Annotated in this window: 59 protein-coding genes and 1 pseudogene (1 of these 60 running past the window's edge); 33 read left to right on the forward strand and 27 right to left on the reverse strand. The window is 63.3% G+C overall.

The genetic code is table 11. From position 1 onward, the window contains the following. The 4 genes from VMW12_00600 to VMW12_00615 form a co-directional block, all read right to left on the reverse strand. On the reverse strand, positions 1 to 695 hold a 695-nt coding region (locus tag VMW12_00600; protein HUZ48217.1), incomplete at its 3' end, for an ABC transporter substrate-binding protein. Continuing rightward, positions 692 to 1,855 carry an Lrp/AsnC family transcriptional regulator gene (locus VMW12_00605; protein ID HUZ48218.1) on the reverse strand — a complete coding sequence of 388 codons (1,164 nt, stop codon included), beginning with the start codon at positions 1,853 to 1,855 and terminating at the stop codon, positions 692 to 694. The genes VMW12_00605 and VMW12_00600, both read right to left, overlap by 4 nt. A gap of 61 nt (positions 1,856 to 1,916) precedes the next feature. Beyond that, positions 1,917 to 3,386, reverse strand: coding sequence for a TolC family protein (locus tag VMW12_00610; GenBank protein HUZ48219.1), 1,470 nt, complete (start codon positions 3,384 to 3,386; stop codon positions 1,917 to 1,919). Continuing rightward, positions 3,383 to 4,663, reverse strand: coding sequence for an efflux RND transporter periplasmic adaptor subunit (locus tag VMW12_00615; GenBank protein ID HUZ48220.1), 1,281 nt, complete (start codon positions 4,661 to 4,663; stop codon positions 3,383 to 3,385). The genes VMW12_00610 and VMW12_00615 overlap by 4 nt, the downstream gene beginning before the upstream one ends. Positions 4,664 to 4,818: 155 nt before the next feature. On the opposite strand from VMW12_00615, the gene VMW12_00620 reads away from it, so the two are divergent. Both VMW12_00620 and VMW12_00625 read left to right on the forward strand, forming a co-directional pair. Beyond that, entirely contained in the window at positions 4,819 to 5,214 is a 396-nt protein-coding gene (locus VMW12_00620; GenBank protein HUZ48221.1) for a thioesterase family protein, read from the forward strand. Positions 5,215 to 5,425: 211 nt separating this feature from the next. Next, positions 5,426 to 6,790 carry a copper amine oxidase N-terminal domain-containing protein gene (locus VMW12_00625; GenBank protein HUZ48222.1) on the forward strand — a complete coding sequence of 455 codons (1,365 nt, stop codon included), beginning with the start codon at positions 5,426 to 5,428 and terminating at the stop codon, positions 6,788 to 6,790. Between the two features lie 83 nt (positions 6,791 to 6,873). Here VMW12_00625 and VMW12_00630 read toward each other — a convergent pair whose 3' ends face one another. Next, positions 6,874 to 7,611, reverse strand: a complete 738-nt coding sequence (locus VMW12_00630; protein ID HUZ48223.1) for a hypothetical protein — start codon at positions 7,609 to 7,611, stop codon at positions 6,874 to 6,876. A 146-nt stretch (positions 7,612 to 7,757) separates the two neighbouring features. Between VMW12_00630 and VMW12_00635 the strand changes: the two genes are divergently transcribed. From VMW12_00635 to VMW12_00660, 6 genes are read left to right on the forward strand one after another with little or no spacing between them, the layout of a single operon-like run. Further along, positions 7,758 to 9,050, forward strand: a complete 1,293-nt coding sequence (locus tag VMW12_00635) for a carbon-nitrogen hydrolase family protein (GenBank protein HUZ48224.1) — start codon at positions 7,758 to 7,760, stop codon at positions 9,048 to 9,050. After that, the gene (locus VMW12_00640; protein ID HUZ48225.1) at positions 9,047 to 9,619 is read left to right on the forward strand and encodes a DUF4337 family protein; all 573 of its coding nucleotides are present in this window, start codon (positions 9,047 to 9,049) and stop codon (positions 9,617 to 9,619) included. Before VMW12_00635 ends, VMW12_00640 begins: the two co-directional genes overlap by 4 nt. Before the next feature lie 5 nt (positions 9,620 to 9,624). Continuing rightward, on the forward strand, positions 9,625 to 10,881 hold the full coding sequence (locus VMW12_00645) for a YncE family protein (GenBank protein ID HUZ48226.1): 1,257 nt from the start codon (positions 9,625 to 9,627) through the stop codon (positions 10,879 to 10,881). Positions 10,882 to 10,897: 16 nt separating this feature from the next. Next, on the forward strand, positions 10,898 to 13,021 hold the full coding sequence (locus tag VMW12_00650; GenBank protein ID HUZ48227.1) for a phosphodiester glycosidase family protein: 2,124 nt from the start codon (positions 10,898 to 10,900) through the stop codon (positions 13,019 to 13,021). Between the two features lie 54 nt (positions 13,022 to 13,075). Then, positions 13,076 to 14,527: a TldD/PmbA family protein gene (locus tag VMW12_00655; GenBank protein HUZ48228.1), complete on the forward strand. Its 1,452-nt coding sequence runs from the start codon at positions 13,076 to 13,078 to the stop codon at positions 14,525 to 14,527. Further along, a complete protein-coding gene (locus VMW12_00660; GenBank protein HUZ48229.1) occupies positions 14,520 to 15,851 on the forward strand; it encodes a TldD/PmbA family protein in 1,332 nt (443 codons plus the stop codon). The genes VMW12_00655 and VMW12_00660 overlap by 8 nt, the downstream gene beginning before the upstream one ends. Before the next feature lie 205 nt (positions 15,852 to 16,056). On the opposite strand, the gene proC is transcribed toward VMW12_00660, so the two are convergent. The 4 genes from proC to VMW12_00680 all read right to left on the reverse strand — a co-directional run bounded on the left by proC (position 16,057) and on the right by VMW12_00680 (position 18,790). Then, positions 16,057 to 16,836 carry a pyrroline-5-carboxylate reductase gene (gene proC, locus VMW12_00665; protein HUZ48230.1) on the reverse strand — a complete coding sequence of 260 codons (780 nt, stop codon included), beginning with the start codon at positions 16,834 to 16,836 and terminating at the stop codon, positions 16,057 to 16,059. Positions 16,837 to 17,034: 198 nt separating this feature from the next. Continuing rightward, positions 17,035 to 17,937: a hypothetical protein gene (locus tag VMW12_00670; GenBank protein ID HUZ48231.1), complete on the reverse strand. Its 903-nt coding sequence runs from the start codon at positions 17,935 to 17,937 to the stop codon at positions 17,035 to 17,037. Between the two features lie 35 nt (positions 17,938 to 17,972). After that, the gene (locus VMW12_00675; protein ID HUZ48232.1) at positions 17,973 to 18,506 is read right to left on the reverse strand and encodes a TlpA disulfide reductase family protein; all 534 of its coding nucleotides are present in this window, start codon (positions 18,504 to 18,506) and stop codon (positions 17,973 to 17,975) included. 23 nt (positions 18,507 to 18,529) lie between these two features. After that, positions 18,530 to 18,790 carry a hypothetical protein gene (locus VMW12_00680; GenBank protein ID HUZ48233.1) on the reverse strand — a complete coding sequence of 87 codons (261 nt, stop codon included), beginning with the start codon at positions 18,788 to 18,790 and terminating at the stop codon, positions 18,530 to 18,532. 64 nt (positions 18,791 to 18,854) lie between these two features. On the opposite strand from VMW12_00680, the gene VMW12_00685 reads away from it, so the two are divergent. After that, positions 18,855 to 19,718 (forward strand): bifunctional 5,10-methylenetetrahydrofolate dehydrogenase/5,10-methenyltetrahydrofolate cyclohydrolase, encoded by an 864-nt coding sequence (locus VMW12_00685; GenBank protein HUZ48234.1) that lies wholly within the window; start codon positions 18,855 to 18,857, stop codon positions 19,716 to 19,718. On the opposite strand, the gene VMW12_00690 is transcribed toward VMW12_00685, so the two are convergent. Then, positions 19,715 to 20,428, reverse strand: coding sequence for an LON peptidase substrate-binding domain-containing protein (locus tag VMW12_00690; GenBank protein ID HUZ48235.1), 714 nt, complete (start codon positions 20,426 to 20,428; stop codon positions 19,715 to 19,717). The genes VMW12_00685 and VMW12_00690 overlap by 4 nt on opposite strands. Before the next feature lie 57 nt (positions 20,429 to 20,485). Between VMW12_00690 and VMW12_00695 the strand changes: the two genes are divergently transcribed. From VMW12_00695 to VMW12_00705, 3 genes are read left to right on the forward strand one after another with little or no spacing between them, the layout of a single operon-like run. Continuing rightward, positions 20,486 to 21,115, forward strand: a complete 630-nt coding sequence (locus tag VMW12_00695; protein ID HUZ48236.1) for an O-methyltransferase — start codon at positions 20,486 to 20,488, stop codon at positions 21,113 to 21,115. Next, a complete protein-coding gene (locus tag VMW12_00700) occupies positions 21,112 to 21,591 on the forward strand; it encodes a flavin reductase family protein (GenBank protein ID HUZ48237.1) in 480 nt (159 codons plus the stop codon). The genes VMW12_00695 and VMW12_00700 overlap by 4 nt, the downstream gene beginning before the upstream one ends. Next, on the forward strand, positions 21,588 to 22,226 hold the full coding sequence (locus VMW12_00705) for an MBL fold metallo-hydrolase (protein HUZ48238.1): 639 nt from the start codon (positions 21,588 to 21,590) through the stop codon (positions 22,224 to 22,226). The genes VMW12_00700 and VMW12_00705 overlap by 4 nt, the downstream gene beginning before the upstream one ends. A gap of 17 nt (positions 22,227 to 22,243) precedes the next feature. Here the strand turns inward: VMW12_00705 and VMW12_00710 are convergent, their stop codons facing one another. Together VMW12_00710 and VMW12_00715 are read right to left on the reverse strand one after the other, a co-directional pair. Next, positions 22,244 to 22,729 (reverse strand): iron-sulfur cluster assembly scaffold protein, encoded by a 486-nt coding sequence (locus VMW12_00710; GenBank protein HUZ48239.1) that lies wholly within the window; start codon positions 22,727 to 22,729, stop codon positions 22,244 to 22,246. Positions 22,730 to 22,743: 14 nt separating this feature from the next. Beyond that, the gene (locus VMW12_00715; protein HUZ48240.1) at positions 22,744 to 23,391 is read right to left on the reverse strand and encodes a helix-turn-helix domain-containing protein; all 648 of its coding nucleotides are present in this window, start codon (positions 23,389 to 23,391) and stop codon (positions 22,744 to 22,746) included. Positions 23,392 to 23,522: 131 nt separating this feature from the next. Here VMW12_00715 and sufC point away from each other — a divergent pair, with 131 nt between their 5' ends. The 6 genes from sufC to VMW12_00745 all read left to right on the forward strand — a co-directional run bounded on the left by sufC (position 23,523) and on the right by VMW12_00745 (position 29,078). After that, positions 23,523 to 24,293, forward strand: coding sequence for a Fe-S cluster assembly ATPase SufC (sufC, locus tag VMW12_00720; GenBank protein HUZ48241.1), 771 nt, complete (start codon positions 23,523 to 23,525; stop codon positions 24,291 to 24,293). Continuing rightward, positions 24,286 to 25,407, forward strand: a complete 1,122-nt coding sequence (gene sufD, locus VMW12_00725) for a Fe-S cluster assembly protein SufD (protein ID HUZ48242.1) — start codon at positions 24,286 to 24,288, stop codon at positions 25,405 to 25,407. The genes sufC and sufD overlap by 8 nt, the downstream gene beginning before the upstream one ends. Positions 25,408 to 25,412: 5 nt before the next feature. Beyond that, a complete protein-coding gene (locus tag VMW12_00730; protein HUZ48243.1) occupies positions 25,413 to 26,663 on the forward strand; it encodes a cysteine desulfurase in 1,251 nt (416 codons plus the stop codon). Positions 26,664 to 26,665: 2 nt separating this feature from the next. Next, complete coding sequence (locus VMW12_00735) at positions 26,666 to 27,058, forward strand: SUF system NifU family Fe-S cluster assembly protein (GenBank protein HUZ48244.1); 393 nt, start codon at positions 26,666 to 26,668, stop codon at positions 27,056 to 27,058. Between the two features lie 68 nt (positions 27,059 to 27,126). Further along, the gene (locus tag VMW12_00740) at positions 27,127 to 27,456 is read left to right on the forward strand and encodes a DUF485 domain-containing protein (protein HUZ48245.1); all 330 of its coding nucleotides are present in this window, start codon (positions 27,127 to 27,129) and stop codon (positions 27,454 to 27,456) included. Then, complete coding sequence (locus VMW12_00745; GenBank protein ID HUZ48246.1) at positions 27,453 to 29,078, forward strand: cation acetate symporter; 1,626 nt, start codon at positions 27,453 to 27,455, stop codon at positions 29,076 to 29,078. The genes VMW12_00740 and VMW12_00745 overlap by 4 nt, the downstream gene beginning before the upstream one ends. 200 nt (positions 29,079 to 29,278) lie before the next feature. Here VMW12_00745 and VMW12_00750 read toward each other — a convergent pair whose 3' ends face one another. Both VMW12_00750 and VMW12_00755 read right to left on the reverse strand, forming a co-directional pair. Beyond that, positions 29,279 to 30,079 (reverse strand): hypothetical protein, encoded by an 801-nt coding sequence (locus VMW12_00750; protein ID HUZ48247.1) that lies wholly within the window; start codon positions 30,077 to 30,079, stop codon positions 29,279 to 29,281. Further along, positions 30,076 to 30,474, reverse strand: a complete 399-nt coding sequence (locus tag VMW12_00755) for a hypothetical protein (GenBank protein ID HUZ48248.1) — start codon at positions 30,472 to 30,474, stop codon at positions 30,076 to 30,078. Before VMW12_00755 ends, VMW12_00750 begins: the two co-directional genes overlap by 4 nt. Before the next feature lie 68 nt (positions 30,475 to 30,542). Between VMW12_00755 and VMW12_00760 the strand changes: the two genes are divergently transcribed. From VMW12_00760 to VMW12_00770, 3 genes are all read left to right on the forward strand, one after another. Beyond that, on the forward strand, positions 30,543 to 30,851 hold the full coding sequence (locus tag VMW12_00760; protein HUZ48249.1) for a hypothetical protein: 309 nt from the start codon (positions 30,543 to 30,545) through the stop codon (positions 30,849 to 30,851). 9 nt (positions 30,852 to 30,860) lie between these two features. Then, a complete protein-coding gene (locus tag VMW12_00765; protein ID HUZ48250.1) occupies positions 30,861 to 31,553 on the forward strand; it encodes a hypothetical protein in 693 nt (230 codons plus the stop codon). A gap of 108 nt (positions 31,554 to 31,661) precedes the next feature. After that, a complete protein-coding gene (locus tag VMW12_00770; GenBank protein HUZ48251.1) occupies positions 31,662 to 32,423 on the forward strand; it encodes a hypothetical protein in 762 nt (253 codons plus the stop codon). On the opposite strand, the gene VMW12_00775 is transcribed toward VMW12_00770, so the two are convergent. Next, a complete protein-coding gene (locus VMW12_00775; GenBank protein HUZ48252.1) occupies positions 32,376 to 32,768 on the reverse strand; it encodes a hypothetical protein in 393 nt (130 codons plus the stop codon). The genes VMW12_00770 and VMW12_00775 overlap by 48 nt on opposite strands. A gap of 174 nt (positions 32,769 to 32,942) precedes the next feature. On the opposite strand from VMW12_00775, the gene VMW12_00780 reads away from it, so the two are divergent. Genes VMW12_00780 through VMW12_00810 form a run of 7 tightly spaced genes read left to right on the forward strand, consistent with a single transcriptional unit; the run spans position 32,943 to position 41,046 of the window. After that, positions 32,943 to 33,572: a sigma-70 family RNA polymerase sigma factor gene (locus VMW12_00780; GenBank protein HUZ48253.1), complete on the forward strand. Its 630-nt coding sequence runs from the start codon at positions 32,943 to 32,945 to the stop codon at positions 33,570 to 33,572. Continuing rightward, entirely contained in the window at positions 33,559 to 34,296 is a 738-nt protein-coding gene (locus VMW12_00785) for an MGMT family protein (GenBank protein HUZ48254.1), read from the forward strand. The genes VMW12_00780 and VMW12_00785 overlap by 14 nt, the downstream gene beginning before the upstream one ends. 29 nt (positions 34,297 to 34,325) lie before the next feature. Next, on the forward strand, positions 34,326 to 35,033 hold the full coding sequence (locus tag VMW12_00790; GenBank protein ID HUZ48255.1) for a pyroglutamyl-peptidase I: 708 nt from the start codon (positions 34,326 to 34,328) through the stop codon (positions 35,031 to 35,033). Beyond that, entirely contained in the window at positions 34,997 to 36,757 is a 1,761-nt protein-coding gene (locus VMW12_00795; protein ID HUZ48256.1) for a hypothetical protein, read from the forward strand. Before VMW12_00790 ends, VMW12_00795 begins: the two co-directional genes overlap by 37 nt. Positions 36,758 to 36,783: 26 nt before the next feature. Continuing rightward, entirely contained in the window at positions 36,784 to 38,823 is a 2,040-nt protein-coding gene (locus VMW12_00800) for an elongation factor G (protein ID HUZ48257.1), read from the forward strand. A 46-nt stretch (positions 38,824 to 38,869) separates the two neighbouring features. After that, on the forward strand, positions 38,870 to 40,504 hold the full coding sequence (locus tag VMW12_00805) for a peptide ABC transporter substrate-binding protein (GenBank protein ID HUZ48258.1): 1,635 nt from the start codon (positions 38,870 to 38,872) through the stop codon (positions 40,502 to 40,504). Further along, the gene (locus VMW12_00810) at positions 40,492 to 41,046 is read left to right on the forward strand and encodes a phosphoribosyltransferase family protein (protein ID HUZ48259.1); all 555 of its coding nucleotides are present in this window, start codon (positions 40,492 to 40,494) and stop codon (positions 41,044 to 41,046) included. The genes VMW12_00805 and VMW12_00810 overlap by 13 nt, the downstream gene beginning before the upstream one ends. Before the next feature lie 214 nt (positions 41,047 to 41,260). On the opposite strand, the gene VMW12_00815 is transcribed toward VMW12_00810, so the two are convergent. From VMW12_00815 to VMW12_00825, 3 genes are read right to left on the reverse strand one after another with little or no spacing between them, the layout of a single operon-like run. Further along, positions 41,261 to 42,046: an MBL fold metallo-hydrolase gene (locus VMW12_00815; GenBank protein HUZ48260.1), complete on the reverse strand. Its 786-nt coding sequence runs from the start codon at positions 42,044 to 42,046 to the stop codon at positions 41,261 to 41,263. Continuing rightward, a complete protein-coding gene (locus VMW12_00820) occupies positions 42,046 to 42,501 on the reverse strand; it encodes a peroxiredoxin (GenBank protein HUZ48261.1) in 456 nt (151 codons plus the stop codon). The genes VMW12_00815 and VMW12_00820 overlap by 1 nt, the downstream gene beginning before the upstream one ends. A 10-nt stretch (positions 42,502 to 42,511) precedes the next feature. Then, complete coding sequence (locus VMW12_00825) at positions 42,512 to 44,437, reverse strand: NAD-binding protein (GenBank protein ID HUZ48262.1); 1,926 nt, start codon at positions 44,435 to 44,437, stop codon at positions 42,512 to 42,514. Positions 44,438 to 44,439: 2 nt separating this feature from the next. Here VMW12_00825 and VMW12_00830 point away from each other — a divergent pair, with 2 nt between their 5' ends. Further along, positions 44,440 to 45,033, forward strand: coding sequence for a hypothetical protein (locus VMW12_00830; protein ID HUZ48263.1), 594 nt, complete (start codon positions 44,440 to 44,442; stop codon positions 45,031 to 45,033). Here VMW12_00830 and VMW12_00835 read toward each other — a convergent pair. Genes VMW12_00835 through VMW12_00855 form a run of 5 tightly spaced genes read right to left on the reverse strand, consistent with a single transcriptional unit; the run spans position 44,993 to position 49,695 of the window. Further along, complete coding sequence (locus VMW12_00835; GenBank protein ID HUZ48264.1) at positions 44,993 to 45,802, reverse strand: thiazole synthase; 810 nt, start codon at positions 45,800 to 45,802, stop codon at positions 44,993 to 44,995. The two genes, VMW12_00830 and VMW12_00835, sit on opposite strands and share 41 nt — an antisense overlap. After that, positions 45,795 to 45,983, reverse strand: coding sequence for a sulfur carrier protein ThiS (gene thiS, locus VMW12_00840; GenBank protein ID HUZ48265.1), 189 nt, complete (start codon positions 45,981 to 45,983; stop codon positions 45,795 to 45,797). Before thiS ends, VMW12_00835 begins: the two co-directional genes overlap by 8 nt. A gap of 8 nt (positions 45,984 to 45,991) precedes the next feature. Beyond that, complete coding sequence (gene thiO / locus VMW12_00845; GenBank protein ID HUZ48266.1) at positions 45,992 to 47,149, reverse strand: glycine oxidase ThiO; 1,158 nt, start codon at positions 47,147 to 47,149, stop codon at positions 45,992 to 45,994. 50 nt (positions 47,150 to 47,199) lie between these two features. Next, positions 47,200 to 48,858, reverse strand: a complete 1,659-nt coding sequence (locus VMW12_00850) for an electron transfer flavoprotein-ubiquinone oxidoreductase (GenBank protein ID HUZ48267.1) — start codon at positions 48,856 to 48,858, stop codon at positions 47,200 to 47,202. Positions 48,859 to 48,918: 60 nt separating this feature from the next. Further along, positions 48,919 to 49,695 carry a succinylglutamate desuccinylase/aspartoacylase family protein gene (locus VMW12_00855; GenBank protein HUZ48268.1) on the reverse strand — a complete coding sequence of 259 codons (777 nt, stop codon included), beginning with the start codon at positions 49,693 to 49,695 and terminating at the stop codon, positions 48,919 to 48,921. A gap of 52 nt (positions 49,696 to 49,747) precedes the next feature. Between VMW12_00855 and VMW12_00860 the strand changes: the two genes are divergently transcribed. Together VMW12_00860 and VMW12_00865 are read left to right on the forward strand one after the other, a co-directional pair. Further along, positions 49,748 to 50,779: a low specificity L-threonine aldolase gene (locus tag VMW12_00860; GenBank protein HUZ48269.1), complete on the forward strand. Its 1,032-nt coding sequence runs from the start codon at positions 49,748 to 49,750 to the stop codon at positions 50,777 to 50,779. 55 nt (positions 50,780 to 50,834) lie between these two features. Then, positions 50,835 to 51,206 carry a hypothetical protein gene (locus tag VMW12_00865; protein ID HUZ48270.1) on the forward strand — a complete coding sequence of 124 codons (372 nt, stop codon included), beginning with the start codon at positions 50,835 to 50,837 and terminating at the stop codon, positions 51,204 to 51,206. On the opposite strand, the gene senB is transcribed toward VMW12_00865, so the two are convergent. Beyond that, positions 51,203 to 52,174, reverse strand: a complete 972-nt coding sequence (senB, locus tag VMW12_00870) for a selenoneine biosynthesis selenosugar synthase SenB (GenBank protein HUZ48271.1) — start codon at positions 52,172 to 52,174, stop codon at positions 51,203 to 51,205. The two genes, VMW12_00865 and senB, sit on opposite strands and share 4 nt — an antisense overlap. 48 nt (positions 52,175 to 52,222) lie before the next feature. Here senB and senA point away from each other — a divergent pair, with 48 nt between their 5' ends. Both senA and selD read left to right on the forward strand, forming a co-directional pair. Then, entirely contained in the window at positions 52,223 to 53,488 is a 1,266-nt protein-coding gene (gene senA / locus VMW12_00875) for a selenoneine synthase SenA (protein ID HUZ48272.1), read from the forward strand. 115 nt (positions 53,489 to 53,603) lie between these two features. After that, positions 53,604 to 54,587, forward strand: coding sequence for a selenide, water dikinase SelD (selD, locus tag VMW12_00880; protein ID HUZ48273.1), 984 nt, complete (start codon positions 53,604 to 53,606; stop codon positions 54,585 to 54,587). Here the strand turns inward: selD and VMW12_00885 are convergent. From VMW12_00885 to VMW12_00895, 3 genes and pseudogenes are all read right to left on the reverse strand, one after another. Continuing rightward, a pseudogene (locus tag VMW12_00885) lies at positions 54,578 to 55,249 on the reverse strand (permease). The gene selD and the pseudogene VMW12_00885 overlap by 10 nt on opposite strands. 15 nt (positions 55,250 to 55,264) lie before the next feature. Continuing rightward, entirely contained in the window at positions 55,265 to 55,657 is a 393-nt protein-coding gene (locus VMW12_00890; GenBank protein ID HUZ48274.1) for a hypothetical protein, read from the reverse strand. 512 nt (positions 55,658 to 56,169) lie between these two features. After that, positions 56,170 to 57,140, reverse strand: the 3' portion of a protein-coding gene (locus VMW12_00895) for a beta-1,3-glucanase family protein (GenBank protein ID HUZ48275.1). The gene runs 250 nt beyond the window's last position; 971 of the gene's 1,221 nt are visible here — the last part of the coding sequence; its start codon lies off the right edge, out of view; the stop codon is at positions 56,170 to 56,172.

Genomic DNA, 57,140 nt, shown 5'->3' on the forward strand with positions numbered 1-57,140 from the left:
TTCGCTTCGAGCCGAATCTTGGAGCCGCGCTCCCACTCCACCACCTTGAACGGTCCGCTGCCGATCGGCATCGAGTTGAACGACGACGTATTGAACGAGCCTTTGGCGTCGTTGACCTTGGCGAGAATATGCTCGGGAAGAATCGGCGCGTTGCCGTTGACGCCCCAAAGCTGCTCCAAGAACGGCGCATAGAGCTTCTTCATATGGATAACCGCTTCGTACGGATTGACGCAGTCGATGCTCTTGATATCCTTGAAGCCGTCGGTCGTGTTGACGTTGTTGTGGGGATTCATGATGACTTGCCACGTGAACACCAGATCCTTGCACGTGAGCGGCACGCCGTCTTGCCACTTGATATTGTGGCGCAATTTATACTTGAGCGTTAGGCCGTCTTTACTAACGTCGCCGTTAGCGACCGTCGGGACTTCGCTCAACGCGTCCGGGACGGGCTGCCCCTTATCGTTGTAGCGCACCGCGTACGAGAAGATGAACATGGAGAGATCGCCGGTGACCGAGGAAGAGCCGAGTTCGGAGACCAGCGTCTTGGGATCCTGATTCTCGGCAAACCGCAGCACGCCCGGCTGCGTCCACGTATTTGCGCTGGAGGCCCCGCCGCCGGTGGAAACCTTCGCGCACGCGCACAGCGCGGCTACCGCGATCGCACTCGCGAACGCGCTTCGATAGAACGCTCTCATACCGCGCCTCCTTCTTCGCCTGGTTCGGCGAGCATCGTGTTTGGATCGATCCCATGCCGTTCGCAGAACGCCCGGTAGGCACTCGGCGCGATTTCGGACGGCTTGATCTCGCTGCGGCCGCCCCAGAAAACGTTGGTGTACGTGAAGTCGATTCCGGCTTCGCGAAGGTGTTCGTCGATGGCGGCCTTGTTGGCCAACACGCGTTCCTTCTCCATCCCGTGAGCCACGGCCATCACGTTGACGTGGCGAAACTCCGGTCCGCCCTCGCGCCAGTAGGCGTGCGTGATCACGTAATGCCGGCCGACCTCGCGGCCCGCCTCCATCTCGCGACCGGCCGGCACGGCCCAGTGGAACAGCGCGTTGTATCGCGTCACGCGCTCGTTGTTCGCATCGGGCTTGACGTGTTCGAGGAACGTCGAAAAGCGCCCGACGACGCGACGCGCGTTCAAATCACGGCCGACCCGCATAAATTCGTCGAACGCCACGTTCGCTTCGGCGGCGCGCCCGCGCCACACGTCGCGCACGATTTCGTCCGGCGCGAACTCGCGTTTGAGCGCGGTAAGCACCCGCCATTCCAATTCCGAGAGCTCTACGATCGCGGTGTTCATCGGCTCGGCCATCGTCTCGGCCCGGGCGCCCGGCTCGAGCCCGCGACGGCGCACGTGCCCGACACCCAGCGCAAAAACAAACTTGGCCGGCATCAACCTAAAGGCTTCGGCCCCGACTTCGCGCGCGAGAAACTCCGCATGTTTGCGAATGGAGTACCCTTGCGGTACTTTCAGCGTCGTCCAGAGACGATAATTACTCCCCGGCGTCGCGCTATCGGTCGATCGAATGACGACGTGTCCCGAAAACGGGTCGTCGTTGAACATGTACTCGAAGGCCGCGTCGAGCCGATCGGCCGGCACCTGCCACGCGACCAGCGCGCCGCGGGCCAGGTTCGTCGACATGAGCGTTTGGCGTACGCGGCGGATCGTGCCGGCTTGCAGCATCGCGACGACGCGTTCGAGCACCGTTTCAACCGGCACCCCGCTCTGCGAGGCAATCTCCCCGAAGGGATCCTCTTGAAAACCGGCGAGCCGGTCTTCAGAGACGGCCAAAATAGCGGCATTGATCGGGTCCGAGACCGAGGTTGGGACGGTTGGGTGGTCGAGAGGCATATCGCGCTTCATTTCACGCGCAGCGTCCCAACCCCCGGTTCCGGAGGAAGAGGGATGGTCTTTATGGGAGCGTCAGGTCGCCCGTACCCATCGCGTACGTATAGCGCTGCTCCGCCAAACGCTCGTTATAGATGCCGGTAATGTCGTCGCGCTGGGCCGTCGCAAGATTTGCTTCGGCGGTGACGATGTCGGTAATCGTCGCGGCGCCGACTTTGTACTTGGCTTGCGTCGCCTGTTGGTTGACCTGGGCGCTCTGCAATTCGGCTTGCGCCTGGAGCAACGATGCGCGAGCCGAAATGAGGTTCGCCAGCGCGCCGCGCACGTCGGATTCAACGGTCAGGCGCGACCCCAGCAATCCCGCCGTCGCCTGGTCGAGTTGCGATTGCGCTATGGCGACGTTGTAATTGGTCAGCCCTTGATCGAAGATCGGAATCGTGAGCGTGGCGCCCAGGCTCTGCCCCGCGATCAGCTTCGGCGTTGCCGTGGGCAGCAATTCGGAGTAGCCGGTGCTCGCGTTGGCGGTAATCGACGGAAACCGTCCGAGCTTCGCGTAGCGTACGTTCTGCTGCGCCGATTCGACCGTATGTTCGGCCGAGAGGAAGTCCGGTCGCAGCGCCAGCGCCTCATTGAGCGCTTGCGCGTACGTGAGCACCTTCGGGCCGCCGCCGGCGCCGGCGAGCGGTTGCGGGTCGACCAGGGCGTCCGCGTTCAGCCCGAGATCGGTAGCGAACGTGGCTTGCGCGCCGATGGCCGCGCCCTGCGCCGTAATGAGCGCACCGCGGGCCTGTGCCGTTTGAAATTGCGCGGCCGCCAAATCCGACCGGGCGGCGGCGCCGAGCCGGATTTGCTGACGCACGGCGCCCTCTTGCGTTTCGAACTGTCGTACGAGCGATGCGTCCGCGTCGACGGTAGCATTGGCTTGCAGCACGCCGAAGTATGCCTGCGCGACCGTATAGTCGAGCGTCTGTAATTGGCGCACCAGCGTATCGCGCCCGGCGATGTCGCTCTCTTTTGCGGTGCGAATTGCCGCAATCACGCGACCGCCGTCGAAGATCAGTTGTTGAAGCTGCAACTGCCCGTTGATGGTCGTGACGTTACCTCCGATCGAGGTCGTACTGCCGCTGCCGCTCTGGGTTGTCCGCGAACCGCCGTATGAGCGCGTGACGCTAGCGCTACCGCTGATATTCGGGAGTATCGCTTGCTTCTCCGAACTGTATTTTGCGGCGATCGCGCGATACTGCGCGCGCTCGGAAGCGAACGTCGGAGAGCCCATCACCGCTATGGCCACCGCCTGCGCGAGCGAAACGCTCGCGGGAACGTTCGCCGTGGGTTGCTGGCGTGAGATGTCCGGCGCCGGGGTTCCGTACGCGGGGTAGGGCAACGGCGTGGTCGCCACAACGGGCGTCGGCACCGGCGTGGGAGCCTCGACCGGTGCGAGCGATTGCGCGCCTGCGCGCCACGGTGCGAGAACCCAAGCCAACACGAGCGCCAGCGCAGCGATGGAAGAGAACCAGGAACGCAAGTGCTTCATGAGTGCTTCATACCACCTGCGGCTGCCGGCGAACCGGAAGCGTTCGGCGCCGGGGTCGCTCCGTTGACCGCCACCAGACTGCCGTCTTTGAGCGCGTCGGGCCGGGTGGTGATCACCTTGGTTCCCGGTTGCACTTCGGGCGCGATCACTTCAGAGAGCGTGTCGGTCTGAACGCCGATCTTTACCGGCACCTCTTTTGCCTTATTGTCGGGGCCGACGACGTATACGGCGCTGCCGTTCTGGGTCTGCGCGATCGCCTCGCGCGGAACGACGATGGCATTGTTGGCGCGTTGTTTCGGTAAGGTCGCGGTTATCAGCATGCCGCCGCGCAGCCGATTGCCGGCGTTCGGCATTTGTATCCGCGCGAGATACGACAGCGTGCCCTGCGTCGGGACCGCATTAACGGTGCTGATACGTCCATTGAACGAAGCACCGGGTAAGGAACTCGACCGGAACGTCACGGTCGTACCGGGATGCACGTAATTGAGATCCTCATCCGGCACGTTGATATTGATCCACACCGTATCGATGCGCGAGATCGCGAGAACCGGTTGCGAAGGGCTCGCCATCGCACCGGGATCCATCGAGCGGGCCGTAATCACTCCGCTAAACGGTGCGTACAGCGAGGTTTGGGCGATTTCGGTGCGCAGGATTCCGGCCTGCGCCCGCGCCGCTTCGGCCCCGGCAAGCGAGGCTTTCACGCTCTGCGCGCTCACCTGGTCGTTCCGCATGCCGATCTGGGCGTTCTGATAGGCGCTCTGCGCTTGCACGTAATTGGAGCGCGCCGCTTCGAGCGCGGCCTGCGAAACGTAGCCCTGTTTGAAGAGCTGCAAGTTTTGGTTGTACACCAGTTGCGCGTTGGAGAGGGCGGCCTTGGCGGTCGAGAGCGTCGACGTATTCTGCTGCTGCGCCACCGGCAGGCCGATCTGGGCGCCTTGAGCGCTGGCGGCTTGCTGATTTGCGGCGGCTTCCGCTTGCGCTAATTGCGCGCGCAACGTCGAAGCGTCGATGGTTGCCAACAGCTGGCCCGCCGAAACCCGGTCGCCGACGTTGACGTACACGCGCGAGACGGGGCCGCTCTGCTGAAAGGAGAGGGTGGATTGTTCGAGGGGGGCCACTTGTCCGTCGAGGGTGATGTACGTGGCGATGTCGCGCCGCTGAGCCGAAGCTACATCGACATTGAGCGGGGCCGGGCCGTGGTTGGCACTTCCGTGGCCACACCCGGCGAGAGCGACGGCTACGGCCAGAGCGGCAACCGTCAAACGTTGGTACTGCATGATTCTCCTATTATTCGATGCGACGCGATCGATCACATATACGGGCGAGGCGCTCAATTGATTCAACACCTACCGTCGAAACCTGAGAACGGGCTGATCGGCTGCAGGCGTGGATAGCGGGAGCAACTGCGATGAGGGCGTATTGTCCATCAACAATGAGCGCGAAACTCGACATCGGCCGCTCGTATAGCCTTCAAAGCCGGGTAGAAGAGTGGATGACCGCCGCCAAGGCGGGAAACGTGGGCGTCGAAGCGCTCTCCACTTCGATGCTCGTGCAATTGGTGGAGAATGCGGCCATCCACTGCATCGAGCCTGCGCTCGAGCCGGGCGAAGTCACGCTCGGGACGCACGTCGATCTGGAACACCACAAGCCGGTGCCGGTCGGCTTCATCGTCCGCATCGAGGTAGAAATCGTCATGATCGACGGTCCGCGCGTCAGTTTTGCCGTCCAAGTCTTCGACGAGCAGGAGCCGGTGGCAGAGGGGACGCACGAACGTTACGTCATCGAGCGCTCGAAATTTCTGAGCCGTCTCGAAGAAAAGCTCTCATAACCCCCATCCATCGGCCCGTTTCAAGAATTTATTAAGAATTCGCGGCTGATACTGCAGGGGGGGCAATCGTACGTTCCCGAAGAAGGTTCGGAAGGATTGTTATTGGGGTACCCCTGCGCCGCGCCGGTGGGCCGGTCCGCCGCGGGAACTCGGATGCGAAAGCGCCCGACCTAAAGCAAACTTGAGGTCTCATTCTTACTAGGAGGAAACATTGAAGCGACTGAGCACCGGAGTCCTCGCCTTGCTGATGACAGCTGGCCTGGGACTCAATGCGGTCGCCGCCCCGACCTCCGCATCGCATGGCAACATTGGAACCAACGCGATCGCGCAGGCTTCGGGCATGGCCGCCGAGGCTCCGCCGGCGAATTTCGGTTCTCCGCCGTCGGGCCAAATCCCGATTCTTTATAACGACCATCACGTGTACAGCAAGCCCGATACCCTCAAGCAGGGTCGCGTTCTCGCTGCGCTCGTGAAGGGCGGCACCGTGCTGATCCCACTTCGCTCGATGTTCGAGCAAATGGGCGCATCGGTATCGTATGATGCCGGCAGCAAGACCGTTACGGTCAGCAAGCCGGGAGCCGAGGTCAAAGTGACCGTCGGTAAACCAGAAGTCATGATCAACGGCGAATCGCGTCCTCTGGACGTCCCGCCGATGCTCTACAAGGGCAGCGTCCTCGTGCCGATCCGCGTTATTTCGGAAGGCATGGGAGCGTACGTCCAGTGGGTCCCCGACAAGCAACTCGTCGTGGTCCGCTACGTTCCGCCGACCCCGCCGCCAGCTCCGGCCACGCCGGAACCGACGGCCGCGCCGACGGCTCCTCCGACGCCGACCCCGGCGCCGGTAGCGACCCCGTATCAAGAGAAGTTCATCTCCGGCGATTACATTATCTCGCCGAAGGTGTACAACGAGTTCTCTGCCGGGCAGAACAACAACAACAAGGACGGCTTCTCGTATCAACTCGATGGCGCCGCCGAGTTCACGGCTCTTAGCCTGCCGTGGATGCTCGAAGGCAATTATCGTCAGATCAACTACCAGCACGGACAGACGGCCCCAACGACCGCTGCTAATGCCGGCCAGATCTGCGATGGTCTCAATGGTCATGCAACTGGGGGCGACCCGGGTTGCGTCACCGCCATCGGCGGACAGTTCCAGACGTTCGTTCCGGCCTTCACGGTGCGGAACTACGACTTCGACGTGCGCTTGGGCCTCAAGGTCCTCAACCCGCGCGTCTACGTCGGCGTCGGCTACATGTTCCGTGCAAACAACGCCGGCTACCCGCGCCTCACGGCGTTCGGTTTCGGCGCCGAGAAACTGCCTGATCTCGATCAGCCGTTCTCGATCTTCGGCAACCTGTGGTACTACCCGAACCTGAAGGGGAACTTCTCGAACCCCACTCAGAACTACACGTTGTCGTACAACTACATGAAGTATGAGCTTGGTGTAGCCTTCTCGCTCAAGAACAGCCCGCTGTTCTTCGACGCTGGCTTCCTCGGCGATAGCGCCAAGAACAAGCTGAATGCTCCGGCGAACGAATCGGCCAACGGTGCCTTCGTCGGTCTCGGTCTGAAGTTCTAACCGACTTCTCGACCGCAGGTCAAAAAGAAGAAGGCCCCCGGCAAACGCCGGGGGCCTTCTTCTTTTTTTGCGCGACGTCGTTACTACGGCCGTGCGGTTGGTGCCGCGCTTGGGGCTGCGAGGGGTGCCGCGCTCGGCTCCTCGGACGGCAAAGGCGACGGTGTCGTCGGCGGGATGCACGACGGGGTGATGATTTGCACCTTTGGCTCACCGGGTTGGGGGAGCGGCGTCGGCGTCGCAACCGGCGATGCGGCCGGCATCGGTGCGCCCGAAGGCAATGGGGTCGGGCAGACTTGGGCCATCGCAAACCAATGTTCGGTGAAGCCACGCGCTAGATCGGCTTTTTCAAGTTTGCCGAAATACGACGTCGGGTAACGCTTCACCAAAATCTGCATGTACTTCCAGGCTTTCTCCTGCGCCGGTTGCGTGTAGATTTTTTCGTACACCTGGACCGCCATGAAGTAACTGCGCGGCAGCTGCGGATCGTTGGGAAAACGCGAAGCCCATTGGTTCAACGCGTCGTCCGCAAACTTGATCTTGTTCACGATGCCGGAGTCGGTGGTATACGCCCCGGCCTCAATCGCGGCGTCGTGGAACGTATTGTTGATACCGAGATAGCTCAGTTTCATTCGGCCGAAGTATTGGTCGCCTGGCGCGGAGTGCGTGTACTCCTCGCACTGCATGTGCTGCCACTTACTCGGCGACTTGCTACAGGAGTCTTTTACTACGGGCTTTGACGGTGCGCTCGCGGCACCGGCGTGCGCCGTCACTGCCCCGCCGGCGAGTACTGCAGCGCAGAGCGTTAATATCGTGCGTTTCACGTACGGTAAGTCTCCCTCATTTTCCAAGCTTGGGGGGGCTCGCGCGCCCGCCCGGGTTCGCGAGTTCATTCGCCATACAAACGTTTGTCCCGCGTGCGGCGTTGCCCCGGCAAGGCGAGCGCAAGGTAAACGCGAAACGCGAGGCGATGACGCGTTCCATCCGGACGGCCGCTCTCCAGCTGTCGGCCACACCCCGCGAAGCCTTCGCACGAGCGTGGCCGCTCCATCTCGCGGCGATCGAGCACGCCGCGGCGGGCTCCGACCTGCTCGTGCTTCCCGAGGCGACCCTCCCCGGTTACGTGTTGGGAAACGACCGCATCGACGATGCGGCAATCGAGCGAGCGATCGCACAATTGCGCGACGCCGCCAAGCGCCACGGCACGGTGATTGTGGCCGGGGTCGCGCAGCGAGTGAACGAGCAACTGCGCAACCGTGCGCTCGCGATCGAAGCCGATGGGACGATTGCCGGGCATGCCGATAAACTCTTTTTATGGCACTTCGACCGTAAATGGTTCGAAGCTGGCGACACCCTCGAACCGGTGGCCACCTCGCTCGGCCGGCTCGGCATATTAGTGTGCGCGGACGGACGCATGCCGGAAATTGCAAGCACGCTGGTCGATCGCGGAGCGGAGATCCTGGTCATGCCGACGGCGTGGGTCACGAGCGGGCGCGACCCCGAGCATTTGGAGAACGGTCAAGCCGACCTGCTGGTGCGCGTGCGCGCGTATGAAAACGGCGTGCCGTTCGTCGCGGCCAACAAGTGCGGCGTGGAACTCGGCATGGTTGCGTATTGCGGAAAGAGCCAAATCGTCAGCGCGCGGGGCGAGGTCCTCGCGATCGCGGACGAACGTAACCAAACATCTATCACGCACGCGCTGGATATCGGCGGATCGCTGCCCCATCGCGGCGCGGGCCGCCCGCGCGAGCGTGAGGTGAGCACACCCGACCCCGCGCGGAACATTCGGATCGCCATCTCTATGGATGCTCCGGACGAGCGAACGGCGCTACGCCTAGCCACCCTCGACGCGCGCTGCGTCCTAACGCCGCAGGGTTACGAACCCACCCTAGGCTCGGCCGAGATGCCGACGGTGCGCTGCTCCGATCTCGAACCGCTCGACCCCGGCTACCTCGCCGGGTATCGACGGCTCGGGTACCGCGTCGCGGCCTGGGATGTGGTTCGCGCAACGGCATGGATGCAGAGCGTCGCGCGAGCGCGAGCGCTGGAATTACGCATCTACGTGATCGTCTTCGACCGGCAGGCCGACCGCGCGTATGCCGTCGATCCGGATGGCGCGATCGTGGCCGGAACCTTCGGCGATTATCGCATGGCAAGCTTTTCGCTCGATCTGCGGCGAACGATGGAAACCAGCGTCGCACCCGGCACCGATATAGGTGAAGGGCTCGAGCGCGTCCACGCCGCCATTTCCGGAGTTACATGAGTTTCGACGCGCACAAGGCCATAACCGAGGCCGCAGAGCGCCACGAGCACGTTTCAAAGGGCGAACGCTTGGTGCCCCTCGCGGCGGCGATCATTGCCGTGTTGGCCGCACTCGGTACGCTCTTTGCCCACCATCGTTCGATCTCGGCGCTCTCGGTGAAGAACGATTCCATAATCGCACAAGCGCGCTCGCTCGATCTCTACAATTACTATCAAGCGCGCCGGACGCGTTTTACGGTCTATTCGGCGCTTCTGGCGGCCGGCGTGCCGGGCGATCCGGCGGCGCGCAAACGCCTTGAGGTTGCCGCTTCCGTCGAGAGCCGAGCCTCCGCGCAAACGCTTGAGTCCGCCAAGCAGTTCGAGGCAACCTCGGAGCACGAGCAGGACCGTTCCGAAAACATTCTGCAGTCGTTCGAGACGCTTGAAGTAGCGACGACGCTGTTCGAAATCGCGATCGTCTTCGTATCGATCTCGGCGCTTTCGCAAACGCGGCTACTCCTCTACCTCGCCGGCGGCATGACCGCTTTCGGCATCGCATTTTTCGTTACCGGATTGATCCAAGCGCATTGAATCGCATGGAATGGATTCCGATACGGCGCGTTGCCGCGATCGCAACGCTCATCGTATGCGTCGCGAGCGCGCCGGTGGCAACCCATCACGCCCTCGCTACGGCAACGCTCCTGACGAGTTCGACGCCCTACTTACCCGGCAGTCGCATCGGCATCCATACCGACGGCATCAACGCGCCCTACCAAATTCGCATCCTCGGCGACGCCTCGGTCGTGAACGGCGACATCGCGTTCCCCACCGACGCGCCCCCCGGAACCACCACCATCTTTGCGACCAATCCGTACGGATTGGCTTCGCGCCGCCTGCGGGTCACGGCTCCGCCGCCGGTGCGGGCACCGTTCATCGCCGTCGCGTCGTACGATGAGGGCGTCGTCTTGCACCGGCCTACGGCGCCGTTCGCACCTTTTGCCGTGCTCGGAATCGGCGGCGCACCAAGCGACGTCGCCATCGATGCGGACGGGCGTCTTGCAGCCGCGGATACGGATACGGATACGTTGACCGTGGCGACGCTGCAACCATGGGGCGTAACACGCTTTCACGACGTTCCCGTCGGGGACGAGGTGGCATTCGACCCGCATTCGCACGCGTTGTTCGTCACCAACCGCGACGTCGAAGGTAAGGGCGCGCTCACGCGCATCGATGCCTCATCTTCGCCCACCCGCGTGATCACCGGCGATACGGCCGAAGGGCTCGCCATCGATAACGCGCGCCAGCTCGTCTACGTCGCGAACGTCAATTCGGGAACCATCAGCGTCGTGGACGCCGCGACCATGCGCGTCCGCACCACGTTCCACGGCGTCGCCCGCAATTTCTCGCTCGCGCTCTCCGACGATGGAAACCGTCTCTATGCGGTCTCCAATCAGAGTCGCACGTCGATTCTCGGGGCTTCGGGCGGCGTTGTGGCCTACGCGTTAAACGACGGATCCCCGCACCTCGTGGCGCGCAGCGCGGCGCTTGCCTTTCCGGTCGGCGTTGCATACGACCATCGCGACCGGCGCGTTTTCGTCACCGACGAACGCGACGACGTCGTGGACGTCTTGGACGCGCGCACCCTCCGCCCCGTTCACGCGCCGCTGGAGACGTGCAGCACGCCCTGGCTGCCCACGTACGATGCCGCGACCGCTCGGCTCTACGTTCCCTGCTCGCGCAGCGGCGCCGTCGACGTCTTCGACGGGCGCACGCTCGCTCGCGTAGCGGGCGCGCCGTTCGCGACGGGCGGTTACCCGCTCGCCGTGGCGCTATGGCACCCCGACGCTCCCTGATGCGTTGAACCATCCGATGGGCGTTCGCATTCTTTTCGCATTGGCGTTTTTTACCGCTTGTCTGCGGTGGCTCCCCGCGTTTGCCGTCGAGTTGCCGCGGCAACTCGATCCGCCGGCACCCTTTCCCGCAATCCTCAATCAAGTTCCATCGGAGCAGACGATCGCGCCGGGCGTCACCTATGGAACGTACACGCTGCAAACCGCCGTCGGGCCCGAAGCGATACACATCGTTGCAGTCGCTCCCGGGCATAGCGATGTGCGCGTTGGGACGATGCTCGCAAACGATGCGCTGGAGTCATCCGGCGAAAGCGTAGTTTCCATGGCGCAACGCAGCGGCGCCGTTGCTGGCATCAATGGCGACTACTTCGATATCGGCAACTCAAATCGCCCCACCAATATCGTCGTGCAGAACGGGCAACTGTTGCAAACGCCGCGAAAGCGATATGCGTTCTTCATCGCGGGCAACGGTACGCCGACGATCTCGGAAGTCTCGTTCATCGGGCAAATCCAACTCTCCGACAAGACGGTCGGCTTGGACGCGGTCGATACGATGTCGCCGAACGGGGGCGTCACCTTACTCACGCCGCAGTACGGCAACGTCGCGCCATCCGATAGCCTCACGCTCGTCGGGCTCGTGCCGACCAGCGGCACGCCGCCGTTCGCAACGTATCGCGTCACGGGCGTTCTCGACAACCTGCAACAACAGCCGCCCGGATACTATCTGGCGATCGGCATCAACGCCTATGCAACCGTCGGCGTACCAAACGCCGGCGATACGATCGCCGCCAGCGGCGATCTTTCACCGCTGCCGCTCTCGAACATCGCCGCAGCCGTCGGCGGCGGCCCGATGATTCTTCAGAACGGCGCCTGGTTTGCAGACCCGGATGGCCCCAACGGCCCCGGCTACTCTGCCCGTATTCCCTGTAGCGGCGCGGCGATCGCCCCGGATGGGACACTCTTTCTGCTCGAAGTCGACGGACGGCAGCCGCTGGAAAGCGTCGGCATCACGCGGCCCGAGTTTGCGGCCCTCATGCGTTCGCTCGGCGCAACGCAAGGGCTGGCATTCGACGGCGGCGGCTCGTCCGGCATGGCCGTTCGCCTGTTGGGCCAAACCGCTGCAACGGCTCAGGGCTCGCCGTCCGACGGATCCGAACGCCGCGTGGCCGATGGGCTGTTCGTTTATAATACCGACCCGATCGGGCCGCCGGCGCGGATCGTCGCCATCCCGAACGACGTCCGCATGCTCCCCGGCGCAACGCTCGCGCTCCGGCTCGCGGCGATCGACACCCACGATCACACGGTCCCGCCGCCGGCACCGATCGCGGTGGGGATCGAGCCTGCGAACCTTGCGACGTACCGCGACGGGCGCCTTGAAGCGTTGCGGCCGGGCACGGGAACTCTGCAACTGCACAGCGGCGAGCTCGCGACGATCCTGCCCCTCACGATCGACGCGGCGCCGGCGCGCGTCGTCATTTCGCCTCCACAGGCGAATGTTGCGCGCGGAGAACAGCTCCGGCTCGGCGTGGCGGCCTACGACGCGCGCGGGTTTCCGTTAACGATGCCGGCGCAACTCGCGTGGCGCGCGAGTTCGGGCAGCGTCGACGCCGACGGCCTCTTCAAAGCCGGAGCGCACAACGCCGTGGTCGGTTTCGATTTCGCGGGGCGTCGTTACCAAACGACCGTGACGGTCGGCGCGCACGACGTGCCGCTCGATTTCGCAACGCACGCGCGTTTCTTCTCGGTGCCGAGCGGCGGCAGCGGCAGCGTTGTGCGCGATCCCTCGTGCCCGGGATGCGTACAATTAACGTTTGCGCTCGGGGAGAGCGAACGGGCAGCGTACGCGCTCGTCGATCTTCCCCTCCCCCGGCATGTCGTGGGGCTCTCCTTCGACGTGCGCGACGACGGTAGCGGCGCGCTCGTCAAAGTCGCTCTGCGCAATGCGATCGGCGAGCAGATTCTCGTTCCCGCTACGCGGCTCAACCATCCGGGATGGCGAACGGTGCGCGTGCGTTTCCCGGCAAGCGTCGCCGGCACAGCCCGCCTGGTCGCGCTCTATGCCATCGGCGCACCGCCCGGACACCCGTTGGGCGGAAGCATCGTGTTTCGAAACGTCCGCGCCATCGTCGCGGGCTCGCGCTAGGCTGAAGGACCCGCGGGGTAGGAGGCGGGCGAGCGAGCCGACAACACCGGCTCTATGGATTTCGATCGTTTTGCCGCGCGCGCGCTCGATACCGCGAGTAAACGGGGCGCTGCATATGCGGATATTCGGCTCGAATCCGCCCGTACCGAGCGCATCGAAATTCGTAACGGCGTCGTCGTGTCGCTCGCCGACTCCACCAGCACCGGATATGGCATTCGCGCTCTCGTCGACGGCGCGTGGGGCTTCGCCGCCAGCGACGAGTTTGCGGACGCCGGCATCGATGCGACGGCCGCGCGAGCGGTGGCAATCGCACGTGCGAGCGCATCGATCGCGCGCGCGCGCGTCGGAATCGTGCCGCCCGACGCATATCGCGACCGGTTCGCCACACCCTTGCTCCGCGACCCGGCCGGCATTCCGCTCGGCGAACGCGTCGCTCTGCTGCTCGCCGCCGAGAAGGCTCTGCACGTCGGTCCGCAGATAGCGGTCGGCCGAGCGTGGATCGATCTCTGGAGTAGCCGGAAATGTTTCTACAGCACGATCGGCTCGCGCATCGAACAACACATCGTCCAGACCGGCAGCGGCATTCAAGCGATGGCCGTGAGCGACGGCGACGTGCAGACGCGCACGTACCCCGGCGACGTGGGGCTGTATAAATCCGGCGGTTGGGAGATCGTTGAAGAGGCCGCGTTAACCGATCACGCCGAGCGCATCGCCGGCGAAGCCATCGCGCTGCTGAGCGCACCGCAGTGCCCCAGCGGCACCGTCGATATTCTTTTGGGTGGGTCCCAGGTCTCGCTGCAGATGCACGAATCGTGCGGACATCCGGCAGAACTCGATCGCGTCATGGGCTGGGAAGCGAATTTCTCCGGAACCAGCTTTCTGGACATCGATCAACTCGGCCATTTGCGCTACGGATCACCCGAGGTCACGATCGTCGTCGACAATACCCTCCCTCAAGGCATGGCCACCTGCGGCTACGATGACGAAGGTACGCGCTCGGGAAGCTCGGATATCGTGCGCGACGGTTTGCTCGCCGGTTACGAAATGAGCAACGACACGGCTCATGCAATCGGCCGCAGCAGCAATGCCTGCGTGCGTGCCCAAGGGTGGGAGTTCGTCCCGATGATCCGCATGTGCAACCTCAACCTGCTGCCCGGCAACGTTCCTTTCGAACATCTTTTCGACGATATTCGCGACGGCATCTACATGGAGAGCAATCGCTCCTGGTCGATCGACGATCGACGTTTGAATTTTCAGTTCGGCTGCGAAATCGGCTGGGAGATCAAAAACGGAAAGCAAGGACGCATGCTCAAAAATCCCACGTATGCGGGCATGACGCCGCAATTTTGGAATGCGTGCGATGCCGTCGGCGACGAGCGATCCTGGTTCGCATGGGGGACGCCGAACTGCGGCAAAGGCGAGCCCATGCAAACCGGACGCACCACGCAAGCCGCGTCGCCCGCCCGTTTCCGCGGCGTGAGCGTCGGGGTTGGATACCGTGGATAAGCGCGAGCGCGAAGCGATCGCGCGAGCCGTGCTCGCCCGTTCGCGAGCCGACCAAACCGAAGTGATGGTCACGGCGCGCGATAGCGCGCTCACGCGCTTTGCGCGTGGTATCTCCAACCAAAACGTCGCAGCGATCGAGAGAGCGGTTTCCGTGCGGGCCATCGTCGGCGGGCGTACGGGCGTCGCCGCCACCAACGATACGGACGAACCGGCGCTCGATGCCGTCGTCGCGCGCGCGATCGCCCTTGCCACCTTCTCGCCCGCCGATCCCCATACTCCAACGCTTCCGAGCGGCAGGCCCGTCCAAGCGCCCGACGGAAGCTTCGTCGACGCCACCGCACGCGCCGGCGCCGACGAACGCGCGCAAGGTTGCGCCGCCGTCTTCGAGGCGTCGGAGCGCGCGGGCTTCTGGGCCGCAGGCTATGTCTCGAACGGCGTGAGCGGCATTACGATCGCCAACTCATCCGGAGCGCTGGCATCGTACGACGGCACCAATGCGGCCGCCAACGTCAAGATGACCGGCCCGGACTCCACCGGATTTGCGGAATCCTACCACGCCGACGTGCGCCGGATCGACGCGGCGGCGCTAGGCCGTCGCGCCGTAGAGAAGGCGCGCGCGAGCGCCGCCCCGCGCAGCGTCGAGCCCGGGCCGTGGACGGTCATCTTGGAGCCCGCCGCGATCGGCGAATTGCTGGCCTACGTTACATCCCATTTCTCGGCCCAATCCTACGACGAAGGTTCGTCATTTTTCGCCGGCCGTCTCGGCGAGCAACTCCTCGGGCCCAACGTCACCATCAGCGACGATTACGCGCATCCGCTCGCGCCTTCGATGCCGTTCGATTACGAAGCCCAGCCGAAGCAGCGAGTAACGCTGGTGGAACGCGGTATCGTGCGTTCGCTCGTCACCGACAGCTACTACAGCAAGAAGCTCGGGCTGCCGAACACCGGCCACGCGCTCCCGGCTCCTAACGCTTGGGGCCCGCAAGCACTCAATATCGTTGTCGCCAACGGCGATGCGACGGCGGACGAGCTGATCGCCACGACCAAACGCGGCCTGCTCGTCACCCGCTTCTGGTATATCCGCACCGTCGATCACAAGCAGGCTATCGTCACGGGAATGACGCGCGACGGAACGTTCCTGATCGAAGACGGCGCGATCGCCGGCGGCGTCCGCAACATGCGTTTCAACCAAAGCATCGTCGAGGCGTTACGTTCGATCGTCTTCGCAAACGACGCGACGCGAACCGGCGGCTATTCGTATTCGCTCGTCACACCGACGGTGAAAATCGAGAACTTCACCTTCACCAGCGGCACCGACTTCTAAGCTGCCGACGTTTGCCCACGATCGTGTGCTGTGGGTTGCCCTAGTGTGGTTGGGGGAACGTGCGATTTTTGTGCAAAAGACAGGATGTCGAACTTCCTTTGAAGTTGCACAAAAACGCACGAGTAGGAGACGCGCAGGATGCGCGTCGACGAACGGTTCCCCCAACCACACTAGGGCAACCCGCAGCACACGATCGTGGAGCATTCTAGCTTGCGAGTTCGGCGCTTCGCGTCGCTGCAGCAACCGCGGCGCGTAGGAGCGTGCTGCGCAGTTTACCGTCTTCGAGTTCCATCAATCCGTCGACGGTGCAACCGGCCGGTGTCGTCACGGCCATCTTAAGCGCGGCCGGATGTTCGTCGCTTTCGAGCACCATGCGGGCCGAACCGAGCACCGTCTGCGCGACCAACTCGCGCGCGACGGCGTGCGAGAAGCCGAGCTTGACGCCCGCATCGGTTAAGGCTTCGATCACGAGATAGATGTAGGCGGGGCCGCATCCGCTAAGGCCGGTCGCGGCGTCCATCAACGATTCGTCGATGACGAGGGCGCGGCCGAGCGTTGCGAACAGCGAACGCGCGAGTTCCAGCGTCTCCGGCGGAAGGTCTCGAGCGCAGAGCACCGTCATGCCTTCGCCGATGCGACACGGCATGTTCGGCATCGCGCGCACGATGAGGTGGTGGCCGTTCGTCCACTCATGCAGTTGGTCGAGCCGCACCGATGCGGCCGTCGACACGAGCACCGTCTCCGGTTTGAGGAAGGGCGCCACATCGCGCAATACGCCCTCCAATTGGAACGGTTTGACGCACGCGAAGAGAACGTCGCATTGCGTTGCCAGTTCCGCGTTGCTCGCGGACATCGTTACGGCCGGGTCGTCGAGCGTCAATCCGCGCCGTGTCGTCGCGGAAATCGACCCGACCGCGTCGTGCGCGCGCAGTCCGGCCGCAATGGCGCGGCCGATCGTTCCGTATCCAAGAATTCCTACGTGCATGTTTCCTCGTGAAATAAAAAATCGCCCCGATATCGGAGCGATCGTCGTGTGGTGTAAGCCTACGTTGACGCGTGCGCTACCGAACCGGCATCCTGCGATGCGGTGACGGCGGGCACGGGACTGGGCCGAAGGCGCGGGTCATCGTGAACGCCATGCTATCATGCGGGCGCCACGCTCCGCAAGGCACCCGCGGCGCGATCACGCCGATGCAGGCTCCTCGCGCATCGCTCGAACGAGCAGGCCGCACCCCAGCAGCGCGAGCAGGCCGGCGATGACGATGGCGGCAAACGAGGGCGCTGCGACGATCTCCACCGATGGGAACTGCAGCACGGTTCCGCGCAGACTCAGGCCGCCGACAAGCACCGGCTGGCCGCTTGCCGCGAGACGGAAGCCTCCCGGAAGATCCTTGCCCGTCTCATCCTCTAAAGCGAAGAGGACGGCCGGGCCGGACATGGATGCGAACGCGGCGCGTCCGAGCGCGCGCTCGCTCGCGACGTCGGCCGCGGAAAAATACACGACGCGGACGATCCGATGGACCGCGGGGAGCGCGAACGTATCGAAAGGCAGGTCGGCGCCCGGCAGCGTCTGGGTCTTTTTCATCAGCAGTACCGGGGAGAGGAACGCGGTATTTCCGGCCGGCTGCGTGATGGTGAGGCTGCCGCCGCTCGCCGGCCCGGCATCGATCATGACGACGCTGCGCGGGTGGAGGCTAAGGATCGAAGCGCCGGCGTACCGCCAAGCGCCGATTTGCGTAGCTTGCGAGCCACGCAGTAACGAGACGTCGCCCTGAATCGTGCCGTCTCGCCGAAGCGATGGGAAGGCCAGCGTTCCGCCGAAATCCGCGGCCGGCACGTGGCTATCGGGAGCGCCGATCACGACGTGGTTTTCGGGCCCGAGCAAGCCGCTCGCGACCGCCGCGAAGCCGGCGATGGCCACGCCCGAGGCGATGCATGCCACGCCCCAGCGACCGAATTTCGAGCGCCCCGCGATGGTCGAGCGCACGAGCATTCCCAGAATGACCACAAACGCGACGATCAGCGTGTTGTACCAGCCGCTATGATAGATCGCTTTTCCGGGGACGATGATTTCGAGCGCCACCATCGCTGCGGTGACGAACGCGAAAGTCCCGAACGCTCTCATGCGCCCCCCAAGAACGGCGTAACCGCCGCGCGCATTTGATCGATCGTAAGCGCGCCGTCGAAGCCGCGGCGGACGATGCCGTCGCGGCCGATGACCACCGTCGTCGGCAGCCCCAGCGCCGCAAAGACTCGCCCGTACTGCTGCTGATCGTCAATCCAAATGGGGAAACCGATCTGCAACGCCTTCGCGAAATCGGCCGCGCGTTGCGGCGACTCGCCCTGGTTGACGCCGATCACGACGAGCCCGCGGGATGCGAACGCCGTTTGCAGACGCTGCAAATCGGGCATTTCGGCACGACACGGCGGGCACCACGACGCCCAGAGGTTGAGCACGACCACTTTGCCGCGGTAGGCCGAGAGCGAAACGGCGTTCCCTCGATCGTCGTGGAGGGCGAAGACGGGGGCGGCTTGGCCGACCAGCCCGCCCGGGCCCGCTTCTCGCACGGCCCCCGGCCTAAAGAGCGGCAATAATACCAGTAACGCGACCGCAAGCACGACGGCCGCGACGATCCATTGGGTCCGACGATTCACAACGCTCCCATCATACGAGGCATTTACCAATCTCCCATCCGATCTTCATCGACTTCCCCCTCGAAGGCGACGACTCCGGCGGGCAGTACCGCGGCGTACAACGGCACGCCGCGAAAGCGCAACTGCTCGTTATGCGCCGATTCGCCGCCGCTGAAGACGCGGCAGAAGCGCACGAGGACGTCGGGGCTGCAACGCGCGAGTTGCGGCGCGACGTTGTAGGTTTGGACGAATCGGTCGAAGGCGCCCTCAAAGGCCTGCGCGGCAAACTCCGCGCCCAAACGCACTTCGCGGCGTACGTGTTCCAGGTAAGCCTCCCCGGCTGGACGAACTCGCCGACGCGTGCCCGCCATGATTCTGGACGGCAAAGCCCTTGCCGCCGAGCTCCGAACGGAACTCCTTGCGCGAACGAATGCGCTACGCGAGTCGGGGATTCATCCTAAGCTCGCGATCATCTTCGTCGGTGAGAATGAATCGAGCGTTGCCTACGTTCGCAATTTGATAAAAACCGGGGAGCGGGTCGGCGTGGCGGTCGAGATCGATCGGCTCGACGAGCGAGCGAGCGCGGCACAGATTCGCCGGCGGCTCGAACGGCTCCGCGACGACGACAGCGTCCACGGCGTGATGCTCCAGCAGCCGCTCCCGCCCCATCTCTCCATCCGCGAGATCGCCGATGCGATTCCGGCCCATAAAGACGTGGACGGAACGCATCCGACCAATCAGGGCAATCTCGCGTTCGGCAGCGGGACCGAATTCGTGCCGGCTACGCCGGCCGCGGTCATGCTGCTGCTCGAACGCAGCCCGCATTGGCCGTTGCGCGGTCGCAACGCGGTTATGATCGGCCGCTCGATCGTGGTCGGCGCTCCGGTCGCGATGTTGATGCTCGCGCAAGATGCGACCGTCACCGTGCTCCATAAGGAGTCGCAAAGCTTGCAGCCCTACACGCGCATGGCCGACGTTGTCGTGGTGGCGACCGGGGTTCCCGATTTGATTCGCGGTGAGGACATCAAGCCGGGTGCGACCGTCATCGACGTCGGCACGACGGTCGTCAACGGCGTACTGCGCGGCGACGTGGAGTTTGCGAGCGCCGCGGCAGTTGCCGGAGCGATCACGCCCGTGCCGGGCGGGGTCGGGCCGGTCACCAACGTCGCTCTGCTGCGCAACGTCGTTTCGTCGGCCGAAGCGCTCCGAGCGGGCGGTCGCGGCGAGGCTTAGTTCAGCGAGAAGAACTTCCCGAAGAATCGCTCCTGATCGAGACGGTAACTGAGGTCTTCTCCATCGTCTTGGCGCGCCTGCAATTCGGTGCGGCGCCGCTCGAGCAGACGCGTCAACTGCGGCAAGAGGCGTTCGAGAAAGCCGAGTTCCGCGCGCAAGCGCGCCTTGGTATCGTCCAGCTCTAAGAGACGTTGTTTGACCGTTTCCGCCACTTGGAGCGCATCGCCGATGAGGAACGACGTGCCGGCCGCGTCGCCGGGAAGCTCGACGTTCGTCTCCTGGCCGGAAAATTCCACGAGCATCTCGACGTACTCCAAGAATAGCGAGCGCACGCGTCCGCGCAGATCGTCGCTCTCGTCGTCTTCCGCAAGATCTTCATCCAGCAACTCGGCTTCAACGGTCAGAAACGGCTCGCGACTGACGATCGAGCGAATCCGAAAACGTTCGCGACCGATCGTGGAGATGAAAAATCGCCCGAAAGGAAGCGGTTGAACGTCGACGATTTCTGCGATCGACCCGATGTCGTGCGGCTCCACGGCGGGATCGCCGGCCTCCGCTCCGCCCGCGATCAGGGCGACGCCGAATCCCTCGCCCGATTCCAAGCACTCGTTGATCATCTGCTTGTAGCGCGGCTCGAAGACGTGGAGGTTGAGCACCGCGCCGGGAAAGAGCACGGAATTGAGGGGAAACAGACGCAATCTGCGAGCCATTGGATGCAACTGCTTCGGGGAGGTCGGGGCTGGTTCCCGGCCAACTCCGCAGGGACCATGGAAGAGACGCTACACTATTTGGAGGCGGCGCACCCCAATCCGCACCCGCTTCTGCTGGAGCTGGAGCAGCACGGGCGCAAGGACGGCATACCGATCGTCGCGCGCGATACCGGTCGCCTGCTTTCCACGCTGGTCCACGCCATGCAAGCCAATCGCATCCTCGAGATCGGCACCGCCTATGGGTATTCGACGCTGTGGATGGCCCTCGCGCAGCCGCCGGCGGGTAAAATCTGGACGGTCGACCCGGATTACGATCGAACCGAGGTTGCGATGACGTACTTCAAACGTGCCGGCGAAGACGACTACATCGAGATCATCAATACGCCGGCCCTCCAGTTGCTGGAGAATTTTCCGCAGCGCAACCTCGACATCGTCTTCATCGATGCCAACAAGACCGAATACGCGAGCTATCTCGACCTCGCGATTCCGATGCTTAAATTATCGGGCGTGGTCGTCATCGATAACTGCCTCCTCGACGGGCGCGTTGCCGACCCGCCGAGTAAAGACGACAGCGACGACGTGCGCGCGATGCGCGCCTTCAATGAATATTTTTTACGCCATCCGCATTTAGATGCGACGATTCTTCCGCTGGGTGACGGCACGGGCATCGGCGCGCGCATCAAGTGAACGCTCTCGATTTTCGCTCCGCGATGCGGCATTATCCCACCGGCGTCACCGTTGCGACAAGCCTGAAGGACGGCGAGCCGCGCGGCATCACGCTTAACGCATTCGCCAGCGTCTCCGCCGATCCGCCGATGCTCTTGATCTGCGTAAATCGCGAAGCTCGCACCTATCTTTATATCTCGACCTCGCGCATTTTCTGCGTCAACGTCCTGGCGAGTTCCCAACGCGAACTCGCGGAGCGTTTCTCCGGTAAAATCCGCGAACATCAATTCGACGACATCGCCTTCGACACCGATACAACAGGAGCGCCGGTGCTACGCGATGCGATCGCGCACTTCGATTGCGAGGTCGCGCAGGAGCATCACGTGGAGTCGCACTCCATTTTCATCGGCCGCGTCCTCTCGTGCGCCTCTCGCCCGGGTTCGCCGCTGGGCTATTTCAACGGCGGCTTTCACGATTTCGGGATCGCACTCACGTGACGATCGAAACCTTCGCGGTCGGCCGGCTCGGATGCAATTGCACCATCATCTGCGACGACGATAGCAAGACCGCCATCGTCGTCGACGGCGGGGATGGTGTAGACGACGTTATGGAGCGGCTGGACGCTCGCGGATTACGCGCGACGCTGCTGATCCATACGCACGCGCACTTCGATCATATCGGCGACGTGGGGCGCCTGCGGGATCGTACGGACGCCAAAGCCCTCCTCCATCCGGGAGATCTGCCGCTCTATCGCGCGCTGCCGCTTCAAGCCAAGTGGGCCGGTATGGACCGCGTGCCGCGCGTCGTCGATCTCGACGGCGATCTGCGAGACGGCGATAGCCTCAATGTGGGCGCCGCCCGGATCGACGTACATCACACGCCCGGGCATACGCCGGGAAGCGTCTGTTTCGCCGTTCGCGATCGCGAAGGTGCGACGGTACTCTTAACCGGCGACACGCTATTCGCGGGATCGATCGGGCGCTGGGATTTGGGTGGAACGTCGATGGAAGACATCGTCGCGTCGATTCACGCCAAACTGATGGACTATCCCGACGCGACGGCGGTCATTCCGGGCCATGGCAACTTTACGACTATCGGGATAGAGCGGAGCTCAAATCCCTATTTGCAGTAGCGAGAAATAACGCGCTATCAGCGCAGGCGGATCAACACCTTGCCGTCGGAGGGCTCGGGCGCCGCATCCTTCGCGGCCGGAGCGGCCGGTCGGACGGGCGCTTCCATCGCCGCGTAGTCCGGAACGGTTCCGGCGGCGACCTTCGATCGATAATCCGCGATCGCGGTATGCAGCGCTTCCAGCGCGCGCTGCGGATAATCTTTCTTCTTCTCCGGATACCCTTTGAGCTCGCTATCGATATCGCTCTCGGAAATAGCGCTCGCTTCGTCGATCGTCTTGCCACGCGCGAGGTGCACGACGAGGCTGCAGGTCGCCGTACCGAAGCCGCAACCGGTCGTGAAATAGGAGATATCCTCGATCACCGCGCCGGGGCCGACTTTTAAGAAAAAGTTGTACATATCCCCGCACGAGTCGCTGAAATACTCACCGCTTGCGGTCGGATGGTCCATCGTCTGGAATCCGGGCCGGTCTTCGACCAATTGCTGAAATTTCTGAAAATCCACGGGTCCTGGTCTCCTTAGCGAGTTGTCTCTAGCGCCTGCGGCTGTAGCTCAAACCGGCATGCCTTGCCGCCGGTTGCGATCGATTCGGTCTGCGTATGCTCGCCGCCCAACGTTTCATCCATGACGTGGTGGATCACCTGACACATCTCCGGATGCTCTTTTGCAACATCCGAATACGGGCAGTTGTGTTCGACCAATTCGAATCCACCATCGATCAAGCTGTACTCCGCGACGACGCCGTTGGAACGCAGCACGTCGGTGAGTTGCGCGACCTTTCCCTGTACGCTGCCGGCGGTGACCCGGCGCTTGGCTTTATCGACGGCTCGACGAGCGATCCCATCGAAAATCTGCTCGAGAGCCGAGTGCCCGTACTGGTCTTTGACCTCACGGAGCACCGCGGAAAGCATCTTGTCGTACTGTTGGGGAAAGAGACGATCGGCATTGGAGGTGAGCGAGAATTCCAGGGTCGGCTTGGTCGGCCCCCGGCGGACGGACTTCTCCACCACGAGTTCGTCGCGCTCGAGCACGACGAGCTGCTGGCGAACGGCGTTCGGCGAGAGCCCGAATACTGCAGCAAGCTCGGCTGCCGAGGCCGTGCCCCGGCGGCGAAGCTCCGCGACGATCTTGCCGCGCGTGGACTTGAAAAAGCGATCGACCTGCATTTTTGGTACTTGTATGCTAGCACGGGCGCCGGAGATAGTAAAGTTTATCCTTGACTTTCTGCGGGCCCGTCGGATACGATACCCAAGCGGGATACCCCGCCGTTTTTCATCATCATCAAGGGAGCCACAGCGTGTCCGACCAGGGCCTTCGCATCACCGACCTGCATTGCAGCGTAGATGGCAACGAGATCCTCAAAGGGATCGACCTCGTCGTCGAGCCGGGGAGCGTCCACGCTCTGATGGGGCCGAACGGTAGCGGCAAATCAACGCTTGCCTTCTCGCTCACCGGGCATCCGCACTACACGATCACCGGCGGCACCGCGACGCTCGACGGCACGGACCTGCTGGCCCTGCCCCCCGACAAACGCGCGAAAGCCGGGCTCTTCCTCTCCTTTCAGTACCCCGCCGCGATCCCGGGCGTGAAGGTGGCGAACTTTCTGTTCGCCGCGCGCCAGACGGTGAAGCCCGGCGAATTGACGCCCGGCAAGTTCCGCGCGCTGCTGCTTGAAAAGATGGACGTGCTGGGCATGGACCCGTCGTTCTTGGGTCGCTATCTCAATGACGGATTCTCGGGCGGCGAAAAGAAGCGCCTCGAAATGTTGCAGATGGCCGTTTTAGGCCCCAAATACGCCGTGCTGGATGAGACCGATTCCGGGCTCGACGTCGACGCACTCAAGTATGTCGGCGACTCGGTGAAATCGCTCCGAGAGAGCGGCGAAGGGAAAAAGACCGGCTTCCTCATCATCACCCACTATCCGCGCATTCTGCAGCACATTACGGCAGACGTCGTCCACGTGATGATGGATGGCCGCATCGTCAAGACCGGCGGCCCGGATTTAGCCCAGCGGATCGAGCGCGAAGGTTACGATACGATTCGTGAGGAGACCGCCGCTCGTGCCTAGCGCGACCCTTACCGATCGCGAGCGACATCTGGAGCGCTTTCACGCAACCCGGTCGGGCCGCGAGAAACCCGGACGCTATTGGAAGATCGATCTCGAAGCCGTCAAGATCCCGAGCGACGCGAAGCCGGGCGGCAGCGTATCGATCGACGCGCCTTCGAGCGTTATCGCGGTCGACATGCAGGTCGCACTCCGCGACCATGCGGCGGCGTTGGCGCGGGTCGCCGGCGTCGCGACGGAGCCGCAGCATAAGTTCGCGCACCTCACCGCAGCCTTTGCGGGCTTGGGCGCATTGATTCACCTTCCCGCAGATCGCGCCATCGACGAGCCGATCGTCGTGACCTATCGCGCGCAGGGCGCTGGCACCCTGTTCCCCCACACCGTCGTGCTCGCCGAACGCGGCGCCCGCGCGACCGTCATCGAGCGTATCGAAACCGGCGATGGAGCGTTCGTCTGCGGCGTTAGCGAGATCGTCACCGAGGAGCACGCGGATATCACGTATGCCGCCGTGCAAACGCTGCCGCTGGACGCGCGTTCGTTTTTTACCCGCGCCGCCAAACCCGGCATCAACGCGCGCATCGCCTGGGCCACCGCCGATATCGGTGCCGGGCTCGCGGTCTGCGACATCGCGACGGCGATCGAGCACCCCGGAATCGAAGCCAACGTGGCGTCGCTCTTCTTTCCCACCGGCACCCAACACGTCGATATCGTGAGCACGGTCGACCATCGTGCCGGCCACTCTACCTCGCAGACGTTGGTGAAATCGGCCGCGAACGGACGCGGCCAGGCGCGCTACCTCGGTAACATCCGCATCGCCGCGCACGCGCAGGGCAGCGAAGCCGGCCTACGCGACGACGCGCTCTTACTCTCGAAACAGGCGCACATCGATTCGATCCCGGCGCTGGAAATTGCGGCTAACGACGTCAAGGCCTTTCACGGCGCGACGGTCGGCGCGATCGATGACGAGCAACTCTTCTATATGACCAGTCGCGGCATCGACCGCCAGCAGGCCGAACGGATGATCGCTCTCGGATTCTTCGAGCCGGTGATCGACCGTTTCCCCACCCAGACGCTGCGCGACGAATTGCACGACGCCCTCCCAAACAAGGTGCTGTAACGGGCATGCTGCAGGCTACGCCGTCGGAAGCCTCGTTCGCGCGCATCGCGCAGGATTTCCCGATCCTCGCGCATCCGACGTCACGCGGTAAGCGTCTGGTCTATCTGGACTCCGCCGCGACCTCGCAGAAGCCGCAGGCGATGATCGATGCGTTAGTCGAGTATTACTCGGAGTACAACGCCAACATCCATCGCGGCGTCTACGAAATAGCCGCGCGCGCAACCGATGCCTTCGAGGCGGCCCGGGCCAAGGTCGCGCGCTTCATCAACGCCACGCCCGAAGAAATCATCTGGACCCGCAACGCGACCGAGGCGATCAATCTCGTAGCGTACGCCTGGGGCAACGCGAACGTCAAACCCGGCGATGCGATCTTGGTATCGCAACTCGAGCATCATTCGAATCTCGTGCCGTGGCAACTCCTGGCGCAGCGGACCGGCGCAACGCTCCGCTTTATCCCTATCGACGAACGCGGCGTCCACGTTCTCGACGATCTCGAAACGCTGCTGAAGGGCGTGAAACTCGTAGCGCTCTCGCACGTGAGCAACACGCTCGGCACGATCGCTCCGCTCGAACGCATCATCCCGCGCGCCCGCGCCGCCGGTGCGGTGGTGCTGATCGACGGCGCGCAAGCGGCCCCGCACCTGCCCGTCGACGTTCGCGCGCTCGATGCCGATTTCTACGCCATAAGCGCGCACAAGATGCTCGGGCCGACGGGTATCGGCGTGCTGTACGGTAAGCGCGCGTTGCTCGAGGCGATGCCACCGTTCTTAACCGGTGGCGACATGATCCACACCGTTTCGTACGAGCGTTCGACCTTCAACGATCTCCCGTGGAAATTCGAAGCCGGAACGAGCAATATCGCGGACGCCATCGCGTTCGGCGCGGCCATCGACTACCTCGCCGCGATCGGCATGGATCGCGTTCGCGAGCACGAGAAGCATTTGGTAGCCTACGCGCTCGAACGCCTGGGTACGCTCAAACCTCGCGGACTCGCGATCTACGGCCCGCAAGATCCCGCGCTCATCTCGGGCGTGCTCTCGTTCAATTTTGCCGACATTCACGCGCACGATCTGGCGTCGATCCTGGACACCGAAGGAATCTGCATTCGCGCGGGGCACCACTGCACGATGCCTCTGATGGCGAAAATGGGCTGGCCGGCAACTGCTCGCGCGTCCTTCTATATCTATAATAGCGAAACCGACATCGATGCCTTGCTGGTGGGGCTCGAAAAAGCAGCGCAGGTTTTTAAAATTTAACGATGGACGATTTTTACCGAGACTACATTCTGGATCACTATCGTAATCCGCGCAATTTCGGGCACCTCGAACGCGTAACGGCGCAAGCTGAGGATATCAATCCTCTCTGCGGCGACAAGATTAAGGTGGAACTCGATGTCGGCGCCGACGGTACGGTCAACGACGTGCGCTTTTCGGGCCAAGGCTGCGCCATCAGCCAAGCCTCGGCGTCGATGCTGACCGAGAGCGTCAAGGGTATGAAGCTGGAAGATGTCGCAAAGCTCTCAAAGGATGTCGTTCTAGAGAACGTCGGCATCGGGATCAGCCCCACGCGCATGAAGTGCGCGATGCTCGGGTTGCGAGTCCTCAAGAGCGCGGCGATCGGCGAGATTGCCGGATGGCCGGATGAGTCGTAGCGTTCCCGCATAACAGGGAGCGGGCGCCCGGTAGAGTACCTCCTGGCCACGCTCGTCGCGGAGGATACGTGCAACTTCATCACCTCACACCCCCGGAATGGGATCGCCTCGCGGGCGACCCGGATTTCCGCGCGCTGGTAGCGGCAAAACGCCGGTTTATTATTCCCGCCACGATCTTTTTTTTGCTGTATTTCTTCGCGTTGCCGGTGTTGCTTGGGATCGCTCCCGCCTTGATGCGACGCACCGTCGCGGGCCCCCTCACGTTCGCTTTCGCGTTCGCCCTCTCCGAGTTCGCGATGGCCTGGATCTTGTTGGCCCTCTATTTGCTGCGAGCCCGGAGATTCGATGAGATGGCCGAGGCGCTTGTAACGCGCGCGCGCGAACGGCTCTCGGCATGACCACGCAAACGCTCGTCATGTTCGGAGTCTTCGTCGCCATCACGCTAGTGGTGACGTACTGGGCCGCCGGGCAGAGCTCCACCAGCCGTGGATTCTACGCGGCTCACCGTTCGATCAGCGGCATCCAAAACGGCTGGGCGATCGCGGGCGATTACATGTCGGCCGCTTCGTTTTTAGGCATCACCGGGCTCATAGCGTTCGGCGGGTTCGACGGGTTTATGTACGCGGTCGGCTGGCTGGTCGCGTATCTCGCCGTGCTGTTTCTCATCGCCGAACCCCTGCGCAACGCCGGAAAGTACACGATCGTCGACGTGATTGCGTTTCGTCTACGCGGGCGCGGCGTTCGCGCCATTGCGGCGATTTCAACGCTTGCCATCACGCTTTTCTACATGATCGCCCAGATGGTCGGGGCCGGATCGGTCGTCGACCTGCTCTTGCCCCACGTGGGCTACACGCTGGCGATCGTCATCGTCGGCCTCTTGATGATGGTCTACGTGCTCTTCGGCGGAATGCTGGCAACGACGTGGGTACAGATCATCAAGGCGGCGCTGCTGCTCTTCACCGCCCTCATGCTCTCCGTCTTGGTCCTCGCGCACTACGGATTTTCGATAGCGGCGTTCTTACAAGCCGCTGCGAACCTGCGAGTCGATCGCGTCGCCACGAACCTTTTACAGCCCGGCGCCATCTTCAACGGCGCACACGGAGCCCTCGACCTCATCTCACTGAGCCTAGCCTTGATACTGGGAACGGCCGGCCTTCCGCACATCCTCATGCGATTCTTCACGGTGCCGACCGCGAAAGCCGCGCGTTCGTCGGTAGCGTGGGCGATGGTATTGATCGGCATCTTCTACCTGAGCACCTCGGTGCTGGGCCTGGGAGCCGCAACGATCGTCGGGCAAGAGCACATCGGTAAGCGCGTAACCAATACGCAAGCGATCCGCTACATCATTCGCCACCCGGCCGAACAGCACGATCTCAACAACGATTTGAGAAAAAACGGCTACTTAGTCCCCGTTCGCAACAGCAATCTCGCCGCGCCCCTGCTCGCCAACGCCCTCGGCGGCGGTTTGCTGACCGCGTTCGTTTCGGCGGTCGCATTCGCAACGATCCTCGCCGTCGTTGCGGGCCTAACGATCGCCGCCTCGTCCGCATTCGCGCACGATATCTGGTGGAATCTCGTGCGTAACGGCGCGGGCGAAGAACAAGAATACGTCTTCGTTGCTCGCCTAACCGCTGTCGTCGTCGGCCTGCTCTCGATCGTCCTTTCGATCGGCTTGCGAGAACAAAACGTCGCATTTCTCGTGGGATTGGCCTTCGCCGTCGCCGCCAGCGCCAACGTCCCGGCGCTCGTCTTTGCGCTACTATGGAAACGCTTCTCGCGCGCGGGTGCGATCGTCGGCATGCTCTGCGGCCTGATCTCGTCGCTAGCCCTGATCGTCGTCGGCCCCGCCGTCATGGGCGCGCACGCGCTTTTTCCGCTCGACAATCCCGGCATCGTTTCGATACCGTTAGGATTTATCGGCGCGATCGCCGGCACGCTCCTCGTTCGCGATCCCGAATCCGAAGCGATGTACGCCCAACTCCACGTGCGCGCAGAAACCGGCATCGGCGCCGAAGTATAAAGCAGCGCACGAGTTGAGCCCGGCGCCAATGCTTGTGGTGATTGGGGAACGTGTGATTTTTGTGCAATCGACAGGAGGTCGAACTTCCTTTGAATGTTGCACAAAAACATACGAGTAGGAAGCCCGCAGGATGCGGGCTGACGAACGGTTCCCCAATCACCACAAGCATTGGCGCCGGGCTCAACTCGTGCGCGTTTACACTAGTGCGGTTTGATGGAGTAGTGGCTGGTGATGCGCATGCCGTATGCGCCCGGAGCTACCGCGAACGTGATGAAGTATTCTTGGTTGTCGGGATCCACCACGTCGGCCGTTACGCGATAGGTTCCGTCGGCGTTCGGCGTCGCACTCACATCGTTGACGATCGTGCCGGATTGCAGAAACGTTTCGGTGGGCACTCCGCTCTCGAGGTACGAAGTTGCGAGTGCGCGATTGCCGTGCATCAACGCGCTCAGGTAGGCGCGGACGACGGCGCTCGCGCCGCTGCTTCCGGTCGCGTTCTGCGGGTTGAGAGGCGTGGGCGACGCGGTCGGACGAGGAGCGCGCGTGGGACGCGGAGCGGTCGTCTTTGCGACGGCCGGCGCTAGCGTTACTGCGGGCTTGGGCATCGCCGGTTTCGGCGTCGCGGCGGGCCGAACCGAGACGGCCGGCGCGGGCGTGATGATGATCACCGCGCTCGCCGGTGCGCTCGAGGGCGTGGCGGTCGGGAGCGCGCTCGGGGTGGATGTCGGACGCGGCGTGCGCTTGGGCGTCGGATGCGGCGTTGGGCTTGGCGTCGCCATCGGCGTTTCGGTTGCAATCGGCGTAGGCAGCGGCGTGATCGAGGGCATCGGGGTCGGCACCTGTACCGCAGGTCCTCCACCGAAGAAGTGCGCCAACACGCCGCCGAGCAAAAGGCCGAGCAAGATGACGGCGATCACCAATGGAAAAATCGGCAGACCGCCGCCGCCGCGATCGCCGCCGTCGTCGTACTCGCTGCGCCTGCGGCGCGGTCCTTGATTCACGTTGAGGCGAGCCGCGCGAAGATGCCGTCGGTAACGCTCGCCGGCAACGCATCGACCAGGGAAGGATGCGTTTGGACGAACAACGTCGTGGCTTCTTTCAGAACGCCGATGTTACGGCCCGCGTATCGAACGAGGCTCGCAACCGCGGCGGGATCCGCGGATTCGATGCGGTCCAGCGCAACGCCGGAAGCCTCGGCTGCGTCTTCCGAGGATTCGCCGCGATCCCGAAACGCCTCGAACACCGAACCGACCAACGCCGCCCGAGCGTCCGAGGGCATACCGCCCACGCGCTCTTCGAGCGCAGCGGCTAATTCGTTTTCGCTCATCGTTGCAACGAGCTTCTCCGCCGCGCTAACCAGCGTCCCGGAGGGCACGTTCCCAAATTGGGGCATCACGGCACTACCGTACTCCCCAACGGCAGGCGGCTCCTCGAAGCAGCGCAAAAAGAACCGGCGTGATCCGCGTGAGGGTACCACTCGATCTCCACGCCGTTGCCGCCGGCGGCTCGGTGGCGTTTGCATTGGCGACGCCGTTGCGCGTGCGCGCGCTCATCGAGATGGCCATTCGCGAAGCGATCGGCGCCCGGGCGCCGCACGACAAATTTCTGCGCACGATTCGCTGCACGCTGGCGGGGCTGGCGGCAGGCGACTTTACGGTCGATATCGACGGGCGCGTTTTCGCCGACCCGGATGCGGTTGTGGTCTGCGAGGGTATCGCCGACGTGCGGTTCTTCGCGGGTACGCACCGCCGCCGCGCCGGTCTAGAACGCTAGCGCCGCCGGGTGCTTCTTGCCGCATATCACGCCCTGCGCCTAACGCTCGCGCGCAGCGGCTTCTACGCCGGATACATCGCCGCAGCGATAGTGGCTCAAGCCGCGATCGTCCTGTTGTGGCGGGCTCCCGAAGCGATCGTCATCGCGCAAGCCACGATCTTGCCGGTCCTCTCCGCGATCGTGTACGCCTTTGCATACGCGGATACGCAAGCCCAGGAGACTCCCGACTCGCAGGTATGGCTACGCGTCCTGGAACGGAGTTGGGCGGTCATTGCGATCGACTACGGGCTCAACGCCATCATCGGCGCGGCACTCGGAAGCCCGCAGAGTAGCGCGAACCTCTTCGGCGCGCTGGCCGGCGGATTGTTACTGTTCCTAACCGCGCTGTTACTCTTCGCAGACGTCAGCGCCACGGTGGACGATGGCGATGGAACGCTGCTGTTGATCCCGCGTTCGATCCTCCGCAGTGTGGCCGCCGCCCTGTATCCGGGAAATATCCTCGGCGCGATCGCGATCGTCTCGATGGAGCTGGTCTTGGCCATGCTCGAAGGTCTCCTTTCGCAAGCGTTGGTTGCGGCGCACGTCGCCCATGCCTTGCTCTGGGCGAGCGTTCCGTTGACGACGGTCGCTACTGTGCCGATCGGTGTCTACACAACGTTGCTCTACCTGCGCTACCAAAACAAGAAGCCATCCGCCACGTAGCCCTTGTCGCGGATGATACTGTTATAGAGTATAGAGAAGCCGCCATCTGGAAGCTCTCGGTCGAAACGGAGTCGCACCATCTCACATCCGCGGGTAGCGTCGATCGCATTGATCGTCGCGGCGATATTGGCAACGGCTCGCCCGGTTGCAGCAGACCAACAATATAACGTCACAGGTAACGACAGCTACCACATCGGCGGCGCAGATGGACAGCACACGCACATCGTGTACGCCGGCGTGCAACGCCTGCGCGTCGTACGCAACGGCCGCAACACCGAGTACGTGGCGAACGTTCGGTACACCAGGGCCCAAAGCGGCGGAAGCACGGTCGTCCATGCCAGCTTCGTCCAGGTCTTGCGGCCGGACGGTTCGTTCACCGACAGCGACGATGCCGACCCGGATTTTCTTACGATCCTCAACCAGCCGTTCGCGGTGACCCTCGATCCGGTGACGCTGCGAGCGATCGAACACCTGCACGGCAAGGTTCCTTTTGAAGCCAACTCGCCACTCGGGCATGCAACCTTGACGGGGTTTCTCCGGCCGGGAGCCCGCGGGCTGGTAAGCGGTCATCCCGTCGTCGGCGTCGCCTTCGAAGCGGATGGGCCGATGACCGGGGGCCTACCGGAGAGCGTTGCCGCGACCTCGATCGCGGGCACGATCCGCATGGACGGCACCGCATACTACGCCACGCAAAGCGCGCTGCTGATGGCGCTCGACGCTCGCCTCACGATCGTGGGAACGTTAAAAAATGCGGCCAACGCGATGCCGGTGCGTATCGTATACCGTCGTTCGATCCGGGCCACCGATGCGCCGCCGCCTTTGTCAAAAAGCGGCGACGAGCTCCACCTCAAGGGGATGCCGGAACGGTAGCTCGTCCAGATGCGTGAGCGGCGTGAAGGCGAGATGATTTTGATGGCAATCGATCAGCATCTCGATTCCGCGCTTCACCGAACCCGTCTCTTCTACGTATTTCGAAAGCTTTTTCATGAAATACGTGCGCGGGTCGCTCAGTACTTTTGCATAATAGGGATCGTCGGTTAGACCGTTGGTTGGAACGCCTTCTTTTGGAACGAGCCAGACGAACGACGGATCCTCGTTCTGTCGATATCCGATCAATACGAGCGGGATAGCACGCGAAGAATCGAGTGCGGGTAAAAAACTGCACATCGTATATGCATCGAAGAGTATTTCCGTCGGTTCGATGATTCGTCCCATACCTGCCCTCTTTCGTTCTTGACGATGGTCCTAATGAGACGTTTCTGACAGGTTTCTATGCACCCTCTCGCGATGCTGAGGAGTTTATGCCTCTCGGCGTGAAACCAGAGGCGCACGGGGAGTGGTCTCTGGCCTCGTATGAGCGCGCTCGCACCACTCCTCCATGGAGTATACGTGCCACCAGTGGTCCCGCAGGTCTCGTCGACGGGGAACCGTCATACGAAAACTGCGCCGAGTCCCGAAACCTTCGATCGAATCGTAGACGACTACCAGCGTCGGCTCTACGGATTCGCCCTGCGCATGACCGGCAATCGTGAAGATGCCGAGGAAATCGTGCAGGATGCGTTCGTGCGCGCCTACCGCGCGCTCGGTAAAATGTCGATCGAGCAGCGGACGGACTTGCGCCTGCAACCATGGCTGTACACCATCACGCTCAACGTCACCAGGAACCGGCTCCGCAGCAAGCGGCCGACGAACGTCGCGCTCGACGCTCTGGCCGATCCCGACGCGCTCTTGCGCGAATCGAACGAGGGCCCGCCGCAACCCGAAACCATCGTGGAACAGAACGCCGAGGTCGCTTTGGTCGAACGCGCTCTACTCCAGCTCCCGATGCATCTGCGCGCCGCGGCCACGCTGCGCTTCATCGAAGGCCGCAGTCACCCGGAGATCGCCGAGATTCTTCACCAGCCGATCGGCACGGTCAAATCACACGTCCATCGAGCCGTGCGCATCCTGCGCCGCATTCTCGGCCCACAGATCGGACGGCTTACCCCCGAAGGAGCCCCTCTCAATGCGCTGTCGTGACGTCGATGTGCTGTGGGACGACGTCCGCGGCGAATGCCAAGCCTCGCTCAAGGATGCCGTCGAGACCCATTTGGGTGGATGCACCCACTGCCAGGATATCTACGAACAATACGAAGGCGTTGCGTTCTGCCTCTCCTGCCTGCCTCAACCCGAGCCGTCCTGCGATCTCGCCAAGCGCGTCGTCGAGCACATCGCGGCGCTCAAGCACAAAGGTGCGAAGGCGATCGCGCTAACCTGCGTGGGCACGCCCGTCGGAAAACTCTACGTTGGTTTTACGGAAAAACGCATCGGTTACATCGGCCTGGATACCGGCGAGAGCTTCGAGACCGTACAGGCGCGCGTCGAAGCGCGCCTGCGGCGACCGGTCGTAGCGGCGGAGCCCCCGCCGTGGCTCCAGGAGACGCTCGAGCAATTTTTTGAAACCTGGCACATCGACGACGCCGTCATCGATATCAGCACGTTGACGCCGTTCGAACAGGCCGCGCTGCTTGCCGCGGCCCAAATTCCGCCGGGCGAAGTCCGTTCGTACGGGTGGGTGGCTTCCAAAATCGGCCGGCCGCGCGCCGCTCGGGCCGTCGGTCAGGCGATGGCGCGAAACCCGCTTCCCCTCCTGCTGCCCTGTCACCGCGTGGTCGATTCGAGTGGCGACCTCCACAATTACGGGTACGGGCTCGAGATGAAAGCGACGCTTCTGCGCATGGAAGGCTATCGCGCAGAGAGGTAGCCCGTGAGCGAACGCCAACCTTAACGAAGGTGGCAAGGAATGTCTTAGTCGTCGGCTTTGAGCCGTTCGGCGGTGAAAAAGTTAGCCCGAGCGACATGGTCGCACGCGCGCTGGAAGGTCGTTTGATCGCCGGACGCTCGATCGTCGTACGCGTCCTCCCGGTTGAAACGCGAACCTTGCGCGAGCGGCTGGAAATCGTCCTTCGCGAAGCCGATCCGGACATCGTTATCGCGATGATGCAGTTCGGCGGACGGCCGGCTCTCTCGATCGAGCGCGTCGCCGTCAACGTCATGGATTTCGAGCATGCCGACAACCAGGGCATCGCACGCAAAGGCGATACCATTTCACGCGGCGGAGCCGACGCGCGGCTCTCGAACCTCCCGTTCGACCGCATTCTCGAATCCTGGCACGCAAACGGCGTCCCCGGTTTCGTTTCCAATGCTGCCGGAACGTTCATCGGAAACCAGGCACTCTACGAACTCCTTGGCTTAACCGAGAGTGCCGTGCCGCCGGTGCTCTGCGGCCTCGTACACCTCCCCTATTTGCCCGCACAAGCAATCAATGCCGGAGCGGATTCCACCCCGTCGATGTCCTTCGATCTTATGAAAAAAGGGCTCGAACTGCTGATAGAAGCCGTCGCCCCGTGGATCGAGCAACGCACGCCCGAAGCGGCCAAGACGCGCGATAAGGGCAAGCAGATGTGGATTCCGCGTGGCGTAAAGGAAGTAGAACGCTGAGCGACCCACGGATCATCGCCATCCCCGACATTCACGGTCACGCGAAAGGCGAGCACCGGCCATTCGCCGAGGAGCGCCCGATCGCGTATTCGCCGCGCATGCTGTTTTTGTGGTTCTATCACGCATGCCGGCGCGGCTCGCCGCGCTTCCTCATGGTGACCGACCACGTCAACTACCTCACGTTCGAAGATCCCGGTGCCGTGCACACCGTTCGGCGCGCATTGAAGCTGGCGCACGCCGGCGATCTCTACGGCGCTGCCGAGACGGCAGGCGTCGACGTTGCCCACGCGGCCGTCGTCTCCGAAGGGCTCCGCCGCGGGATGCGCTTCTCGATCGGCGCGGAGGTGGACAACGATCCCCGCTCGCGTCCGGACGCACAGAATATCGTCGATGCCATGCGCCCCGACGGCATCGTTCGATCGGTCCACTTTCTGACGATCGATCATCCCGAAAAAGGCGCGGAGTGGCCGTGGCCGTTCGATAATGCGGAATTCTCGCATCTATACGACGTCGTTGGAACGCAGCGCACCTGGGAACTCTACATGGAGCGCTTGCTCGACGACATCGAGAAGCTCCCCGGCCACATCGTGGGCCACTTCTACGTTCCCGCCAGCTTCGGCCATTGGCCCGAACCCGCGGCGCTCGAACGCTACGAGGATCAACTCCTGGACGCATGCCTTGCGCGTGGGATGGCGGTCGAAATCAATTCACGCTTCCTCTATCGCGAGACCGACGACGAGCAGCGTGCCAAACTCATCGAGGCCTACAAACGCCTGATGCGCAAGGCCAAAGCCAAAGGTGTCGGCATCGCGATCGGTTCGGATGCGCACAGCCCGCGGGATCAAGGCGGAGCCTTCGAAACGATCCTGCAAATGCTCGATGCCTGCGAAGTCAACGAGCTGCTATTCCCGGTCGGCGGCCGTCTGCTTCGCGTCGTTTTACGTGCGACCAAGGAGCATATCGAACAGCAGAAGCAGCCCGAGCCGAGCCAGGCCGGCAGCAGCATCAGCGGGTTCAGCCGCGCTGAGCTAGGATTGCCCGAGGACCTCGAGACGCGCGAAATCGGCGGCAAAGTCCGCAGCGAAGGCGCGAAAAAACGCGGAACCGGGCCGGCACGCACGACCAAAAAGCCCGCCGCCTCCGGCGCCGCGCCGAAGGCGAGCTCGCGTCGCTCGGCCGAATCGGCCGCATCCTCTTCCAAGGCTAAAGAAGCCAAGACCACGGCTCCGGCACCGGAGGTAAAAGCACCCAAGGCCGCTCCCGCAGCGAAGGCCCCCAAGGCTCCCGCAGCCGCGGTGAAAGCCGAGCCTCCGGCTAAACCCGCCAAGAGTCCCGCAGCCCCGGCCAAGAAGCCCGCCCTCAAAGCGCCGGTTAAGGCGGCAGCGGTTAAAGCCAAGCCCAAGCCGGTAGCCAAGGCCAAGCCCGCGGCGAAGGCCGTAAAGGCGCCCGCGAAAAAGGCCGCGGCGGCGAAAGCTCCCGCGAAAAAGGCCGTCCAAAAGAAGGCTGCGCCGGCCAAAAAAGCCGCCGTCAAGCGCACCGCTCCCGCCAAAAAAGCCGCACCCAAGAAGAGCGCACCGGTAAAGAAAGCCGCACCGGCCAAAAAAGCGCCCGCCAAGAAGACGGCATCGAAACCCGTGGCGAAAGCTCGCAAGCCTGCGCCGAAGGCGGCCGTCAAGAAGAAAGCTCCCGCAGCCAAGAAAAAACCTGCGCCAAAACGTCGTTAAGCCCATGAGCCCTCAGGAGGGTGAAAATGGCCGAGATCGCTCGCCTACGCAACGTCGCTTTCGTCGGCCCGCACCATGCGGGCAAGACGACGCTGGTGGAGGCCGTACTCTCATATTGTGGAGCGGTCGGGCGACGAGGGTCGATCGCCGAAGGCACGACCGTCACCGATCACGAGCCGGAGTGTATCGCGCACGCGGAGTCGACGACCGTCGGCTTCGCGCATTGTTCGAATAACGATATCGATCTCACGATCGTCGATACGCCCGGATTCATCGATTTCTTCGAAGAGACCAAAATGGTCTTGATCGGCGTCGACGCTGCGGTCGTCGTCATCGATGCCGAGCCGAGCCGCATCTCGCAGACGCAGGGACTGATCGATTATCTCGAGGCTCTGCATCTCCCGCACCTGTTCGTCGTCAACAAAATGGATCGCCCGGGAGCCGACTTCGAAGCCACGCTTCACGCATTGCAGGAGGCCTACGGCCGGCACGTGGTCGCCGAACAGTGGCCGATCGGAGCCGCCGAAAACTTCAGCGGGTACGTCGACCTCGCACAGATGAGCGCGTACACGTTCGTGGATGGAAACGAACGGCAGGCCGCCATATCCGGCCCCACGCTGGAACGCGCCGAACGAGCGCGAGCGGAGCTTCTCGAGGCGATGGCGGATTTCGACGATCACCTGATGGAAGAACTCCTCGAAGGCGTCGAGCCCCCCATCGATGAGGTGGAGCGCGACCTGTACGCTGAATGCTCGCACGACCAGATCGTCCCCGTGCTGGTGGCATCAGCGGCGAACGGCGCGGGCATTCCGGCGCTGGTGCGAGCGATCGAGCATTGGTTTCCTTCGCCGTTGGATGCGCCGCATATCGATGCCGAAGGCCGCGAGATCGTTGCGGACGCTCAGGCACCGACGGTCGCACGCGTCATCAAAACCTCGATTCATCCGCAGTCGGGAAAGCTCTCGGTGGTACGCATTCTCTGCGGCACGATCGATGCCGACGCAACCCTGACCGATCTCGACCACGGAGCCGAAAAGGTACGCTCGGGCGGCCTCTATCGGCTGCAAGGCAAGAAGCAGGAACCGCTGTCGCAAGCCGGCCCCGGAGCGATCGTCGCGATCGCGCGGCTCGAAAACGTCACCACCGGCGACACCCTCACCGCGAACGGCCATCGCGTCCTTCTGCCCCGGACGGCGAGCGCTGAGCCGGTCTTCGCACTGGCCGTCAAACCGCGCGAGCGCATCGACGAAGCGAAGATCTCGCAAGTGCTGGCAAAAGTGATCGACGAGGACCCGTCGCTGCGCCTCGAACGCGAGCCCGTAACGCACGAACTCCTCCTTCTCGGCAACGGAGAGCAGCACGTTGCGATCGCGCTCGAACGGCTGGGCCGCAAGTACAAAGTCGATTTGGAATCGCACCCGCCGACCATCCCCTATCTAGAGACGATCACCACCGGCACCGAGATTCATTCGCGCTACAAGCATCAGACCGGAGGTCACGGGCAATTCGCCGACGTCTGGCTGCGTTTCGAACCGCGCTCGCGCGGTGAAGGCGTGAGCTTCGAAAGCCGGATCGTAGGCGGAGTCGTACCTCGACAATTCATCCCCGCCGTCGAAAAGGGCGTCCACGAAGCGCTCGCCCGCGGCCCCGCAGGCTATCCCGTCGCCGATCTGCACGTCACCCTCTTCGACGGCCAATACCACGATGTGGACTCGAGCGAACAGGCTTTCAAGACCGCCGCCGGGATGGCCGTGCGTGAGGCTCTCGCGAAGCGCGGCCCGATTCTCCTCGAGCCGATCGCCCGGGTGAGCGTCACCCTCCCGACGGCCTTCACATCCGCCGTGATCGCGCAATTGACCGGCAAACGGGGCCAGATTTTGGGCATGAATCCGAGCAACCGTGCAGGCTTCGACATCGTAGAAGCCGATGTACCGCAAGTCGAACTTTCGCGGTATATTACGGAGCTGCGTACCGCGACCCAAGGGCTCGGCACCTACGCGTGGAGGCACGAGCGGTACGACCCCGTTCCGACCAACCGGGTAGGACCTAAAGCAGCCGTCTCATAAAAGAAGCGCCGAACGCGCGCTCTTCTTCGTGGAGGCCTACCACTTCGTGAAACGGATTCTCGCTATTGCGGCCGCCGGGTTGCTACTCGCCGGTTGCTCGAAGGTTGCCAACCAGTCCGGCCTAGCCGGCGGCGATCACCCTTGGACGCAGCCCGGCATTCTTCGCGTCGCCATTCAAAACGAGCCGAAGAATCTCAACCCAGTGCTATCGTCGAATACGACCGATGTCTTCATCGATCGGTTCATGTTCGAGCCACTGCTCTCCGCCAACGAAAAGGGCGACCCGATCCCCATGCTGGCATCGCAGGTTCCCACCATGGAGAATGGCGGCATCAGCAAAGACGGGCTCACCATCACCTATCACCTCCGCAAGGACGTGAAGTGGACCGACGGCCAGCCCGTCACGAGCAAAGATGTCAAATTTTCGTGGCAAGCGCTGATGAATCCCAATAACAATGTGGTCTCGCGCAACGGCTACGACGCGATTGCTTCCATCGATACGCCCGACGATTATACGGTCGTCGTGCATCTGAAGCGGAAATTCTCACCGTTCGTGAATACCTTCTTTGCCGATAGCGACCAGCCGTATTCTATCGTTCCCGAACACGTGCTCGCAAAGTATCCGAACGTTAACCAAATCCCGTTCAACAGCGAGCCGACCGTCACGGACGGGCCCTTTCGCTTCGGCGAATGGGTCCACAACGATCACATTACGCTGGTTCCCAACGACGGCTTCTTCATGGGTAAGCCCGGCCTAAAACAGATCGATCTCAAGATCATTCCCGACGAGAACACGTCGGTCAACCTGCTCAAGACGCACGCGATCGACTGGATCTACCAGGCCTCGATCCGCACTTATCCCGACTTGCAGGGCGCCAAGGATCTCACGACGGTCTGGATGCGCGTGAACGGCTACTATGGAATTCAACTCAATACGTCGAGCCCGTCTCTGCGCGACGTTCGCGTCCGTCAAGCGATCGCCGCCGCGATCAACAAAGAAGACCTCGTAAAGACCACCGCATTCGGGCAAGAGACGGTCGCAACCGAAGACATCCCGGATTTCATGTGGGCGTTCGATCCGAAGGTGCGTTCGATCCCGTTCAATCCGGCTAAATCCAGGCAGTTGCTCGAGCAAGCGGGTTTCAAGCCCGGACCCGACGGCATCATGCGTAAGAACGGCCAGCCGCTCTCACTGCTCTTCGTAACCGTCAATTCCGACGTCACCTTCAAGCAACTTGCGGTTGAGATACAAGCCGAACTGCGCACCATCGGTGTTAAGACGGAGATTAAGCTCTTCCCCGGCGCGCAGCTATTCGCTCCGGCCGGTGAGGGCGGGATCTTGCAACAGGGCAAGTACGACATGGTCGTCGACGGTTGGTATGCCGGCATCGATCCGGACGACAGTTCACAATTTATGTGCCAAAACGTGCCGCCGGGCGGGTACAATTACACCCGCTACTGCAATCCGGAGATGCAGGCCGCACAGGAAGATGCGCTCTCGCATTACGACCAGGCAACGCGCAAGCTCGCCTATGCGAAGACGCAGGCATTACTAGCGCGCGACGCGCCGCAAATCTTCATCTGCTGGCTACGTCAGCAACATCCCATCAGCGTCGACTTCAAAGGACTCACGCCCAATCCGGTGGTCGAGAACTGGAACGCATGGCAATGGAGCATCTAGGCAACCCCGGCCACTCGAGCGGCCACGCACCGGATCTCATCTGGCTGCGCAAAATGATCGTCGAACGCGCGCTCACCCGGGGAGACTACGTCCTCTCGGGCGGCGCGCGTAGCGACTACTACATCGACAAGTTTCGCCTCTTTGCCGATCCTCAAGTGCTGCGCCGCATCGCGCGGCTCTTTACGCCGCTGGTAGCCGAGACGAATCCCGATCTGATCGGCGGCACCGAACTCGGCGGCGTCGTCATCGCCACCGCCGTTTCGCAAATGACCGGCATCCCCATGATCGCCGTCCGCAAGCAGCCTAAGGGCTACGGCGCCTTCGCCGACGAGTTCGTCGAAGGCCCGTACGAGCAAGGCCAGCACGTGTTGTTGCTCGAGGACGTCGTCACGACCGGCCGCGAGCTCCTCGGATCCGCCGCCCGCCTCGAAGAACTCGGCCTGAAAGTTACGCCCTGCGCGGTCGTAAGCCGCGGCCTCGCGCCGGTGCGCGCGCTGATCCAGTTCTCGCTTCCGCGCGGCAACGCGCAGATGGAAAACTAAGGACGGCTCTTTGTCCTGAGCGCGCTTCGTGCTTGCTGGAGGGGTGGCTACACCGTTGTGGCGGGGACGCGCGCGGATTTCGCATCGTGCGAAATCCACTACTCCGTTCGTCGTCGCTCCCGCCCTCCGGGCTCCGCTCCTCCCTCACAGGCCCCGCCACAACGGTGTAGCCGCCCCTCTAGCAAGCGCGAACGCAGCAATAAGCGATAAAGGCTTAAATCGCTATTTCCGTGCCGTCGTCGGCGACTGTTGTGGGGCCGTGGAAGAGGGTGCGGGCGGCGGCTTCTAATTCGCGGGGCGCGAATTCCGTTCCGTAGTGGGTAAGGACGAGGCGGCGTACGCCGGCTCGTTGCGCCATCTCGCCGGCTTCGAGCGCAGAGAGATGGCCGCGCACTTCGCCGCTTTCGGCCGATAGGCCGAGCGCGGCTTCGCAGAGGAATAGCGAGCAATCGCGCGCGAGTTCGGCTACGGCTTCGCATGGTGCGGTGTCGCTCGAGTAGACGACGCTCCGTCGATCGCGTTCGGCGCGGATCGCGTAGGCGTCGATATAGTGGACGGTCTTTGCGAACGTGAGATCGAGATCGCCGATGGCCAGCCGCTCGCTCGGGTCGTATTCGCGAACTTCGAAGACCTCGTCGAGAAAATCTTTCTCGCCTTCACGTGCAAACGTCGCGCAGAGGCGGCGCAGCATGGCTTCGCCGCCGGGCGGCAGCCAAAGCGGCATGCGGCCCGAGCGCGCGTCGCGAAGCAATGGGCCGTATTTGAGCCCGTAACGTAAGGGGATGATATCGAGGAAGTGATCGGCGTGCATGTGCGTGATGACGACGCCGTCCAGCGTTGGATAGTCGGCCGCGAGCCGAAGGTTTGCCAGCGCTCCGGTGCCCAGATCGAAGAGCAACGATGTCGTCGCGGTGCGAAGCAGATGGCAACTGCACGCGCGCCCGGGGCGAGGAACCGATGGGCTCGATCCCACCACGCGGACGCGCATGGAGGTCGCCATCACGGCAGCGATGCTAGGACCTCTTCCGCGTGCTCGTCCACTTTGACTTTCGGCCAGACCTTGGCGATCGTGCCCTTGGCATCGATCAAGAACGTCGCACGAGCGACGCCCTTGGTTTTTTTGCCGTACATATTTTTATCGACGATCACGCCGAATGCGTCGCAGAGTTTCGAATCCGTGTCCGCCAAGAGGGTGAATGGGATCGCATATTTGGCTTTGAATTTTCGATGCGAATCGGCCGAATCGCGACTGACGCCGACGATCCGCGCGCCCTTTGCGACGAAGTGTTTGTAGAGATCGCGAAACTGCGACGCCTCGTTCGTGCAACCCGGCGTGTCATCTTTCGGATAGAAATAGACGATAAGCGGACCGCCGAGTAAGCCGGTGGTTCGCACCGGATTGCCCCCATCGTCGGTGACCGTCAGGTCTGGGAGGGAATCGCCTTCTACGAGCACGATGGCCTTTCTACACAAACTGATCGAGCGGAACCATGAACAAAAGCCGGTCGCCCGGCCGCACGTCCCCTTGGAACTTGTGTACGGGAACCGCTACTCCTTTCCCCATGCCGCCATCATCTCTCCACACGAAGAGCGGGATCCACTGGACCCGGTAACCGTCGCGCTCCGGTGGAGCGGGCGGCGGAAGATTTTCCGACGATTGATGGCGCTCGGCGAGTTGAAAGGTCCGCGCGATCTCGCTGCCGGCGTACAGATCTAAACGCCCGCGCGTGGTCTCGAAACGCGCAAGCCCGGCGATGGTTGGAGCGGTCAGTTCGGTTGTCGAGAACGATGGGACGCCGAAATGGCGTTTAACCGAGGCGCCGAAGGCTAAATCGTCGATTCGGAGCACGACGTGCAAATCGCCGTTCCCTCGTTCGCGCATGCGCGTGCGCGCCCCCAAGGCGGCCTCGAGATTTGCGGTGTCGCTGTTCGTGACGCCGACGAGACTCTTGGCGCGCTCGGGAGAGCAATACGCGATGGTTTCATCGTTGGTCGCATCTCCGGTCAGGAGGTCGATCTTGCGGTCTCGGGCTAATTCGATCAGAAGTGCGTCCGGGTTTCGCTCGACGACGACCACGTGCTCGCCAAGCTCGCGAAGATAGTCGATGACTAGAGAGCCGACGTTACCGGCACCGCACACGATGACGTGGTCGCTACGATGAATGCGGCGCAGCCCGCGCGTTCGGCGCGTCGTCGCCGCATTGAGAGCCGACGTAATGGATGCCGTAAACACCGCAAACACGCTGATACCCGCGAGCATGACGCCCATCGCCACCGCTACCGCAAGCATCGTATGCGCGCTCATCGGAGCGCGAGCGCAGTCGCCGCACGGCGTTATATCTCCGTACCCCACGGTCGTCATCGTCGCCATGACGTAGTACATCGAGGCAAGCACGTTGAGTTTGAGAGCCCAGGCGAAAAACGCCACGAACGTCACGTAAAGCACGATGCCGATGTAAAAGACCGTCCGCAGGACCGGCTCGGTGCGCTTGAACGACGACGAGAGGTCGCCGAGCATGCCTTGGAGCCGCTCCATCCGATCGGAGCGCCCACGGGCCTGCGAACGCGGCCAGCTCTTTTTTAGGTGCAAGATCGGGCCGAAGGCGACGACGCGATCGTCTTGCTCGAGCAGGCGTGTGAGGAGCTGCGTATCGGCAACGTCGTTCTCGCCGTAGCATAAGTACGGAGCGATGCCGTCGACGGCGACGATGCGCGCCTGTAACCGAGCCTCCGCCGCCGATATCGTCAGTCCGGCGATCCCGAAATCGGCCGCGGTACGATCGCAAAAGCCGAACAGCCCCGTCGCCGCTTCCTCCGCGATGGCGTCCGGCTCGAAGACGCGCTCGTGACGGTGTGCGACCCGCGATGCGAGCGTTTCAAACGTCGGGAACGGCAGCGCGTAACAGCACGACGGATCGACGGCGGCAGCCGCATAGGTTGCAGCCGCATAGGCCGCCGGTGAGATGGCCGTGCAATTGTGTTTGAGACCCTCCTGAATCTTGTGCCCCAGGAGCGGATTGAACTGTCGCAGCGTGACGCGAATGCTGTCGTTGATATCGCGCGCCATCAGCACGACGCGCAGATTGAGCCGGTCGTCCTGTGAAACCGCGACGATGCAGTAGTTCGAGTGCACTTCGCCCCAGGTGTGCGCTCGCAGCCCGGCGTTCCGCAACGTGGCCGGTTCGGTGGGGTCCTCGTTGACGAAAGAGAACGCATCGCCGAACTCTTCGGCAAGGTCGCCGGCCTCGCGCGCGAGCAGCCTCGCCGCGCGCTCCTCTTCGTGGCGCCAAACCAAAACGACTTGCTGGCCGCCCGTCTTCAATAGCTCGCGGCAGATTTCGAATGCCAGGTAGTCGCCACCGACGACGATAATCAGCGTCTGCGTTGACATAGATGATGCCTGATTCGCCAGAACACCCCCCTCTCCGTCAGCCGCACCCGCTCGCGCTCGCGCTGATCGAGGATATGCGGCGCGCTGTAGGCGCTCGCGTTCTCGAAATCGGCCGCGGAAGCGGCCGAAATACCCATGCCTTAGCGCGGGCGCGCTTCGAGGTAACGTCGACCGGCGGCTATGGCGATCTTCCTCAGAATCAACGTTTTGCCGCCGCCTTGAGCACGCATGCGCTGCTGCACGGGCGCCCTGCGGAGATCGCAGATGCGCTGGTACGAATCGCAGCGCTTCTCGATGCGGGCGCGCCCCTGTTCGCAACCTTTGGATCGACGCGCGATGCGCGTTTTGGGGTGGGCGAGCAGATCGCTCCCGCCACGTTCGCGCCGGCCGATGGCGACGAACGCGGGGTGCCTCACGCGTACTTCGATGCGGCGGATCTACGGCGGATGCTCGAACGTTCGTTTATCGTCGAACGGCTCGAAGAACGGTGCGTTGACGATATCGCCGGCACGTGGGCACATCTCAATGCGCCCTTATCGGGCGCGCGGCATTGGTTTACGGTCGCGCGGCGCCCTCGTGAGAACCCACCGAGATGAGGTTCTCCATCGGGCTCGAGGCGTTCGCATAGAGCCGCTTGGGCATTCTTCCGGCGAGATACGCTTGGCGCCCCGCGATGACCGCATGTCGCATCGCGTGAGCCATCATCACCGGGTCGCGTGCGGCGGCGATGCCGGTATTCATCAACAACGCGTCCGCACCGATCTCCAAAGCGATCGCTGCGTCGGAGGCGGTGCCGACGCCCGCATCGACGATGACGGGAACGCGCGCGCGCTCTTTGATAATGCGGATCGAATACGGGTTGCACACGCCTAGGCCGCTGCCGATCGGCGCGGCTAGCGGCATGACCGCCGCGCAACCGATCTCCTCGAGTTGCTTGCACACCACCGGATCGTCTCCGATGTAGGGCAGCACCGTGAAACCGTCGTCAACCAGGATCTGCGCCGCCCGTAGCGTCTCGCGCGAGTCCGGATAGAGCGTTTGCGGATCGCCGATCACCTCGAGTTTAATCAAATCCGTGCCGAGCAACTCACGCGCGAGTTGGGCCGTCAACACGGCATCCTGCGCCGTGTAGCATCCCGCCGTGTTTGGGAGAATGCGCATCTTCGAGCGATCGATGTAATCGATCATCGTTTTACCCGAGGCATCGTTGAGATCGATGCGGCGAATCGCCACCGTCACCATATCGGCGCCACTGGCGGCATGCGCTGCCTGCATGATCTCGAGGGAAGGATACTTGCCCGTGCCGACGATCAATCGCGATGAAAGCGTGTAAGTGCCGATCGTAAGTACGTCCGTATTATCCACCTGCGACCGCCTTGATGATTTCGATGCGATCGCCGTCGGCCACGGGATGCTGGTGGTATTCGCCGCGGCGCACCACGCGCTCGTTCCTGGCGACCGCAATGCCGGACTGCGGCGTACCGAGCAGGGCCAAAAGGGAACCGACGGTCAAGCCGTCCGGAAGCTCTCTGAGATCTCCGTTCACGGTCACTCTCATGCTATGCCCGTTCGATGCGCGTCCGGCGCTTCCGTCCCGCCCCGCGCCAGGCCGAAAGCATCGAGGGCACCCTGAGCGAGCGAACCGTCGATATACGATGCCAGAAGCTTGGCCGTAATCGGCGCGAGCAGAATCCCGTTGCGGAAGTGTCCGGTCGCAAGCAAGAGGCCTTCGATCGGGGTCGGGCCGAGATACGGGCGTCCGTCGGGCGTTCCGGGGCGCAGGCCCGCCCACGTTTCGCCGATCGAGAACGCACCCAGCGCGGGGGCTGCGGAGAGCGCCGCATTGAGGAGCTGACGAATCCCGGAGGCCGTGACCCGCTGATCGAAGTCTTCGTCTTCAACCGTGGCCCCCACCAGTAGGCGGCCATCGTCGCGAGGCACCAGATATGCGCCCGGCAGCCACGTGGTGTGGCGGACGAAGCCGCGCGGCACCGCGAGGGCCAACATCTGCCCTTTGACCGGTCGCACCGGAGGGCGTGCCGATAGCGGGACGCCGGGCAGTTGTTCCGCCCACGCGCCGGTAGCATTGACCACGATCGAGCAGGCCGCAAATCCGCGTTCGCTGCGTACGCCTAGGACGCGCCGATCGTCGCACTCAACCGCGAGGTCGGTCGCCTCTCTCACGAACGTTACGCCGCGCGCATCGCATGCCGCAGCAAGCGCTCGGCCGAATCGGCGGTTATCGATCGACCCCTCGTCGCGCACCAACAGCGAGCCCGCGACATGCGTTCCAAGCCAAGGCTCGAACGCTAGCGTCTGCTCGCGATCCAGAATGTCGTGCGCGACGCCGCGCCGCGCCAAATCGAGGGCGTGCGCGCTCAGACGCGCCACGCCGGACGCATCGAAGGCCGCGTGAACGATGCCATTCAGACGAAGCTGGGGATCGATACCGCTGGCGGCCCGTACTCGCTCGGCAAACTCGGGGTAGGCGCCCAGGGAGCGTTCGCAGAGTTCGAGCACGTTTTCATCATCGATGTGCTCGGTGTAGGGAGCGAGCATCCCGGCACCCGCCCAGGAGGCCGCCCGGCCGGGCTCCCCGCGATCGAAGACGCGCACGGCCGCGCCCCGTTCCGCCAGCTCGAATGCGATGGCCAGCCCGATCAGGCCCGCGCCGACCACGGCGACGTCGCCGCCCTTATGTGCTCCGATCATGTGCCCCTAATACTACGCCATCCGCGCACGCACGGCGCGGACAATGGCCGCTACATGCCGGTATAGACGGGTCCTTCGCCGCCTTGCGGCGGTACCCAGGTGATGATCTGATAGGGATCGGCGATATCGCACGTCTTGCAATGCACGCAATTGGTGAAGTTGATCTGCAAGCGGCCGTCGATGCCGCCGTCGCCGTTCTTTTCGAACATCGGCTCGTAGACTTTGGCGGGGCAGAAATACGCACATGGATTGCCGTATTCGACGGTGCAGCGATCGCGACAGACGTTCGTATCCGCGACGTGCAGATGCGAGGGCTGGTCCTCTTCGTGAATCGTACCCGAATTGAAGACGTCGGTAAGCTTATCGAACGTCAACACGTTATCGATTTTGGCGCGCGGGGTCTCGGTTGGACGATACCCCGCCTTCTCCATCATCTCATAGCCCGGCTTAGCATGCAGCTTATCGATGAAGCCGAACGCGCGTCCGCCGGTAAACGTGGAGAGCCCCGCATTGAACATGCCCGCCCACATGCCGTGTTCGAAGCCCTGATGGAAATTACGAGAGCTGCGCATCTCGCCATACGCCCACGAATCCTTGAAACGCCGTTCGTACGCCCGTAATTGATCGGCGTCGTAACGTTCGGCGGAAAGGGCTTCCCATGCCGTCTCCGCCGCCATCATGCCGGACTTCATTGCGAGATGAATGCCTTTGAGCCGCATGCCGTTGAGGAACCCGGCCGAATCGCCGACCAGCATCAGCCCGTCGGCATACGGGCGCGGCATCGCGAAGAACCCGCCCTCCGGTATCGCCTTGGCGCCGTACCGAATCAGTTTCGCGCCGTCCAGGAGCGCACGAATCGCGGGGTGTTCTTTGAGCCGTTGCAATTCGTTGTGCGGGTCGGTCGTCGGATTCTTGTAATCCAAGCCGGTGACCTGACCGATGTCCAGGACGTTGCCGCTCATCCCATAGATGAAGCCTCCGCCGAACGTTTCGCGCGGTAACGGATAGCCGAGCGTATGCACGACGCTCCCCGCAGGGAAACGACCGTCGGGCAGCTGCCAGAGTTCCTTGACGCCGGCCGCATAGACCATCGGCTCTTTGCCCTCGTCGAGCCCGAGGCGCGGTATCGCCTGCTTGGCAAGCGTGCCGCGCGGCCCTTCGCCCAGAATGACGATCTTGGCCAGCAAGTCCGCACCGGGCTCGTAATTCGCTTTCGGGCTGCCTTGATGATCGACGCCCTTATCGCCGGTCCGCACGCCGATGACGCGGTCGCCTTCCCATAGCAACTCCTGGCCTGGAAATTCGCCGAAGACCTGTACTCCGAGCGCCTCGGCCTGCGCGCCCAGCCACTTCGACATGCGCTGCAGCGAGGCGACGTATTTTCCGTGATTGTTCAGCGGCGGCGGCGTGAACGGCGCCTTGATCTTGCCGCCCGCGGTGAGGAACCACAGCTCATCGCTCGTCACCGGCGATTCGACCGGTGCCCCGAGTTCGAGCCAGTTCGGCAACAGCTCAGCCAGCGCACGCGGGTCCATGACGGCGCCGGAGAGCCCGTGGTTGCCGATCTCCGCAGCTTTATCGATGACGAGAATCTCCAGTTCCCGCCCGGCGTCCTTGGCGAGTTGGGCGAGGCGGATCGCTCCCGCCAAGCTGGCGGGACCGGCACCCACGAAGAGAACGTCGACTTCAAGTTGATCGCGCTGCGGCATACGTTGTACAACACTCCGGAAAAGCAGATTGCATCAACGGTTCGAGCTACACCTAAACGATCATTTGTGAAAACCCTGAGAAAGTGCGTCGATCGCAGCCGTCACTGCAATCTCGTGCATGGAGAGCCGGGCTTCCCACGCATGCGCGCCGGGCGTTTCGTGCGTCAGCACCCGGGCGGCCGCGCCTCGGGCGAGCAGGAGCGAATACGAGAGCCCTCCGACGATGCCGCCCTCGGCGCGATGGTCGGCGGTGATGCGCCCCCGCTGGAACGTCATCACCTTCATCGCCAGCGGCGAGCCGAGATCGAGCGCCACGAGCGGCTCGACCGGCAAGCCGGCCCGGTCGATCGCCGCCACGACCGCCACTCCCAGCTCGTCTCCACCGTACTCGTAGCAGTAAAACCCCGCCGCATCCCGATCTTCGTGAAGGTCGATCGAGAGGGCGAATTTGCGATTGCGGTTGGACGTGACGATCGCGCGGGCTTCAGGAGATTGGCCGCCGCGACCAAAGGTGCGATTAACGTCGAGGCCGTCGACGCTCTCGCGCGTCCGCGCGTCGTAGCCGCTCGGGTTCGTGCACGGCCAGATGCGATAGGCATAGCGCCGGTCGAGCGCGCCGGTTTCCGCCAATCGCAGGAGCGCCGCGGGTCCGGCGGGTTCGTCCCCATGGACGCCCGCGCTCAACGCGATGCACGGCAGCGCGGGATTCCCGACTTCGACGCACAGCAAGGTCCGCGGTGCGTTGACGCAGGCGACCTCTCGCACCGCAACGTCGTCGCGCGAGCGCCGAAGGGATTTCCAACGCGCTTCGAGCTCCCGGTAGGTGGCGTTCTGCATCCGTGGGGAAGTTAGGGCACGATATGCAGAGTTCCGTCTATGCCGGCGCGATATGAAGCGCAGCTTCGCCAGCGACAACAACGCTCCAATCGCGCCGGAGATCCTTGCGGCAATCCTCGATGCCAACCACGGTGATGCCGTTGGATACGGGCGCGACGAATGGACGCAGCGAGCGATCGAGCGCTTTCGCGAACATTTCGGCGAGCGTACCGATGTCTATTTTGCCTTCAATGGCACCGGCGCGAACGTCGTCGCGCTCAGTTGCGTGACCAAGCCCTGGGAGGCCGTGCTCTGCCCGCTCACCGCGCACCTCCAGACCGACGAATGCGGCGCGTTCGAACGCTTCACCGGATCGAAAGTGATCCCGATTCCCACGAGTGACGGCAAGCTGCGCATCGCGGATCTCGAGCCCTATCTGCACGCGGGCCACGACGAACACCATCCGCAGCCGCGCGTCATCTCGATCTCGCAATCGACCGAGTACGGCGACGTCTACGAACCGGACGAGGTTCGCGAGCTCTGCGCGTTCGCCCACGCGCGCGGTCTCTACGTTCACGTCGACGGCGCGCGCATTTCGAACGCGGCGGCCGCGCTCGGGACGACGCCGCGCGCGCTTACCGTCGATTTGGGCGTCGATATGCTCACCTTCGGAGGCACCAAGAACGGCTTGATGTTCGGCGAGGCCATCTGCTTCTTCGATCCCACGCTCGCGGCGAACGTGGCGCCGTTCGCCCGCAAACAGGGCATGCAACTGGCTTCGAAGATGCGCTACGTCGCGGCGCAGTTCGAGGCGCTGCTCACCGAGGATCGCTGGCTTCGATACGCTTCGCATGCCAACGCCATGGCGGCCCGCTTGCTCGAACGCATCCGGACGATCGAAGGCGTGCGCATCACGCGCAACGCCCGCTGTAACGCCATCTTTGCCACCATGGATCGCGCGGCGATCGCGCGCGCTCAAGAACGCGTCTTCTTCTACACCTTCGACGAATCGCTGCCGGAAGTTCGCTGGATGACGCATTGGGCCACGACGGAGGACGACATCGACGATTTCGTGCTGGCCGTCAAGGAATCTCTCGCGACGTGAGTCACCGCACGGCGCACCTCTTTCCACGATAGCCCCGCGTCGTGATAGGATGGGCATGATGAGCATGCAGCCCTGGGAGCCGCGCTTGGCCCGGTTGGAGGGGTCATTCGAACAGATCGACCACCGGCTGAGCGATCTGGCGCAAAACATCGAGGCGCGCTTCGCCCAGGTCGATCAACGGTTTGGACAGATCGATCAGCGATTCGGGCAGCTAGAGGCCCGCATCGACGGGCTCGATCGAAAGATCGATGGCGTTCGCGACGGGCTAACGGCGCAGCTCGACGGCGTTCGCGACGGGCTAACGGCGAAGATCGACGGCGTTCGCGACGGGCTAGCGGCGAAGATCGACGGCCTACAGTGGCGGATGACCGCGTTGATCGTCGGGACATGGATCACGACGATCCTTGCCGTGCTGTTCCACCGTTAAGAGGGCAGTTCGCGCAGGAGCGAGAGCCACAGACGACGCTCGCGCGCAGGGCGCACCAGCGCGGCCAGCGCACGAACGCGCCGCCGCAACGCGAGCGCGAATCGCGGGTCGCGCGCGAAGCGTTCGAGTAATGCCGCACACGCGGCGGTATCGCCTACGGGGTAATAGCCCGGATACGATGCGCCCAGGATCCCCCGATTCCCGGAGATATCCGAAGCGACAACCGGGACGCCGGCAGCGATCGCCTCGCTGAGCACGTTGGCACCTCCTTCCATGCGCGACGAGAGCACGAGCAGATCGCTCTGCCGCAGGATTCGCAGCGCGCGTGCGTGCGTGACCTCGCCGAGCCATCGGTACCGTGCATCGGCGCGCGCGATGCGCTCGGCGGCACTCGCAAAGCGCGGCTGCAGGGCCGCCCCGGCTTGAATGACGCGAATCGGTACGTCGCGCGATAGCCTCTGCAACGCATAAGCCGCGCGCAACGGGTCCTTCTCGTATCGCAGATGCCCGAGTACGCAGACCTTCAGTCCCGCGCGACGCGATACCGCGCCTGTCCGCGCGGGCGACGACTGCACGATCGCGCGCGCCTTCGCTCGGACGGCGCGCGGGAGATAGCCAATACCGTCCGGCTGGAGCGTAACGATCGCATGCGCGGCGCACATCGCGCGCTGCGCGAGCTTGCTGCTCGCGATGTCACGATACAGATCGGTCCCCGTCATCACCACGACGAGCGGACGGTCGGGGAAGGCGCGCGCAAACGCGAGGGCCGAACGAGCGCTCTTACGGGCGTGTAATGCCACCAACACGTCGCAGGCTTCTCCGCCCCAGCGCTCGCGCACGCGTACGCGCCAGCCCCCGGAGCGAAAAAAAGACGCGTAGCGAGCCGCGGTATGCGCGTTTCCGGTCCGCGCCGTGGCGGCCGTGGGAGCGATTATGACGATCGTTCGCGAATGCTTCCGTATGGTCACAGGCCGCAGATTCGCCCTACCGCACGTTCGCCCTCGGGGAAGAGACGGATGCTAGAGACCAAAGCAAGCTCGCCCATCGCCCAAGCCTTACGGGACGCCCGCGCGCGGACGCTCGCATACGTCGCGGATCTGCGTGACGAGCAGTACGTCGTCCCCATGCTCGACGTGATCAATCCGGTACTCTGGGAGCTGGGGCACGTCGGCTATTTCGCCGAGTTTTGGACGCTGCGTCAGTTGCGCGGACGCGCGCCGCTCATCGAGGGCGCCGACCGCCTCTACGATTCCGCCAAAATTCCGCACGACGATCGCTGGACGCTTCCACTCCCCACGCGCGAGCGAACGTTCGCGTTTTTGGCGCAGCAACTGGAAGAGATGCTGGAGCGATTACCGGCGACGGATCTTGCCGCAGCCGACGCATACCTCCACCAGCTCGCGCTCCATCACGAAGACATGCATGCGGAAGCGTTCGTCTATACGCGCCAGACACTCGGATATCCGCGTCCGGTCATGCCGTACCGCAGCATCGAACCTGCCGGCGGCCTCGAAGGCGATTGCGCGGTTCCGGGCGGCACGTATCGCATCGGCGCCCGTCCAAGCGACGGATTCGTGTTCGACAATGAAAAGTGGGAGCACGACGTTACGCTCGCGGCGTACGCCATCGCGCGCGCGCCGGTAACCAACCGCGAGTACGCGGCGTTCGTTGACGCACGCGGATACGAAACGCGGACGTACTGGAGCGATGAAGGCTGGGCGTGGCGCGAACGCGAGGCGGCCGAGCATCCGAAGTATTGGCGCCGTAACGACGGGGCTTGGGAGCGCTGCCACTTCGATCGCTGGAGCGCGCTACGCCCGAACGAACCCGTCGTGCACGTCAGTCTCTATGAAGCGCAGGCCTATTGCGCTTTCGCGGACCGGCGGCTGCCCACCGAGGCCGAGTGGGAGGTTGCCGCGACCGGGGGCACCCATCGCCGGTACCCGTGGGGTGAAGCGATGCCGGCGCCCGAGCGATGCAATCTCGACGCATGGTACGGCGACGTCGTGGACGTGGGTGCCTTCGAGAGCGGCGAGAGCCCGTTCGGCGCGCGCCAGATGATCGGGAACGTCTGGGAGTGGACGTCGAGCGCGTTCGGCCCATACCCGGGGTTCGCTCCGGATCCGTATCGCGAGTATTCCGAGCCGTGGTTCGGCAACCACTACGTCCTGCGCGGCGGCGCGTGGACCACGCGCGGGCGATTGGTGAGCACGCGGTGGAGAAATTTCTACCGTCCGCAACGCCGCGACATCATTACGGGGTTTCGGACGTGCGCGCGATAATAGCACGCCAGCCCATTCCCGCGGCACGAGAGCCGAAAGGACGCTGCATCACGTGACCAAAGCCGATATCCTCCGTTTGACGCACCTCTCCGCTTGCGCGGGTTGAGCTGCCAAAATGGACGCCGACGTCCTCGCGCAGGTTCTGCGCGGCTTACCACCCATCGACGATCCCAACGTCCTGGTCGGCACATCGACGGCCGACGACGCAGGCGTCTACCGCGTGAACGAGGCGCTCGCGCTCGTGCAGACGGTCGATTTCTTCACGCCGATCGTCGACGACCCATACACGTTCGGCGCCATCGCCGCGGCGAATGCGCTCTCGGATGTCTACGCGATGGGCGGCACGCCGGTCACGGCGCTGGCGATCGTCGGGTTCCCCGAGGATCAGGATCCGGCGGTTCTGCATGAGATTCTTCGCGGCGGAGCCGAGAAGGCGCGCGAAGCCGGCATCCACGTCATCGGTGGCCACACGGTCAAGGATGCGGAACCGAAATACGGACTCTCGGTTACCGGTTTGATCCACCCCGAGCGGATCATCCGCAATTCGAGCGCGCAAGCCGGCGACATCCTCTTTCTCACCAAAGCCATCGGCACCGGAATCCTCACGACCGCGCGCCGCCGGGATGCCATCGACGACGCGGCGATGGTGGAAGCGATCGTTTCGATGTCGGCGCTCAATCGCGCGGCCGCCGAGGCGATGGACGGCTGCGACGTGCATGCGGCAACCGACGTCACGGGGTTCGGATTGATCGGTCACTTGCGCGAGATGCTCGATGGAGCCGGCGTGGGCGCGGATATCGATGCCGACGCGATTCCGTTCTTCCAAGGCGTGCTCGCACTCGCCCAGGACGGCGTCGTGCCGGGCGGCACGCGCACGAACCTGAGGCAGGCGCTCGCGAACGGCGTAGCGTTCGACGATCGCATCGACGAGAGCCTACGGCTGGTGCTCTGCGACGCGCAGACCTCGGGAGGTTTGCTCGTGGCGGTTGCGGCCGAACACGCCGAACGCTACGCGGCTCGCGCACGCGAGCTGGGCGTGGCGATCGTGGCGCGCATCGGCATCACGACCGCCACGACCGGCCTACGCGTTCACGCGTGAAACCCGGGAATCACCGAGACGATCAACCCCGCGAGTAATCCGGCCAGCACCACCGCCCCGGCGGCCATCGCCAGCACGCGTTTCGGAAACGCGCTGCGTACGATGTAGAGCGAAGGCAGGCTAATCGCGGGAAGCGTCACGAGCAGCACGGCCGCCGGCGCGACGCCCAGGCCGAAGCCCATTAACGTCTGCACGATCGGCACCTCGCCCGCCGTTGGAATGACGAAGAGCGTGCCGACGATCGCGAGCGCGATCAGCACCAAGATACTCCCGCCCGCAAGCGTGAGCCCCGGATGGAAGAGCCACGTGCGCGCGGCGCCGAGCAGCAGCACGATCACGACGTATCCGGGAACGATCGTATAGATCTCCCACCAGAGCAGGCGCAACCAGTCAACGAGAAGATCGAGCCCGCCCTTGCGCCCATCTTCGATCGGCGCGTCGTCTACTTCCACGTCAACCGGATCTTTGACCAAACGATTCGCCAGCGTCGCCGCGCCGAATACCAAAACGATGCCGACTAGCAAACGCACCAACATGAGTTGCCATCCGACGACGGCCGCGATGAACACCATCACCGCCGGATTAAGGGTGGGGCTACCGAGAAGAACCGCGAGCGCCGAGCCCGCCGATGCGCGCTGTTTGCGAAGGCCCACTGCCAGTGGACCGGTGCAGCACGTTCACATCATCCCGCCGAGCGAGAGCGTCCCGGCAATGGCGATGGAACGAAAATCTCGCCCGGAGAACAGCTTGTGAATCCAACGGCGCGGAACCAACACTTGAATGGTGGCGCCGAGCACGAGCGCCAACGCCAGCGCCTGCCAAATCGCGTTATAGTACGCGAGCGCATACTGCCATGCAGCCGCGAAGCTCGCCGCCGGCGGCGCGGCGGACTTGCCCGAAACGATCGACGCACCGATCGAATGATGCGTGAGCGCAAGCAGGCTCTTAGCATAATACGGGAGCCACTTCACATAGAGCAAGCCGAGTACGAGCGTGAACGCGAAGATCGCAAACCCGGCGATCAACCGCCCGTGGTTCACGCCCTCGCGTTCGGTCGCCGTTGAAGTCATCGACATCGAGTACCTCCACGAACAAAGGGTAGGATATGCATCCCAACCCGTCCGGTTCGCAGAGGGTGGCAGGGGTCCCGCGCCCGTGCGTGTAGCCGTTGGCTGAAGAGCGCTGGCGGGCTACGCCGGGGAGACTATACAAGGGTCACCAAACGTCCGGGCGCCATGAAAGGGCCGAACGCGCTTTAACGACGCTTTGTCTTCTAATAAGACACAGGATAAAAATTAGGCCAACCTATAAAACGTAGCCCTTAGTTTGACGGTGTACCGGAATTGGGCCCTGGCCCACTTCTCAGAAGGCCCTCCATCGTTTTCTTTTCGCGGCATTTTGGAAGCAGCAATCGTCTCCCGCGGCGTGGACCGTCTTTTAGCAAGCACTCAGCTCGCTAGGCCGCGATGTGAGCTCCTGACGATTTCGATGAAGCGCGCGTTTTCCACTGGATCGTTTCGGGGTGGATCTCATGGGCACCACGGGCATCGCGGCAGCGCAGCCGGTCGCCTCCGCAAACGGTCTACGAGGGATTAATTGTGATCGTCATTTGCGTTGTGCCGGAGCTGGTCGTGTCGGTTGAGGTGCCGCAGAGGTCATCATAGGGGTATCCGTATGCGGCTCCTTGGTTAACACCGGTTGAATACCCGTAGTTAAATGCTACAGCGTGTAGGGCAGCAGCGAACTGATTCTCATATGGGGCAACCGTTGGGCCGGGGAAGCGGCCGGTACAGACCGGCTGAACGGTGAGCGGCGCGCCAGGGCTCGGCGCCGAGGCCGGTTGCATCACGCCGCTATTGAGCGCGCCGCTCAACCGGTTGCCAACCGCTGGCCCAAGGGCTGGATATTGCGTGGACGGCGTGGTGAAGTCACCGAACACGCCGTCCTGCGCGAACATCTGCTCGGTTACCGTTGTTGACGGGTTACTCGCGGCGTACGTCGCGGGGCTCTTAATCGTCCCCACAAGCGTGCTCGACGTATTCTGCAAGCTGTAAAAGTCGAAGTTCCCGAGTGTATCGACGGTTCCGTACAGCGGGGCGTTGTATCCCGCGGCCGACAAACTAGCAGCGGTTATCTCCATCCAGGTGCCGCCCTTGTACGCATTCCATGCCGTCATGATGGCGGAATCGAGAAAGGATGGCGGTGTTAGCGGTGTTAAATGCTGCGGATTCAGGATATGATACGGCATTTCGCCGGTAAGTGGGCTCCACGACGCGCCTAGCCCGTCGACCGACGATTGGAGCGCCGAAATGGCACCACTCTTTAAGCCGATGGTTTGTGTGCCGCCCGAGCCGGTCGCGCTCACCTCAAGCGCTAAGCCAATGGCATCCACCTGGCTTAGGTCGAAGTTTATAAGCCCCGGAGCCGCTGATGCATACTCGATGTCGTCGAAGTACACGCCTTGCGATCCATCGTTGTTCCAGGGTGCAGGTGCTGATGGTCCAGCGCTGGAGCCGGCGGGGACAGTAAAAATCGAGTTGAGCGCCGTTCCAC

The organism is Candidatus Dormiibacterota bacterium (assembly GCA_035532835.1).
Taxonomy (GTDB): domain Bacteria; phylum Vulcanimicrobiota; class Vulcanimicrobiia; order Vulcanimicrobiales; family Vulcanimicrobiaceae; genus DAHUXY01.

Bases quoted from the DNA above. Each gene is read 5' to 3' on its own strand.
- VMW12_00775 (HUZ48252.1), bottom strand. From the start codon at position 32,768: ATGGGACGAATCATCGAACCGACGGAAATACTCTTCGATGCATATACG.
- VMW12_00860 (HUZ48269.1), top strand. From the start codon at position 49,748: ATGAAGCGCAGCTTCGCCAGCGACAACAACGCTCCAATCGCGCCGGAG.
- selD (HUZ48273.1), top strand. From the start codon at position 53,604: ATGGACGCCGACGTCCTCGCGCAGGTTCTGCGCGGCTTACCACCCATC.
- VMW12_00645 (HUZ48226.1), top strand. From the start codon at position 9,625: ATGGAATGGATTCCGATACGGCGCGTTGCCGCGATCGCAACGCTCATC.
- VMW12_00615 (HUZ48220.1), bottom strand. From the start codon at position 4,663: ATGCAGTACCAACGTTTGACGGTTGCCGCTCTGGCCGTAGCCGTCGCT.
- thiO (HUZ48266.1), bottom strand. From the start codon at position 47,149: ATGATCGGAGCACATAAGGGCGGCGACGTCGCCGTGGTCGGCGCGGGC.
- VMW12_00715 (HUZ48240.1), bottom strand. From the start codon at position 23,391: ATGCAGGTCGATCGCTTTTTCAAGTCCACGCGCGGCAAGATCGTCGCG.
- VMW12_00670 (HUZ48231.1), bottom strand. From the start codon at position 17,937: ATGGTGGCGCTCGAAATCATCGTCCCCGGAAAAGCGATCTATCATAGC.
- VMW12_00815 (HUZ48260.1), bottom strand. From the start codon at position 42,046: ATGGCGACCTCCATGCGCGTCCGCGTGGTGGGATCGAGCCCATCGGTT.
- VMW12_00610 (HUZ48219.1), bottom strand. From the start codon at position 3,386: ATGAAGCACTTGCGTTCCTGGTTCTCTTCCATCGCTGCGCTGGCGCTC.
- VMW12_00855 (HUZ48268.1), bottom strand. From the start codon at position 49,695: ATGCAGAACGCCACCTACCGGGAGCTCGAAGCGCGTTGGAAATCCCTT.
- proC (HUZ48230.1), bottom strand. From the start codon at position 16,836: ATGCACGTAGGAATTCTTGGATACGGAACGATCGGCCGCGCCATTGCG.
- VMW12_00865 (HUZ48270.1), top strand. From the start codon at position 50,835: ATGATGAGCATGCAGCCCTGGGAGCCGCGCTTGGCCCGGTTGGAGGGG.
- VMW12_00810 (HUZ48259.1), top strand. From the start codon at position 40,492: ATGGAGCATCTAGGCAACCCCGGCCACTCGAGCGGCCACGCACCGGAT.
- VMW12_00690 (HUZ48235.1), bottom strand. From the start codon at position 20,428: ATGGCTCGCAGATTGCGTCTGTTTCCCCTCAATTCCGTGCTCTTTCCC.
- VMW12_00825 (HUZ48262.1), bottom strand. From the start codon at position 44,437: ATGTCAACGCAGACGCTGATTATCGTCGTCGGTGGCGACTACCTGGCA.
- VMW12_00785 (HUZ48254.1), top strand. From the start codon at position 33,559: ATGCGCTGTCGTGACGTCGATGTGCTGTGGGACGACGTCCGCGGCGAA.
- VMW12_00650 (HUZ48227.1), top strand. From the start codon at position 10,898: ATGGGCGTTCGCATTCTTTTCGCATTGGCGTTTTTTACCGCTTGTCTG.
- VMW12_00890 (HUZ48274.1), bottom strand. From the start codon at position 55,657: ATGACTTCAACGGCGACCGAACGCGAGGGCGTGAACCACGGGCGGTTG.
- VMW12_00800 (HUZ48257.1), top strand. From the start codon at position 36,784: ATGGCCGAGATCGCTCGCCTACGCAACGTCGCTTTCGTCGGCCCGCAC.
- VMW12_00830 (HUZ48263.1), top strand. From the start codon at position 44,440: ATGATGCCTGATTCGCCAGAACACCCCCCTCTCCGTCAGCCGCACCCG.
- VMW12_00695 (HUZ48236.1), top strand. From the start codon at position 20,486: ATGGAAGAGACGCTACACTATTTGGAGGCGGCGCACCCCAATCCGCAC.
- VMW12_00635 (HUZ48224.1), top strand. From the start codon at position 7,758: ATGACGCGTTCCATCCGGACGGCCGCTCTCCAGCTGTCGGCCACACCC.
- VMW12_00605 (HUZ48218.1), bottom strand. From the start codon at position 1,855: ATGCCTCTCGACCACCCAACCGTCCCAACCTCGGTCTCGGACCCGATC.
- VMW12_00655 (HUZ48228.1), top strand. From the start codon at position 13,076: ATGGATTTCGATCGTTTTGCCGCGCGCGCGCTCGATACCGCGAGTAAA.
- VMW12_00850 (HUZ48267.1), bottom strand. From the start codon at position 48,858: ATGCCGCAGCGCGATCAACTTGAAGTCGACGTTCTCTTCGTGGGTGCC.
- VMW12_00620 (HUZ48221.1), top strand. From the start codon at position 4,819: ATGAGCGCGAAACTCGACATCGGCCGCTCGTATAGCCTTCAAAGCCGG.
- VMW12_00640 (HUZ48225.1), top strand. From the start codon at position 9,047: ATGAGTTTCGACGCGCACAAGGCCATAACCGAGGCCGCAGAGCGCCAC.
- senA (HUZ48272.1), top strand. From the start codon at position 52,223: ATGCTAGAGACCAAAGCAAGCTCGCCCATCGCCCAAGCCTTACGGGAC.
- VMW12_00745 (HUZ48246.1), top strand. From the start codon at position 27,453: ATGACCACGCAAACGCTCGTCATGTTCGGAGTCTTCGTCGCCATCACG.
- VMW12_00730 (HUZ48243.1), top strand. From the start codon at position 25,413: ATGCTGCAGGCTACGCCGTCGGAAGCCTCGTTCGCGCGCATCGCGCAG.
- VMW12_00685 (HUZ48234.1), top strand. From the start codon at position 18,855: ATGATTCTGGACGGCAAAGCCCTTGCCGCCGAGCTCCGAACGGAACTC.
- VMW12_00735 (HUZ48244.1), top strand. From the start codon at position 26,666: ATGGACGATTTTTACCGAGACTACATTCTGGATCACTATCGTAATCCG.